Source organism: Ruegeria sp. BJ3, from assembly GCF_056535665.1.
The window spans coordinates 2,371,142-2,426,988 of the sequence record NZ_JBQFIT010000001.1; the positions used below are offsets into that span (position 1 = coordinate 2,371,142).

A 55,847-nucleotide genomic window follows, 5' to 3' on the forward strand; every position below is an offset into this window, starting at 1 on the left:
TAATCAGCCGACGCGGTGATTCGATGTACGACGGTGTCGTTCTGGACCCATGGCGTTATGGAGGGGTCCTGTTTTGGAGTCCATTGCGCGAGGACACACGCTATGACTGGGTCCCGCGCGACATCGTGCTGGAGAAACGGCGGCAAGAGCAGCTTGCGGAAATCAACGCCATTGCGGTGAACTGAGCGGTCAGAGTTTTGATGAGATGATGCCGGTGGCGAACCCGCCCATGCGCAGCTCGCCGAACAGTCGCTGATATTCGATCTTGGGGCAGCGATTCATGACGACATCGACACCGCGCGCCTGCGCCACCGCGGCGGCCTCGGCGTTTTCGACTCCGATCTGCATCCAGATCGTGCGCAGGTCGGGAAATGCAGCCAACGCCTCGTCCACGATCGGAGGAACGGCTTCGGACCTGCGAAAAATATCCACCATGTCAACGGGTTCACTGATTTCGGACAACGAAGCCCGAACGGTTTCACCAAAAAGATCGGCTCCGGCATGGCCGGGATTGACCGGAATCACCCTGTACCCCTTGAGCGACAAGTAGCGCGCAACATAGTAGCTGGGCCGTACTGGGTTCATCGACACGCCAACGACCGCAACCACCTTGGTGCGTTTCAGGACGGATCTGAGGAAGTCATCGGAATAGTCGGTCATGGCTGCAGCCTAGCCGTGACTTGGAAAAGAAAAAAGCGCCCAAGTATACCTTGGGCGCCAGTTGTTGGAACGAGGGACAGTGAAATGACCCGCGGCAGTTCCGTTCCGCGGTCACCGTGACATTTAGGCACGAGTTTCGGAAAAAAAAGAGGCCGCGCGCATTTTTGTGATGACACGAGCGGATAAGCGGGAATTCGCCTGTCAACCGTATAGGATCGCCGGCCAGTTCTTCTCGGCCTTCTGGATAAAGCCGGTCGTGTCCGTCAGCCACATCTTTTCGATCTCGAGGGAATGCGTCAGATACAGCCTGCCGCCCACGATTTTCCACGCCATCGGGTCCGTGCTGGTGAGCTCGCCATAGGCCATGGCATAGGCGCAATAACCGCCGAACCTCGGCGCGTAGGCGCGCGGATTAAGTTCGAACTCCTCTCGGTTCTCCTGCGAGGCAAACCGCCAGGTAGCGCCCTTCCACATCACCGCAATGTCGGGTTGCCCTTGAACCGGGCCACCATCGCGAAAATAGCTGACCGCGTCATAACCGGTAATGGCCGCACCTTTTGCGGAATAGAAGACCGGGGCGGTCTGCGCCCGCAATGTCAGCGGACATGCGATTGAAAAGGTAAGACCGGCAAGTATGGAGCGTCGGGATAGCATCAGATTTCACGGGTTGAGTTTTACAGACGCTATAAGATGCAACTTTTGACGCGCCGCGAAACCCATTTGACGCAGTTGTGAAGGGTCGTGTCGGAAAGGGCTCAGTCGAACACGTCCTCGATCACATCCCAAGCTTCGTCCAGAACGCGCGAGAAAAGGCCTTTTTTCCTTTTCTTGTAGCTCTTCTTTTTGGGCTTTTGCATCGGAATGCTGTGTCGCGGCTGTGGATCTGAAGCCTTTTTGACAGGGATCATCTTCAGGTTATGCAGCGGGGCACCGCAACTGGAACAGCTAAGTTCGTGCCGCTGGCAACCCGTGAGGACCAGCGCCGCGCGGGTGCCGCAGTAGCAGCACGTAGCAATCTTGGACGGGGCGGGAATGGGTCTCTCCTCTCAATGCGGCTGAGAAGCATATAGGGCAATCGCCGCGGCATTTGAGACGTTCAGGGATCCGAAACCGCCCGCTGCGTCAATTTTGACAAGCATATCCACCGTTTCCTTGGTCTTTTGCCGCAATCCCGGCCCCTCGGCGCCCAGAACCAGCGCAACCGGACGATCGCGCTTGCCGTCCAAAGTTGCCTCGATGGTCTGATCGGCCTCACCATCCAGGCCCAGAACGAGGAATCCCATATTCTGCAACTCGACGATCGCGTCAGCCAGGTTTCGCACCCGCAGATAGGGTTGGCGCTCCAACGCACCGCTGGCGGTCTTGGCCAGCGCACCGGTTTCCGGCGCCGAGTGGTGGCGCGTGCCGATGACCGCGCTGGCGCCCAGAACCTCGGCCGAGCGCAGGATCGCGCCCACATTGTGCGGATCGGTCACGCGGTCCAACAGCAGCACCCGAGGGTTTTCGCGCCCGATGCAATTCTCGGCCAGACCGCCCCACTCCAGCGGCTTGACTTCAAGCGCCGCGCCTTGGTGCACCGAGCCCGGGTCGATTGGCGCGTTGAATTTTCGCGGATCGACGAGTTCAGCCTGCATGCCGGATTCCGCGATCGCATCCGCCAGCTTGTCCTGTGCGTTGCGGGTCACGATCAGGCGCAGTTTCTGCCGTTTGGGGTTCATCAACGCATCACGCACGGCGTGCAATCCGAACAACCAGACGGTTTCGGAAGTCGCCGCTTTGCGCGCCTGCTCTTTCTCAATCACCCACTTCGGTTTCTTCATTTTACTGGCCTCCGGGCCGGGAACAATGTTTCCTGCGCCAAAGCGGAATTTTCCTGTTGACGCTCCTTTTGAGCGCTAGTAATCACGCCTCCACGTCAGGTGCAACGCCTGACAGTGGGCGACAGGCCGCAAGGTGTGGCAGGGGACTGTAACTCCCTCGCGGAGACGCACGCCTGGTTCGATTCCAGGGTCGCCCACCATCTTCTTCCGCAAATCAGAACGCAGATAGATGGCGCACACCGGGTTTGTCCGGGTGGTCCCTTGCGCTTGCCCTCGATTCTGCAAGGAAATTCAGGCAAAGGTTGAGTGCCCGGAGATCATGCGATGCCCCGAGCATCAACGGCCGGACATCGGACGGCTTGGGAATGGCGGTTGCGTCCCGACACCCAATGCTCGTATCGAAACGGGATTTTCTGACTCATCCTTTCCAATGAGCAGCTTAGCTGCTTCAAATTCCAAAAATTTACAATTCCATAAATATAAGAGTTCAAGAATTTACAAAATAATATTTCATTTCTAGGGACTTGTTGGGGAATTTTCATTCTGCCCCTCATACTTGCCCTGCGCAGGTTGCGTTTTACCCGACGGAAGAGGAGCCCGAGGGCGTAGCCTGCTAATTGGGAGGAATTCATGTCAAACAAATCTGTCACGCGTCGCGGCGTGCTGAAGTCTGGTGCCGTCACAAGCGCCGGTCTGGCATTGCCGACGATCTTCACGGCCTCGTCGGCCGCGGCCTATACCAACGAACCCACTGGCGGATCAGTCACGCTGGGCTTCAACGTGCCGCAGACCGGTCCCTATGCCGAAGAAGGCAATGACGAACTGCTGGCACAGCAGCTGGCGGTCGAGCATCTGAATGGCGAAGGCGACGGCGGCTGCCTGAACACCTTCACGTCGAAGGCGCTGAAAGGGAACGGCATCCTTGGCAAGAAGGTCGAGTTCGTCACCGGCGACACGCAGACCAAGTCCGACGCTGCCCGTGCATCGGCCAAGTCGATGATCGAAAAAGACGGCGCGATCATGATCAACGGCGGCTCGTCCTCGGGCGTGGCCGTTGCGGTTCAGGGCCTCTGCCAGGAGGCGGGCGTGATCTTCATGGCCGGCCTGACCCACGCCAACGACACCACCGGCAAGGACAAGAAGGCGAACGGCTTCCGTCACTTCTTCAACGCCTACATGTCGGGTGCCGCTCTGGCGCCGGTGCTGGCCAAGGAAATGGGCACCGAACGCCGTGCCTATCACCTGACCGCCGACTACAACTGGGGTTGGACCCAGGAAGAGTCGATCGTGGCTTCGACCGAAGCGATGGGCTGGGAGACGGTCAACACTGTCAAGACCCCGCTGGCCTCGACCGACTTCTCGTCCTACATCGCGCCGGTTCTGAACTCGGGCGCGGACGTGCTGGTTCTGAACCACTACGGCGGCAACATGGTCAACTCGCTGACAAACGCGATCCAGTTCGGCCTGCTGGACAAGGTCGTAAACGGCAAGGACTTCAAGATCGTCGTTCCGCTGTACTCGGAACTGATGGCCGCCGGCGCTGGCGAGAACATCAAAGGCGTTCTGGGTTCGATGAACTGGAACTGGCAGCTGCAGGATGAGGGCACCAAGGCCTTCGTGAAGTCCTTCGGCGAGAAGTACGGCAAGCCGCCGTCGAACTCGGCTCAGACTTGCTATGCCCAGGTACTGCTGTACGCGGATGCCTGCGAGCGCGCAGGCACCTTCAACCCGTGCGGCGTGGTCGAAGCTCTCGAGGACTTCGAGTTTGACGGTCTGGGCAACGGCCCGACCTGGTATCGCGGTGCCGACCACCAGTGCTTCAAGGATGTGCTGGTCGTGCGCGGCAACGAAAACCCGACCAACGCCTATGACACGCTGGAGATCGTCGAGATCACTCCGCGGGCGCAGGTCGAGTACGATCCGGATCACCCGATGTTCGCCGGCGGCGAACTGGGCAAGTGCAACCCGGGCGCGTAACCCCGACACTCGGTTTTTCGCAAGAAAACCCCTGAGTCCTCAAAACGGCTCTCTCCGGTCAGACGACCGGGGAGAGCTGCCGGGACCAGTCAAAGGTAAGGACAATGGACGCAATCCTACTGCAAATTCTGAACGGGCTGGACAAGGGCTCGGCCTATGCGCTGATTGCGCTGGGGCTGACGCTGATCTTCGGCACGCTCGGCGTGGTGAACTTCGCCCACGGGGCCCTGTTCATGATCGGCGCCTTCTGTGCCGTCACGCTTCAGAAGATCTTCAACCTCAGCTACGAGGTGGTCGACGAGACCCAGACCGACTTTCTGGGCAACCCGCTGAAGGTGAAGACCCCCTATGTCGAAAGCTGGTTCGGCCCCGAGCTGGGCGCGACCATCATCGACTGGTCCGTGCCGCTGGCCATCCTGTTCGCCATCCCGATCATGCTTATGGTCGGCTACGTGATGGAACGCGGCCTGATCAAGCATTTCTACAAGCGTCCCCATGCAGATCAGATCCTTGTGACCTTCGGCCTGGCCATCGTTCTGCAAGAGATCATCAAGTATTTCTTCGGCGCCAACCCGATCCAGACCCCGCCGCCTGCGGCACTGAGCGGGTCGGTCGATCTGGGCGTGGCGCTGGGGTTCGATCCCAACGCGATCATCTATCCGATCTGGCGTCTGGTCTATTTCCTGTTCGCGGTCGTGATCATCGGAGGCGTGTTCTCGTTCCTGCAGTTCACCACCTTCGGCATGGTCGTGCGCGCCGGAATGGCCGACCGGGAGACCGTGGGCCTTCTGGGCATCAACATCGACCGACGGTTCACCATCATGTTCGGCATCGCAGCCGCGGTGGCTGGGCTTGCGGGCGTGATGTACGGGCCGCTGAACCCGCCCAACTATCACATGGGCATGGATTTCCTTGTGCTCAGCTTCGTGGTCGTCGTAGTCGGCGGCATGGGCTCGCTGCCCGGCGCGGTTCTGGCCGGGTTCCTTCTGGGCATCCTTGAAAGCTTTGCCTCGACCACCTGGGCGACCACCACGATCCCGGGCATCAACCAGATCATCATCTACCTTGTCGCCATCATCGTTCTTCTGACCCGTCCGCGGGGTCTGATGGGCCGCAAAGGCGTGATGGAGGAATAACCCATGCTGGGACTGAACAAAAAAGACACAAGCCTGCTGATCGTCGTCGCGTTGCTGACGCTGCTGGCCCCCTTCATCCTGAACCCCTTCCCCACTGACAGCGCCATGGCGCAGTTCAACGCGGGCTATCCGGACCTGATGCAGCGGTTCGTGATCTTCGGAATCTTTGCCATCGGGTTCAACATTCTGTTCGGCCTGACCGGATACCTGTCCTTCGGCCACGCGGCCTTTCTGGGGGTGGGGTCCTACTCGGCCGTCTGGATGTTCAAACTGCTCAGCTACAACGTCATCCCCGCCATCGCGCTGAGCGTCGTGGTCGCCGGGCTGTTCTCGGTGCTGATCGGCTATGTCAGCCTGCGCCGGTCGGGGATCTACTTCTCGATCCTGACGCTAGCCTTCGCGCAGATGAGCTTTGCGCTGGCCTATTCGGTGCTGTCGAACCCCAAGTTCAACCTGACCAACGGGGAAACCGGCCTGCAGGTCTATGCCGATGACCCGCAGATCCTGCAGGGGGCCAATGCGCCCGATCTGCCGCATCTGTTCGGCCTGCCGATGCGCGCGACCTATACGATGGATGTGGGAGCGTGGAGCTTTGACTTCAACGCGGGCTACTATCTGTGCGCGGTGATCATGATGGTGGTGTTCTACCTAGCGATCCGCATCTTCCGCTCGCCTTTCGGCATGATGCTGCGGGCGGTGAAGTCGAACCAGCAGCGGATGAACTATACCGGATTGAATTCCAAACCCTACACACTGGCCGCGTTCGTGATCTCGGGCATGTATGCCGGTCTGGCCGGTGGCCTGATGGCCGCAATGGACCCGCTGGCCGGCGCTGAACGGATGCAATGGACCGCCTCGGGCGAGGTCGTGCTGATGACCATCCTGGGCGGCACCGGTACTCTGATCGGGCCGGTTCTGGGCGCGGGCTTCATCAAGTATTTCGAGAACATCTTCTCGAAGATCAACGACAACGTGCTGCACAGCTGGTTCGCCTTCCTGCCTGACGGGCTCGAAGACGCGGTGGTGTTCATCATCCACCCGTTCATCGGCAAGGGCTGGCATCTGACCCTGGGCATCCTGTTCATGCTGGTGGTGATCTACCTGCCTGGCGGGCTGGTCGAGGGCGGTCAGCGGTTGCTGAACTGGATCCGCCGCAAAAGCGTTGGCGGGGATGACACCCGTGAAGGCAAAACCGAGCCGGCAGAATAAGGAAACGCGTCAATGGCAATTCTGAAAGTTAAAGATGTCAGCAAGCGCTTCGGCGGCCTCAAGGCCCTGACGGACGTGAACCTGAGCGTCGAGGAAAACTCGGTGCATGCGATCATCGGCCCCAACGGGGCGGGCAAGTCCACTCTGCTGAACTGCCTGGTGGGCAAACTGATCCCGGATACCGGATCTGTCCTGTTCGACAACCAGTCTGTGCTGGGGCGCGAGCCGTACCAGATCAACCAGATGGGCATCAGCCGGGTGTTCCAGACGCCCGAGATCTTTGGCGAGCTGACCGTAATGGAGAACATGCTGATCCCCATCTTCGCGATGCGCGACGGGGCATTCCGCATGCACGCCTACGAGACCATCGCCAACGAAAAAGAGGTGGTCGAACAGGCCGAAGCCATGCTGGAAGAGATGAACATGGCCGACAAGCGGCACATGCATTCAGCCTCGCTGTCGCGCGGCGACAAGCGGCGGCTCGAGATCGGCATGTGCCTCAGCCAGAAGCCTCGCCTGCTGCTGCTGGACGAGCCCACGGCCGGTATGGCTCGGGCCGACACCAACAACACCATCGACCTGCTGAAACAGATCAAGGATGAGCGCGACATCACCATCGCGATCATCGAACACGACATGCATGTGGTGTTCAGCCTGGCCGAGCGGATCACCGTTCTGGCGCAGGGCACGCCGCTGGTCGAGGACACCCCCGAAAACATCCGCGGAAACCCCAAGGTCCGAGAGGCCTATCTGGGCGAGGCGGCGTGAGGAAAAGCTATGAACGAGAAACCTGACTTTTCGAAAAACGCCAATATGGCCAGCACCGCGCCCGCGTTCCTGTCGGTGTGGGACATGCATTCGTACTATGGCGAAAGCTACATCGTCCAAGGCGTCAGCTTCAACGTCCACGAGGGCGAGATCCTGGCCCTGCTGGGGCGCAACGGGGCCGGCAAGACTTCGACCCTGCGCTCGATCGCGCGCGTGGGCGAGCCCGAGGTGCGCCACGGCGAAATCTGGCTGGACCACAAGCCACTGCACAACATGACCAGCTACGAGGCCGCCGCCGCCGGATTGGGCCTTGTGCCCGAGGATCGGCGGATCATCCCCGGCCTGACGGTCGAGGAGAACCTGCAGCTGGCCCAGATCGCCCCCCCGATCGGCTGGTCGCTGGAACGGATCTACGAGCTGTTCCCGCGTCTGGGCGAACGGCGCAAGCAAGAGGGTGTGACTCTTTCGGGCGGCGAACAGCAGATGCTGTCGATCGCCCGCGCGCTGGCCCGGGACATCAAGGTGCTGCTGCTGGACGAACCCTACGAGGGGCTGGCCCCGGTGATCGTGGACGAGATCGAAAAGACGCTGATCCACATCAAGCAACAGGGCATGACCACCATCATCGTCGAACAGAACGCAGTGCGAGCGCTGCAACTGGCCGACCGGGCAATCATTCTGGACACCGGCTGCATCGTGTTTGACGGCACCGCCGACGAGGTGCTGGAAAACACCCAGCTGCGCGAGGAATATCTGGCGATCTGACCCGTGTCAGTTGGGCAGGCAGGCCCATTCGGCCACGACCTGCCCCTGCCGGAAGGCCAGAACCGTGCCGAACTGGTTCAGAACCGCTTCACTCTGACTGGCGCGCAGCAAGGCGATATCGCCGGGCTGCGCCTTTGTCGTTTTCGGACCCACCCAAACCTCCTGGTTGCTTGAACGCCCGAATACGCCGGAATAGCCGAACCCGTCAGGCCAGACGGGGCTGGCCAAGTAATGCCCACCGGAAATGGCAAGGTTGGTCCGGCGCAGTCCGGGCAGGTCAATCCCCGGCACCGGGTTGCGCGGCATGACCTTGAGGATCGGTGTGGCCAAGAACAGCGCGGGCAAAAACGCCTTGGTCGATGCATGGTCAAAATCCGAAGGTTTCACCAGAACCGACCCAAAGGCAACCTCGGTCGCCGGGGTTCGCGTGGCCGGGTCCTGAAAGGTCAGGCTGCCACCGGTGTTCAGGCACAGCCCCTGCGCCCCCTGCCCTAGCGCAGCGACCGCTTGCCCAAAGGCTTTGGCACTGGCTCGCCGCGCGCGGCGTCGGAGCGGCCCAGGCAGTTTGGCCAGATGCACCTCGTACCCCATCACGCCCGACAGAGCCGCATGGGCATGATCCGCGATCCTTGCCGCGACGCCTGCGACCTGATCGGCGGTCAAGCCGCCGCGGTGCAGGCCCACGTCGATCTCGAGCGACAGGCGCAGGGTTTCGCCCGTGTCAGCGGCCAGCGACAGATACGCGTCCAGCCGTTGTGGCGTGTCGATCAGCCACTGCACCCTCCGGGCGGCGTCGGGATGCGTCTCAAGAATCCGCCGGGCGGCCGTCACCGGCAGCGGTTTGCCCAGCAGGTGATCGGTGTCCGGCTCGGCGGCCAGCAGGGCCGACAGCATCGGTTCGGAAAAGCTCATCAAGCCCGATGTCGGAAGCCGGCTGCGGATATGGTCCAGCAGAGGCAGGCACGGCAGAGACTTGGCCACCAACCGGGCCTGCAGGCCGTAGCCCAACCCTGCGCGGGCGGCGTCGCAATTCGCCGCGACCCGGTCCAGATCGACGACGGCAACCGGCCGGTCGACGCCATGATCGCGCAGCGCTTGGGCGAGTTGTTCACGATACTCTGCAGTCATGGGCGAAACATCCGGGCCAGCGCGGGTGTCAGGAACTTGTCCGTTGGGTCCAGCTTTTCGCGCAATGCGCAGAATGCATCGAAATCGGGATAGAGGCGCGACAGATCGGAATAGGTCAGGCTGTGCAACTTGCCCCAATGGGGCCGGCCGCCGGCCTGCAGGAACAGCGGCTCCATCGCCTCGAAATAGCGCAGATGGCCTTCCTTCGCATCGGTGTGGATGGCAACCGATACCCGTGGGCCACCTTGGAACGGTGATAGGCATGCGTCGTCGCCTGCGGTCTGGCGCACCTCGATGGGGAAATAGATGTCGGCATGGTCACGCTCCAACCGCCGGATCAGATCGGACAGCACGTCCCGGGCGTTTTCCGGCGGCATGTGATATTCCATTTCCTTGAACCGGATATGCCGGTCGCTGCACAGAACGCGCCAGCTTTCGCCGACGTAATCCTCGTCGGACTGGGCCAAGGTCAGCAGACGCAGCAGGGCGCGCCGCAAACCGGGGCTGAGCCGACCCGCATTGCGCGCCAGCTTCAGAACCTTGACGGCGATCATGTCCAGATCGCGCGGCGCGCGAGTCTGGGGCGCGTCGGTTATGTCATGCCGGATTTCTACGGTCTTCCCGGTGAACGGGATGTAGAAGAATTCGAAATTCCGGTTCTCGTCCCAATGCTGGTGCATGCGCTCCAGACTGTCCTGCAGGTCCGACAGACGCACCCGGCGGCGCAGGTTGTATTTCGGCACGACGTTGATCTGTGCCTCGGTTAGGATGCCCAGCAGACCCAGCGAGACCTGCACCATGTTCAGCGGAATGTCGTCGGTGGTCAGGGTCTGCCCATCCGCGCCGATCAGCCGGGCTGCGGTGATTTCGGCGGACAGGCACGGCAGGGTGCGCCCAGTGCCATGGGTCGCCGTGGCCGCCGCGCCGGCCAGAGTCTGCACGTTGATATCACCCAGATTGCGGAAGGCCATGCCATGCTCGGCCAGCGCCGGCGACAGATCGCGCAGCCGGGCATTGGCGTTGATCCAGGCCCGCCCGCCTTCGACCCGCGTCACGGCAGGCAGGTCCAAGGCGGTCAGGTCAATGATGTGTTGCGCCCCCGGAACGAGCGGGGTGAAGGAATGCCCTGCCCCGACTGGACGCAGGGTTTCGGCCGAGGCGATCAGCTGCTGCAGGTCCTCGAACGTTATCGGCCGCTTGGGCCGTATTTGGCTGGTCTGGTTGCCTGCCCAGTTCTGCCACATGGCTGATCCTCCTCCCATCCGGGGCAGAGGATTGCAGCCGGGGCGATAGGGAACAAGCCCAGTTTTCAGGACGTTACGTCGGGAAAGCTGTTATTCGGCCGCAGGCCGCAGGTTGGCAACGCTGTCGAACCAGTCCTCGATGGCGTCCAGACGGGGCTCAAGCGCCTGCGCCGCGCCGGCGGTGAAATCCACGAACTTGTCACGGTTCAGGCCGTTGACCCCGACCAGCACCGGGACATCGAGCGCCAGAGCCTCGGCGATGACGGGGCGGAACCCGCGGCCATCGGCCTCGTGCTTGCCGAACTTGTTGACGATCAGCAATTGCGGACGGTCGGCCAGCGAAGCAGTCACATAGCCCACCGCCTGCTCCAACGCAGCCGGGTCCAGCCGGCACCCGCGCGATTGGCTGCCCAGCGATTGCGAGATGCGGATGGTCTCGCCATCCGGCAGCACGCGCAGGTCCATGTCGCATTTGCTGCTGTCGGCGCATTCTGTGTTGGTCTGAACCACACCGGCCAGACAGGCGCCCTTGGCCAGCAGGCGTTCGGCTACCGCGCTCAGCAGGCGGTCGGTTGCGCCGCGATCGGTGGAGGTGACATAGGCCAGGTGCATCGGCAGACCTTTCGGATTTTCATCTTGTTGTTTCAATTAGCACGCATGGGGCGCCCCTTCCAGCGCCCGCATCACGGCAGCGGAGACATCCCGATCACCGGCGCGTGCAAGTGCAACAGCGCGGCATAGGCCAGCCCCGCCACCAACCAGACCCAGGGCCGCGGCCATGGACGTGGCAGCCGCAGCGACAGGCGTGCGGTGCTGCGCGACAGGCGGGGCCAATCGGACCCCATCTCGCGCGCCTTGCGTCTGTCGATCAGGGCCATGCCAATCCATGCGAAACCCGCGAACAGGCCGAACAGAACCACATGCGCCAGGCTGCCATTGGCCAGCAGATGCGCCAGCGCCCACAGCATCATCGCCAACAGGATCGGGTGCCGGGTGGTCCGCAGGATGCCGGGCTGCTCGGGGTTGAACGGGCGGCGTCCCAGGCCGCCGAAGGAAAACGGGTTGGTCGCCGCCAGCCCGGCCACCGCCAGCCAGCAGACGACGGGCATCACCAGCAGCGGCACCCAGCGCAGGATCGCCAGCGGCGGGATGACCTCGACATAGGGCGCGTTGGCCGCGGCCACGATCAGCCAAGCCAAAACCGCCAGCGACAGCGCCGAATAGACTGCGAAATAAGGCCCGCGCCCCATCAACCCGATCAGCCGGCCACGCACTGCCGGACGCGCCGGAATGGCGTGGCTCAGCAGAAAGATCAGAAGTGCAGCAACAAAAGCGCCCCAACCGGCCATGGTCATCTCCGCCTGTTTTTCGCCCGAGATACCGGGGGAAACGGCCCCGGTCCTTGTCCGAAATCAAGTGTGGTCGGGGGCAGCTGCGCCGCCCCCGATCCAAGGCTACAGGCCCAGCGCCTTGCGGCGTTCCTCGGCAAATCCCTGAACCATGCGGTCGGCGACCAGCGCCAGAATGGCCATCGCCGCCCCGGCCGAAATGCCCAGCCCCACATCTGCCTGCCCCAGCGCCAGATAGATCGACTGGCCCAGACCGGTCGTGCCGATCAGCGCCGCGATCACCAGCATCGCAAAGGCGTAAAGGATCGTCTGGTTCAGCCCCAGCAGGATCGTGGGTGCAGCATAGGGCGCACGCACGTCGCGCATGATCTGCCACTCGGTCGCGCCGCTGGCGATCGCGGCCTCCATCATCTCGTCCGGGGTGTTGACCAGCCCGTGACGGGTGTAGCGGATCATTGGCACGATCGCATAGGCGCAGATCGCCAGAAAGGCCGAAAACTCGCCGATCTGGAACACCATCAGCACCGGGATCAGGAACACGAACAGGGGAATCGTCTGCAGCATGTCGCAGATCGGGCGCACGATCTTCCAGACCGGCGACCAGACCGCGCTGGCGAGGCCGATCAGCCCACCGACAACGGCGCAGAAGAACACCGCCGCACCGCTGAGATAAAGCGACAGCAGCGCCCTCTCCCACAGGCCCGAGATCAGGATCGTGCTCAGCAGCGCCACCGACAGCGCCGCCAGACGCCAACCGCCCGCCACCCAGCCCAGCGCCGCCGCGCCGGTCAGGACGAACGGCCATGGCAGGTTCGCGATGCCGGTTTCGAGCATGCCGATCAGGATCAGCGTGACCAGACCGCCAGTCAGGTGCCCGCGCCACGCCATCAGCAAGGCGATCACCGCACCGGCGGCGAACAGTCCAAAGCTCATGGCCGGGGTCCACTGGAACCCCCAGGTAAAGGGCAGAACCGCCTGATCCAGACCGATCCGCAGCGGCAGCAGGACATAGAACATCGAATTGTTCTTGAGCGAATCCAACCACGGGCCGTTATTCTGGGTAAAGGCTGTCAGGCCGCTGTCCACCGCCTCCGCGACCGGATCCAGCAGCGTCAGTTCGGACGGGTTGGGCAGCCGCGCCCAGAACAGCAGCGTGAACAGGACCGCAACGCCAAGAACCGCCCAGACGACGCGGTTGTCATGGCGATTGCGCTCGGTTGCGAGCGTGCCGCTCATGCGGTCGATCACCACCGCAAAGACAACGATCACCATGCCGGCCAGCAGAGATTCACCGAACTGCGCCTTGCGCATGGTCAGCAGGACCTCCCAGCCGATGTCGTTGAACCCGCCGATGACCGCAGCGATGATCACCATCGACAGGGCCGCCATCAGGCACTGGTTCACACCCACCATGATCTGTGTCGCCGCCGCCGGGATTTCCACCTGGAACAGCTGCTGGAACCGGGTGCCGCCCGACATGATGGCGGCTTCCTTGATCTCGGGCTCTACGCGCTCCAACCCCAGCATCACGTTGCGCGCCATCGGCGGCGCCGCATAGATGGCCGAGGCGATCAGGCCCACCACAGGGCCAAACCCGAACAGCAGCAACAGCGGGGTCAGATAGGCAAAGGTCGGCACCGTCTGCATGATGTCCAATACTGCCTGAACCACCGATTTCACCCGCGGCACTTCGTTGGCCAGAATGCCAATTGCACTGCCGACGATCAGCGCGACCGGGACCGAAACGGCCACCAGCGCCAAGGTGTTCATGCTCTCGGCCCAATAGCCCGAAGCCAGCACGAAGCTGAGGCCTAGAAAGCCCAGCGCCGCCATGGGCAACCCGCCCAGATACCAACCGAGTGCAGTCACCAGCCCGATCAGGATCGGCCAGGGCGTATTTCCCAACACGAAGTTGGCCCAGTTCATCGGATAGGCCATCAAATCGGAAAACAGCCGGGCCGCCGGTTTGATCGCGTTCAGAAACCAGTCGAGGAAGGCGCCAACCCATTGCGTGGCCGGCACCTCCCACGACGCAGGCCATTTGACGAGCCAGGGCGCGTGCGGCTCAAGCGCCAGACACAGCGCGCCCACGATCAGCGTGATCAGGGCCGCCTGCGCTCCGGCTGTCAGGTGAATCCGAGTGGGTTTGGGAACATCGGCGACGACGGTCATGCGTCATCCACCTGCAGGGCTGCGGCCAGATCCGAGGGGTGCACGGTGCCGACGATCGCGCCGGTTTCGTCATGCACCGGCACGGGCTCGTACAATGCCATACAGCGCGCCAGCGCCGCGTCCAATGTCATCTTTGTTGTCAGGCCAGGGTCATCGGGACCGAGCTCGGCCTCGCCCGCTTGCATGACCGAGGCGACTTTGGCGTGCTGGCCCTTGGCCACGTCCTTTGAGAACTCGCGCACATAGTCGTCGACGGGGCGCAGAACGATATCCGTCGGCGTGCCGATCTGCACAATCTTGCCGTCCCGCATGATTGCGATGCGGTCCGCCAGCTTTAGCGCTTCTTGAATATCATGCGTGATGAAGACGATGGATTTCTTCAGCGTCGCCTGAATGCGCAGGAATTCGTCCTGCAGCTGCCGCCGGATCAACGGGTCCAAGGCCGAGAACGGCTCGTCCAAGAACCAGATGTCGGGGTTCACTGCCAAAGACCGGGCGATGCCCACGCGCTGACGCTGACCGCCCGACAGTTGCCGGGGAAAGCTGTCCTCGCGGCCCTCGAGCCCCACCAGCGAAATGACTTCCTGCGCGCGGGCCAGGCGTTCTTTGCGGCCCACACCCTGCACGCGTAGCGGATAGGCGACGTTCTCGGCCACCGTCATGTGCGGGAACAGTCCGAAATGCTGGAACACCATGCCCAGTTTCTTGCGGCGCAGTTCGGTCAGCTGCTTCTTCGGGGCACCCATCACGTTGTCGCCGTCGATGCGGATCTCGCCACCCGTTCCGGGCAACAGCTGCGAGATGCAACGGATCAGGGTCGACTTGCCGGACCCCGACAGACCCATGATGACGAACAATTCACCATCGCGGACTTCGAAATTTGCATCCTGAACAGCCGGGATGAACCCCTGTTCGCGCAAATCGGCGGCGGCCTTGTCGGCGTCGTTCCCTGACCGAGACAACGCGTCGGTCAGGGCCTTTTCTGCGCCTTGGCCAAAAACCTGCCAGAGAGACTGGCAGGCAATGGCTGGCGTATTCGCGTCAGTCACTTAGGTGGCTCACTTCGTTGCCGCGTCCACGACCGGACGCCACTTGTCTTCGTTGTCCGCCATCCAGGCCGCGACAACCTCTTCGACCTTGCCGCCGTCAACGTCGATCGCACCCATCATCGGCTGCTGGTCTTCGACCGCCAGTTGATAGTTGCTCAGGATTTCATACGCGGCAGGCCACTTGTCCGCCAGACCGCTCCACCCGGCTTTGAAGATGCGCGAGGGCGAGAAATCGCAGTCGTTGACGGCATTGGGGTTCGGCCCCCAGGCCGGATCATTGAAGCAGGCGTCTTCGCCCGGCGGCAACTCAACGAATTTCACATCATAGGCCGACATGGCCCAATGCGGCTGCCAGAAGGTGATCAGCAGGGGCGACTTGCGGTCGGTCGAAGCGCGGAGTTCGGCGATCAGCGCGCCCTCGGACCCGGCAGGAATAGCCTTGAACGGCAGTTCAAGCCCCACCATGCGGTCTGCCCCGGGCGTACCCCAGTCAGCCGGATAGTCGACCAGACGTCCCATCGGCAGGGTCTCCGCCGTCGCAAAATTCTGCGCGCAGTCCTTCAGCGCTTCCCACGCGGGCAGACCCGGGCACAGGTCGGCAACATGGGCCGGATATGCGATGCCTTCCTTCGCATCGAGGCCAAGGTCGCCGATTTCGACCACGGTGCCCTCTTCAATTTTCTTGGCGTATTCGTCCGACACGTTCGACGACCAGATCTCGAGCGTGGCGTCGATGTCTCCGTCGGCCAGCGCCTGGAACTGGTTCAACATGCCCGCGGTGACGAATTCGACCTGGTAACCGGCGGCCTTGAGCATCTCTGCAGCGACATGCGTGGTGACGTGTTGGCCCGTCCACTCGTTGATCGCCAGTTTGATCGGCTCGTCCACCGCGCCCATGTCAGCCGCGTGCGCGGCGCCAGCGACCATGATCGCCAGAAGGCTTACATTCAGTTTTTTCATGGATTTTCTCCCTGTTTCTTTGTTTTGCCCACCCCGGCGGAAACATGCCCGCCGGCTGACTTGTCTAACGACAATACCATGTCGCAACATGCACAAATTTGGCCGGAAAAGGAAAGCGAACAGTTCGCGTCATTCCCAATAAACGGCCTCGGTACCGCATTTCATTCCTCTCGCGCCCTCGTGTCATGGGGCGGCTTGCCCGAGGTTTCGCGGATCGGACATTGATTGACGAGTCAATCACAAACCCAATTGGGGTCGTTTGTCGAGTATTTCTTGTAACGATGGGGCAAAATCCTGATTTTCCGACTGTTTTGCCCAAATGGCAGACCGTACTGGGCGGCCGCCCTTGCATTTACCGGAACAAATTGGCAACATTTGGCGCGAAGGGAGCTTTGCGATGCACCATTTCGATGAGATCTATGGGCTGGCGGCCGACCGGCACGGCGGACCGCACGCGCTTGAAGACAAACTGTCCAAGCCCAAATCCGCCAAGGAATTGGGCGCCCTGTCAGAGGATCGGTGGCTTTCGACAATCACCAAATGCATCTTCCAGGCTGGCTTCAATTGGAAGGTCATCGAGGCGAAATGGGACGGTTTCGAGGCGGCCTTTGACGGGTTCGACGTTGGGCGCTGCGCCTTCATGGATGATGAGAAATTCGACGCGCTGTTGCAGGACACGCGCATCGTGCGCAACGGCACCAAGATCGCCACCGTGCGCGACAACGCAGCGTTTCTTATGGAACTCCGCACGGAAGGCGGCGTTGGCAAAGTGTTGGGCGGCTGGCCATCTACCGACTATGTCGGACTTTTGGACATGCTCGCAAAACGTGGTTCTCGGTTGGGCGGGGCTTCAGCCCAGTATGCGATGCGCTTTGCCGGAAGAGACAGCTTTATCCTGTCACGCGACGTAACCGCCCGTTTGATCGCCGAAGGCGTCATCGACAAGCCAGCCACCTCCAAGAAAGCGATGGCTGCGGTACAGGACGCCTTCAACACCTGGATGCGTCAATCCGGCAGGTCGTTGACCGAAATCAGCCGGGTGCTTGCGATGAGCCTCTAGAATCGCTTGCGACCGAACCACAGCGGGCTAGGGTTTGGTCATGGTCCGGTTGATTTCGATCCTGCTCTTTCTTGCTTTGTTGTCCTGCGGTCGCCCTCTGACCGAGAACGAGCGCGCCTTTGCAAGCAAGGTTCAAGGCGAAACGCTGGATCTTGACCGGGTTCGGCTGGTCGAAGGCGCGCCGGTCGCCTCCATCACCTACGAACGAAAAGCCAGACCGAGGCTGGCTTGCCGCGAGCGTATCCTGCCGCCGGTCAAGGACGAGATCGTAACCGGAAAACCGGCGGCGATCGCGCTGTTCAACCGGGTATACTTCACCAAGGACTGGTATCTTGACGACTACATGGCGCGGTACCCCGACCAGATGAACCTTGTGGCCGCCATGATCTTTGCCCATGAACTAACCCATGTCTGGCAATGGCAGAACAGGAAAACCACCGGCTATCACCCGTTGCGGGCGGCTGCCGAACATGGTGGCCGCAAGGATCCTTACCTGTTCGATCTGGATAACTCGGCCGATTTTCTGGACTACGGGTTTGAACAGCAGGGCGCCATCGTCGAGGAATATGTCTGCTGCCGCGCATTGGATCCGGACGCCCCGCGGACCCAGCGTTTGCATGACATGCTGGCCAAGCATTTCGACCCGGAAAAACTGCCGGGTGCCCGGCGAGAAAGCGACGTGGTTATCCCTTGGAGCGGTGCCAAGGTGGAAGGCATCTGCAGATGAGGTTCACTTGCCTTGCAAGGTCTTTAGATACGCGACCAGATCGGCAATCGGCTTGCTTGTCAGGATCGGCTGGCCGGCATCTGTCTTGATGGCGGTGTCCTGCCCTTCGAAATATGGCCCGTAGACCGGCATCGGACTGCCATGGCTGACCAGAGGATCACGGCCGTCTATCCGCTGCACCACACGCGCGGTCGGAAATTTACCGCCCGCGTTCCCAAGCATCTTCAGATTGGTAGGTTGGATCAACAGCACGCCGGCCATTGGCCCATGTCCAGTCGCATCCAGTCCATGACAGGTGGCGCAATGGTGCAGGTAAAGCTGCTCCCCGGCTTCGGCATCCTGGGCTTCAGCACCTGTGGCGGCTATCGTACCCGCCATGGCCAAGGCCGTAAACGTCAACAGTTTCATTGCGTTCCTCCGTTCTAACGCCAAAAGCAGGGTTGCCCGAACCGTAACGACCCGCAATGATCCAGATCAACGAAATCGGCTAAGGGGTCCGGGCCATGACACATTATGCAGCCATCATGCTCGCCGCCGGGATCGGAGTTCCGATTCTCGCCGCGCTGAATGCGGCGCTCGGAAAACTGATCGGCTCGCCCACCACCGCTGCGGTCATCCTGTTTGCAGTGGCGTTTGGGTCTTCGGCGCTGGTGATGCTGCTGTTCCCCGGAACACAAGCTTTGGCAAAGGTTGCGCAGACCCCGAAACATCTGCTGTTGGGTGGGGTTCTGATTGCCTTCTACGTGCTATCCATTACCCACGTCGCACCGCATTTCGGCGTCGGCAACGCGGTGTTCTTCGTGCTGTTGGGGCAGTTGATCAGCACCGCGGCCATTGACCATTTCGGCCTTTTCGGCGCGCAGGTCACACCGCTGACCCTGATGCGCGCCGGCGGGATCGCGGTGATGGCCGTAGGCGTCGCGATCACTCAGCTGGCCTGAGCACACCCCCGTCCAGCCGCAGCATCCGGTCCATCCGCGCCGCCAGGTCAAGGTTGTGCGTGGCAATCAACGCCGACAGGCCGGACTCGCGCACCAGACCCATCAGCGCGGCAAAGACCTGATCCGAGGTACCTGGGTCCAGATTCCCTGTCGGCTCGTCCGCCAGCAGTACACGCGGTTCATTGGCTAGGGCCCGGCAGAAAGCCACCCGCTGCTGCTCGCCCCCCGACAAAGCTGCCGGGCGGTGGTCGGCACGGTCGGCGACGCCGACACGTCCCAGCAGATCCATCGCGCGGGCCTTGGCCGCCCTGTCGGACACCCCGTTGGCCAATTGCGGAAGCACGACATTTTCCAGCGCGGTGAATTCCGGCAGCAGGTGATGAAACTGATAGACAAAACCCACATCCCGCCGACGCATCGCGGTGCGGGTGCGGTCGCCCTTGCCGGTCGCATCCTGCCCGCCGATTTCGACCGTCCCGAAATCAGGCGTATCCAGAAGACCGGCGATATGCAGAAGGGTCGACTTGCCCGCCCCCGAAGGCGCCACAAGCGCCACCGCCTCGCCCGCCCGCAGCTCCAGATCGGCGCCGCGCAGCACCTGCACCTTGGCGGGCGTGCCTTTCAGATAGGTCTTGGTCAGGCCGGTCAGACGCAAGGTGACATCATTCATATCGCAGCGCCTCGACCGGGTTCAGCCGTGCCGCACGGCGGGCCGGGAAATAGGTGACGAAGAAGGACAGACCCAGCGACAGCCCAACCGCCTTGAGCACGTCCGACAGGTGCAGCTCGGCCGGCAAGGCATAAATGCCCCTTATCGTCGGATCCCAGACGCCGCCGCCCATCACGTAGTTCACGAAAGAGAAGATCGGGTCGATATAGAGAGCGAACAGACAGCCCAGGATGACGCCCATCGCGGTGCCGATGATCCCGGTGAAGGCACCACAGATGAAAAACACCCGCAGGATCGACCCCTCGCTCAGCCCGATAGTGCGCAGGATGCCGATGTCGCGCCCCTTGTTCTTGACCAGCATGATCAGGCCCGAGACGATGTTCATAGCGGCGATCAGCACGAGGATCGACAGGATGATGAACATCACGTTGTCCTCGACCTCAAGCGCGCGCAGAAAGCCGCCTGACGCGTCCTGCCATGTCCAGATCTGCGACCGTTCTCCCGCCGCCTCAAGGATGGGGATCAGGATCGGGTTCAGGTCCTCGGGGCGGTCGACCATCACTTCGATCTCGTCGGCGACGCCCTCGCGGTTGAAAAAACTCTGCGCCTCGGAAAACGGCATGTAGACGCGGGTGCGGTCGATGTCATAGCGCCCGGCCGAAAACACGTAGACGACTTCATAGGCATTCACGCGGGGCGAGGTGCCGAAGGCGGTCTTGACCCCGTTGGGCGAGGTCAGCTTGACCCGATCCCCCACCGTTGCACCGATGGCGCGGGCCACGCCCGAGCCGATGGCGATCCCCTCCTCGAACCGGGACAGGTCGCCGTAGGCCTGATCGCTTTCGGCAATACCGGGCAGGCTGTGCAGGTCATCAGGGCGGATACCGAACACCTCGACCCCGCTGCTGCGATCGCGGTTGGTGATCAGAACTTGCCCCTTGACCAGCGGAGCAGCGCGCTGAACACCCGGCACCTGCGCGATACGTTCGGCCATGGCGTCGAATTCAACGATGGTGCGATCAACCTGCCCTTGCGCGTCCAGTTCGCCGGCCGAGTAGACTGTTACATGAGCGTTGGCCCCAAGAATGGTGCCCACGAATTCGGACCGGAACCCAGACCGGACCGCCAGCGTGGCGATCAGCGCAAAAACAGCCAACGTGATTCCGATCAACGAGATCCAGGTCATCACGCTTACACCGCCTTCGGCACGCCGGGCGCGCAGATAGCGCCAGGCGATCTTCCATTCGAATGCGGCAAAGGGAGGGGGTGTTCTGGCCATTCCTGCTCCGGCAAATCTGTGGTGGGGACATTTTCGGGATTTGGCTGGATGGTCAAGCCGCTTCTGGATGTGCGCGCCCGTTCAACCGGCCAGCGACGCAGTTGCATCCAGCACAGACTGGGTCGTCTCACGATCACTGATCCCTCGCCGTGCCAAGGCCTCGAACAAGCGATCTCGGGTTTCAGGCGTCAGCATGGAAACCGCCCGGTTGTGCAGGCCAAGGCTCAACAGTTCCGGGTCGTCGATCCTGGCGATCAGGCCTTCCAGCTTCTGTTGCGAATAGGTCGGCCAAAGCCCCAGCGCGGTGCTGGGTGCGTCCTCGAACCACGGGCGCAAAGTCAGATCCGACCGGAGGCAATACGCATTCAGCAGCATGAACTCCGAGGGTCTCCGGCGCGACCCGAAGAGCGACTGCACCGAACCGTAGCGTTCGTTGATCTCGTCCAACACCTCCAGCACCAACGACCTGCGCACCGGGAACGGCGTCGAAAACGTCGTGGTCTTCAACGCCTCAATGTCCGAGACAGTGACCTGCAATGCGTCCAGGCTCTGCTGCAGCCAGTTGCGGTGAAAGTCGCTGTTGACCGAAATGAACGGAAGCCGGGCGGCTCCGCCATCCGCAAAGAACTCTGCCTCAGTGAAAGACCGCAGAAACAGGTTTTTGGTGTCCAGAATAACTATCTGCTCCGCCTCGGCGATCCGTGCGGCACCCAGCTTGAGCACCTGCTGCGTGCGGTATCCGTTGTTGCCGCGCCAGCCCCCCTTTCGCACGAAAGGGATACGGTGCCGTCCTTCAATCAGAAGCCGGTCGCCCAGTGAACGCCGGGCGCATTGACCTGCCCCAAGCAGAATGTCATCGCCCCCGACGACCCGAACCTTGGATTGCAAAGGACCGTAGGCCGCCAATATGGGCTCGATACGCGCCCGCAATGCGGTTTCGTCGACGTCATTCAGAACCACATGGATGGAGGCAACCTTGGCCGGATCAGCAAATCGCGCAAAGGAACGCGCCTGCAACTCCAGCAGCGGGTAATCCTTGGAATACACTATCGTGGCAAAACTCAGCACGGTCGGGTTGCCTTTCATAATCACTTGGCGCCGCTGTATCAGCTTCTCGACCGGCCGCCAAATCCGCTTTGCCGTGTTGCCGCAGAATCAGCCGTCGGGCGCAAATTCCAGCAGCGGATGAATTTCGGAAGACGATTACACCGCTGGTTGTGAAGCCCATCACAGACAGGCCCTTATTGTTTCAGGTATGAAGTCAATGTGAGGTTCAGACATTAAACTGAACTTGAAATGCAACATTTTCACAGCAACTTTGTTTCGCATTTTGCTTCTTTTGAGAAATTTTGGCACCCTGATTGTGGGGGAATACATTTTAAAGAGCGGGGGTCGCTCATGAATATTGAAAAGGAAATTGAACAGGTTGGTGCGCCAGCCCCGACGATCACATCTCAGGACATGGATTGCGAAACCGCGGCGTTGCTGCGAGCCGTCATCCGACCGCTGTTTGCCGGTGCGGCCAGTTGGGCCAGTCTTGCCGACACGCTGCGCGAAAAAGGCTATCGCCTGGCATTCCAAAGCGGGCGCATGTGCCTGATGGACCGGACGACCGGCAAACGGCTTTGCGGGTTGCGCTTCCTGGACATCGAATTGAAGGATCTGGTCCGACGTATGGGCCGCCCCGTCGTAGTCGCCCGAGGTGACAGGGCGGATGGGGAACTACTTCGCGCGCGTCCGGCGACGGGCGGGTCCTAGTACCGCCGCCAGAACTGGACGGACCGGCGTAGAGACTTGGCAAGGCCGTGCTTGGCGGCCCGCCGGATCGGCAGTGGCGTTTCCGGGCGCCTCAGCACCTCGATGAGCAGGTTTGCCGGCATATGCCCGCGGCGATAGAACTCCGCGAAATCATCCAGATCCAATCCTTGTGCCGCACGATAATCGGCAAAGAACCGTTGCCAGACTCGGGCATAGTCCTGCCCCGTCGCTTGCTGGTCGCTGGTCTCGCCCCGGTCCCAGAACAATGAAATCGGCTCATCCATCCTTTCGCCGCGATAGCCCCCGGCAACCAGCCGCAGCATCAGGTCATAATCTCCAGCAATGCGGAACTGAGTGTCGTGTCCCCCCAATTCCTGAAAAACATCTCGCCGTAGAAAAACAGAGTTATGGCAAAACGGCATCCGCTGAAGGATGGCTTTGACCGACATCCGTTTTTCCATCTTTTCGCCGCCGTCCGCGGACCGGTGTAAGGTGGACCCAAAAAGATAGTCGGGGCGGGTCGCGGTCAATCGCTCGGCCGCCCGGTTCAGAACATCATCCGCGGCCAACGAGTCGTCGGAATTGAGGAACAGCACGTATTCGCCGCGTGCCGCTTCGACGCCGCGGTTCATCGCGTCGTACAGGCCTTGGTCCGGTTCACTGATCAGCCGCGTGCGCGGAGCGTCGGCGATCAAATCCTGAATGAATTCGACCGTCCCGTCCGTCGATGCTCCGTCCTGAATGATGTGCTCGGAACGGTCGCAGTTCTGTCGCGCCATGCATTCGATGACGCGGCGAAATGTGTCCTGACGCCCTTGGGACAGCAGGTTCCAAGTCGCCGTGATCACCGAGATCAGCGGCGCGTCACCGGTTTCAGACGGAGCGCTCATAGATCTCGGCAATGCGGGTTACGGCGGCCTCGGGGCTCAGCTCTTCGCTTTCGCCCGTGCGGCGGCTGGTCAGTTCGACCACCCCGTTCTTCAACCCGCGCGGGCCGACGGTGATACGCCAGGGCAGGCCGATCAGGTCCATCGTGGCAAACTTGCCCCCTGCCCGCTCGTTGCGGTCGTCATAGAGCGGCTCGAGCCCAAGCGTCGTCAGGGCCTTGTAGATCTTGTCACAGGCCGCGTCGGCCTCGTCATCGCCCTGTTTCAGGTTGACGATGCCGCAGTGGAACGGGGTCACGCCCTCGGGCCAGATGATGCCCTTGTCGTCGTGGCTGGCCTCGATGATCGCACCGATCAGTCGGCTGACGCCGATGCCGTGGCTGCCCATGTGCACCGGAACCTGCTTGCCGTCGGGGCCTTGCACCGTGGCGCCCATCGGCTCGGAATACTTGGTGCCGAAATAGAAGATCTGCCCAACCTCGATGCCACGCGCGCTGCGGCGGCGTTCCTCGGGCACCTGCTGGAACAGGGCCTCGTCATGGGTTTCGTCCGTGCGGGCATAGAGCGAGGTGAACTCCTCCATGATCGCCTGGCACTGGGCCTTGTCGTCATAGTCGATGTCGCGCTCGCCCAGACGGATATCAGTAACCGCGCTGTCATAGAACACCTCGGATTCGCCGGTATCGGCCAACACCAGGAATTCATGCGTGTCGTCACCGCCGATCGGGCCGCTGTCCGCGCGCATCGGGATCGCCTGCAGCCCCATGCGTTCATAGGTGCGCAGATAGCTGACCAGGTGGCGGTTGTAGGCGTGCAGCGCGTCTTCTTTCGTCAGGTCGAAATTGTAGCCGTCCTTCATGTAGAACTCGCGGCCGCGCATCACGCCGAAACGGGGGCGGATCTCGTCGCGGAACTTCCACTGGATCTGGTACAGGGTCAGCGGCAGGTCCTTGTAGCTGCTGACGTGACCGCGGAAGATGTCGGTGACCAGTTCCTCGGCGGTGGGGGTATAGAGCATATCGCGGCCGTGGCGGTCCTGCATACGCAGCATTTCCTGACCGTAATCATCATAACGCCCGGATTCCCGCCACAGATCGGCGGATTGCAGGATCGGCATCTGGATCGGAATGTGCCCGGCGCGGATCTGTTCCTCGTGCACAATGTTTTCCAGCTTGCGCAGCACCTTGAAACCCAGCGGCAGCCACGAATAGATCCCGGCGGCAGCCTGCTTGATCATCCCGGCGCGCAGCATCAGCCGGTGGCTGACGATCTGGGCCTCGGACGGGTTTTCCTTGAGTACGGGCAGAAAGTAACGGCTGAGGCGCATGTTTTTACCTTGCAGGTGAGAATTCCACGGCCACGTGATTATGCGAAAGCCCCGCCGGGGGCAATCGGGCAATGGCGGATTTGCGACCTCAGGTCAGTCGGAATTTTGATTGACCCGCCAATCAGGTCTCGAAACAGTGGGAAAACTTCTGAAGACGAGGCCCCGATGCAGACCATCCGCGAACCCGCCCGAGACATCCCCGTGGTGCACAAGACTGACGTATTGGTGGTGGGCTCTGGCCCGGCAGGGCTGGCCGCGGCGCTTGCTGCCGCGCGCGCCGGGGCCGAGGTCGCTCTGCTGGACCGTTTCGGCTGCATGGGCGGCAATATCACCGCTGTCGGGGTCGAGGGCTTTGCCTGGTACCGGCACGACAAGACCATCGAGGCCGGCGGCATCGGATGGGAGTTCGAGCAACGCGCCAAGGAGATGGGCGCGGCGGTCCCGGAAAGCCAATCGCTGAGCTACGAGTTGGACAGCGAGGGTTTCAAGCTGGTGGCCGACCGGTTGGTGGAAGAGGCCGGTGTCCGCCCGATGCTGCATCGCCAGTTCGTGGCCCCGATCATGGACGGCGACCGGATCACTGGTGTGATATCCGAGTCGAAGGCGGGGCGCGAGGCAATCCTTGCCCGCATCGTGATCGACGCCACGGGTGATGCCGACGTGGCCCACCGTGCCGGCGCACCGACCCGCAAGACCGAGCCGGAACAGATGATGGCGGCCTCGGTCATGTTCCACCTGGCCGGAGTTGACAAGCGCGCCTTCATGGAGGGCGTCAAGGCCGACCCGCAGACCTACAAGGACTGGGGCGGCGGCGGTGAATGGAACATCGAGACCAGCGGCAAAGAGGACAACATGTTCTCGCCCTTCGTCTACAAGCCGTTCCAGCAGGCCATCGACCAAGGCCTCATTCCGGCGCATCTGAACACCATCGCCGGCACCTGGGGCGCAATGCATGACACGGGCGAACTGACCTATATGAACCTGATCCACCTGGCCGGGATCGACGGGACGGACCCGGACAGCCTGACCAGGGGCGAGATCGAGGGCCGCCGCCAGACCATGCTGGCGATTGACGCTCTGCGCCGGTTCATGCCCGGATGCGAAAACGCACGGCTGCGCAACTTCGGCATGACCATCGGCATCCGTGACACCCGCAAGATCGACGCGGTCTACAACATGACCGAGGACGATGTGCGCCATCAGGGCCGGTTCGGCGACACGATCGGCATCTACCCCGAGTTCATCGACGGTTACGGCATCCTGATCCTGCCCACCACCGGGCGCTATATGCAGGTGCCCTACCGCTCGATGCTGCCCAAGGGGGTGCGCGGGCTGCTGGTGGCTGGCCGGTCTCACGGGGCCGACCGCATCGCCCACGCAGCGACACGCAACATGGCCTGCTGCGCGGTGATGGGCCAAGGGGCCGGCATCGCGGCCGCCATCGCACTGAAAAGCAATCAGGAGCTGTCCGAATTGAACCTGACCCCGGTTCATTCCGAATTGGACAGACAAGGCGTGAGGATCCACTGATGGAACGCATCCCGACGATCGACATTGCGCCCTTGATGCAGGAGGCCCACCCTGACCACGGGAAAACCGTTCAGCAGGTTATGGACGCGTGCGCCGGGATAGGTTTCCTTTCGATCATCGGCGCCGGCATCCCGCCAGAGCTGGTCGAGCGGGTCCGGGCTTGCGTTCGCGCTGTTTTCGACGTGGACGAAGCCAGCAAATGGCAGCAGACGATCACCCGCGAGAACTATCGCGGATATATCCCGATGGGGTTCTTCACGCCCAATGACGGGTCGGGACATGCGGACAAGTACGAGGGCTACAAGTTGCACCACGAAGTGGCCGGGGATGCGCCCATCCGCCGGGTTTGCGCGCTTTACGGACCCAACCTCTGGCCCGCAGAGGTACCGGATGCGCAGGGCATCATCCTTGAATACTGGGCGCGATTGGATCAGTTGGCCGACAGCTTGCTGGCCGCGTTGGAGTCCGGGTTGGAACTGCCTGCGGGCAGCCTGCGGAATGCGTTCCGCGACCCGTTGACCAACATGACTTTGCTGCACTACCCGCCGCAAGCCCCGGAAGAGGGCGGCTATGGCATCCACCCCCACAAGGACACTGACGCGTTGACCATCATCGCCCCTGACCCGGTGGGTGGACTGGAGGTCCAGACGCGGGGCGGCGGCTGGATCACTCCCGACTGCCCAACTGGTGGGTTTGTCGTCAACATCGGGGACATGCTCGAGCTCTGGTCCGGTGGCCGCCTGAAATCGACCCCGCACCGCGTGGTCAACCGATCCGGAAAGGAGCGCTACTCTTTTCCCTATTTCGCGGTACCACGGCACGACGTGGTGGTTTCTCCGCTGCTGCCGCCGCTGCCGGGATTTGACCGCCCGTCTGTGCATTGCGGTCACTGGTCCGCCGAGATCTGGCGCACCAACTGGTCCGACGAGACCGCCGCTGAAGACACGCCGGAACTGGGCACTCTGCACGACTGAGACACAAAAACACTGATCCATGAACCGCTTGCATCGCGGGCCTTCATCAGCCAAGAACAGGGGCAACGACGCAGTCAGGAGGCCGCGATGGCGTTGCCGGTTCGGGATCAATTCAGATATTGGGGCATCGCCGCTGCGATATTCATATTGCTGTTGTGGCTGCTGGGCGACGTTCTGCTGCCATTCGTGATCGGCGGCGCAGTGGCTTATTTCCTGGATCCCGTAGCCGACAGGCTGGAGAACATGGGGCTTTCTCGCGCGGCTGCGACGGCGATCATTACCGTCTTCAGCATTCTTGCCTTTGCCTTGATGATCCTGATGGTGGTTCCGGCCCTGATCACTCAGCTGATCGATCTGGTGGACGTACTGCCCAGCCTGTTCCAGGAATTGCGAGCCTTCGTCGAGCGGCAATTCCCGTCGCTGCTGGACCGGGAATCGAACACCCACCAGTTCCTTCTTTCAATGGGCGACACGCTGAAGGGCAAAACAGGCGACATCCTCGAAACGGTCATGGCCTCGGTCGGGTCAGCGGTGAACATCGTGGTCCTTTTGGTGATTGTTCCCGTCGTGGCCGTCTACCTTTTGCTGGATTGGGACCGGATGATCGCCCGGATCAACGATTTACTGCCCCGGGACCATGCGCCGACGATCCGCAAACTGGCGGCAGATATTGACGCTGTGCTTGCCTCGTTCGTGCGCGGCATGGGTACGGTTTGCCTTATCCTGGGTACTTACTACGCCGTTGCCTTGATGATCGTCGGCCTTCAATTCGGCCTGGTGGTCGGTTTCATCGCCGGGTTGGTCACCTTCATTCCCTATCTGGGCGCTTTGATCGGCGGTACGCTGGCTATCGGCCTGGCGCTGTTCCAATTCTGGGGTGACTGGGCTTCGATCGGCCTGGTGGCCGGGATATTCGCCATCGGCCAGGTCGTCGAAGGCAATTTCCTGACCCCCAAGCTGGTTGGTGACTCGGTCGGGCTTCACCCGGTCTGGTTGCTTCTGGCCTTGTCCGTCTTTGGCGCGCTGTTCGGGTTTGTCGGCATGCTGATCGCTGTTCCGGTCGCTGCGGCCTTGGGCGTGCTTGCACGTTTCGGAACTTCGCAATATCTGACAAGTCGCCTGTACACGGGGCGTGACGAGCTGGATCCGGAAAGCGAGTGAATGGCCAAACAGCTGAGCTTTGATCTTCCGGCGATGACTGCGCTGGGGCGCGAGGATTTTTTCGTATCCCCAGCGAATGCGCTGGCCGTCGCGATGATTTCGGCCAATTCATGGCCTGGAAACAAGCTGGTTCTGAGCGGCCCGGCCGGATCGGGCAAAACCCATCTTGCGCATGTCTGGGCCGCCGAGACAGGCGGGCGTATCGTGCAGGCCGCTGATCTGAAACACGAAGATGTTCCCGCACTTGCGCAAAGTCCCGTGGCGGTCGAGGACATCCCCATGATCGCCGGGGATATAGACCAGCAGAAAACCCTGTTTCACCTGCACAATCTCGTTCTGGCCGAGGGGCATGCCCTGCTGATGACCGGGCGCCTTGCTCCCAAATATTGGGAACTGCCGCTGGCCGACCTGCAAAGCCGGGTGGAAGGTGCCCATCATGTGGCGCTTGATCCGCCCGATGATGCCTTGCTGTGCGCGGTTCTGGCCAAGCTGTTCGTCGACCGACAGCTGAACCCGGGGCCGGACGTCATCGCCTACCTCGTCAAGCACATGGATCGCCGGTTTGAAACCGCAGCCGACGTGGTGGCCCAACTTGATCAGGTCGCCTTGGCAGAAAAGCGCGAGATCACACGGACCTTGGCCGTGCGCGTTCTGAACAACGAAATCGACACGGCGGTTTCCGGTGATTGACCCGTGGGGTCCGATTTCGCATCCTGCGCGAGGCAACGTTGGGGAGATCATGGAACAGAGCGCTGCAAGGATCCCGGACTGGGGACCATTCGGAAAACCGCTGTTCGACCATCCGGGAATCCGCGATCTCTCGCGCGTTGGCGTGGTCGATGTCGGGTCGAACTCGGTCCGGATGGTTATCTTTGACGGCGCGGCCCGGTCACCCGCATATTTCTACAACGAAAAGGTCATGTGCGAGCTTGGCGCCGGGCTGTCGGAAACCGGCAGGCTGAACCCGCGCGGTCGCGTACGTGCGCTGGCGGCGCTTCGGCGCTTTGAGCACCTGTCCCGCGATCTTGGCCTTCCCGGACTGCACGTTGTGGCCACCGCCGCCGTGCGCGAGGCGGAAGACGGTCCGGAGTTCTGTCAGGAGGTTCTGGCCGAGACAGGGCTGCATATCTCGGTCATCGACGGCGAGGAAGAGGCCCGATTGTCGGCACAGGGTGTCCTGCTGGGCTGGCCCGGCGCCTACGGCCTGATCTGCGACATCGGTGGTTCGTCCATGGAGCTGGCAGAGATCGGCGGCGGATCGGTCGGACGGTGCGTGTCCTCGTCTCTGGGGCCGCTCAAACTCCGGGATATCAAGGGCGGACGCCGCGCCCGCAAGGCCCACATCAAGGAAACACTCGAGGCGCTGCGTGACCAGATGGGGCCGCAGCGCGACCGACTGTTCCTGGTCGGCGGAAGCTGGCGAGCCTTTGCAAGGTTGGACATGCTGCGCCGCGGATATCCGCTGAACGTGCTGCACGAATACCGCATGACCACCAAGCAGGTGCGCGAAACGATCAAGTTCATCGAAAAGAGCGACCACGAACACCTGCGCTCTCAGGCCGGGGTCTCAAGCTCGCGGATGGCCCTGATTCCCTACGCCATGGACGTGCTGTCGCGGCTGATCCGCACCTTCAAACCCAAAGACATCGCAATATCCAGCTATGGTATCCGCGAGGGCCTGCTGTACGAGCAGATGCCCCAGATTCTGCGGGATTGCGACCCTTTGATCGAGGCCTGCCGGTTCTCGGAACAAAAGGACGCTCGCCTGCCCGGTTTCGGGCCGCATCTTTATGATTTCGTGATGCCGCTGTTCCGGTCCGCCCCTCCGGCCCGAGTTCGGCTGATCAAGGCGGCCTGCCTGCTGCACGATGTCAGCTGGCGCGCCCACCCCGATTATCGGGCCGAGGTCTGTTTCGACAATGTGACTCGCGCCAACCTCGGCGGCCTGAAACACTCGGAACGTGTCTTCATCGGACTTGCCCTGCAGCATCGGTATCGGAACAAGCGAGAGGGCAATCGGTTCGCCCCTCTGTACGAACTGCTGGACGAGCGCGACCAGAAGCAGGCCGAGATTCTGGGAAAAGCCATGCGTTTTGGCGCAATGCTCTGGATGCAGAACGACGCGGCCACCGGAAAGTTGCGGTTCTACCCCAAGAAACGCGAACTGGAGTTTTATCTGCCCAAATCGCTCAGCCCCTTGTTCAACGAAGTGGCCGAGGCAAGGTTCGAGTCACTGGCGAACGCGCTGAAATCACGCCCGATCGTCAAAATCTAGGGCTGATCTGGACTATTAGATATCCGTTGCGCCTTCGTCGTCCTCTTTGGGGGCAACCTCGTCGGGCTGGTCGGGAACGTCCGGTTTCCTGCGGATGATAATGTCGCCATTGGGCAGCATCTCGGGCGCCTCATAGGCGCTCCAATCCTTGACCTTGTCGCCGATCTCGGCAAGGGCCGGGCCCATCTCCTCGATAAAGGACTGCATGGCCGGGCCGAATTGCTCGGCAAGCCCCAGAAGGTCCTCAAGGGCGGGCTCCATTTCCTTTCGCAAGCCCTCGAAGAACAGTTCGGCCCCCTGCTCCATCAGGGACTTACCGCCTTCGTCCTGGGCCGCGGCCGGCGCGGCAAAAAGGGCCGTGGCACCTATCAGCATCAATCGTTTCATGACCTGAAATATAAGGGGCGGGATCAGTTGTTGAAAGGGTCAGATGTCGATGTCCAGCGTCACCGGAAAATGATCTGATGCCGTAACCAGGGCATCGCGCAATTCCGGCACCGTCCAGCAGTGCTCGTCCCGGAACGGGTGCCAAATGCGCCAGACCGGATTGCGGACCCTCAGATCCTCGCTGATCATGATGTAGTCCAGCAGCGCCTCAAGATATTGGCCTTCCTTCGGGCGGGCAAAGCGCGCGGTCGATGGGATCCAACCCGGCCGAGGTCGAAGTGCCTGTGCGGGATGCGGATCGTACAGGCCGGTTTCCAGAAGGATTTCCACCGATGACCGCCCGAAAAGATGTTCGAATTCATCCAATCCCGGCCCGTCATTCAAGTCTCCCAGCAAGATAACTGGTTCAGCAGCGGCCACGTGCGCGCGCACACGGCGCGACAGCCAGACGGCCTGAGCCAACTGCTTGCGTCGGTTCGCGATAGAGATGCGCAAGGCTTCGTCGCGTGATTGGGCTCCGTGCGGCGCCTTGGACTTCAGATGTGCACCGATCAACCGGAACTCGAACCCGGCCCGGGTGCGGACCGCCAGTTCCATGGGGGGTTTTGAAAACCGCACCAGATCCTCGGTCGCGTCAATGTCCAGGTCGATCCGAAACTCGCGGTCAAAGCGTGGAAGATCGTCGGGGTCGTGGCCGCCATCTTGCACTCCTTTTGGGTCGTGCCGGGCGGTCAAGGCATCGGGATCATACAAGAGTGCCAGTTCCTGATGCGTATCGTTGGCGAAACCCATGATCGCATTGGATGTACGCAGATCGAACGTCTCGGCGAAATGCTGCAAGGCGCGCACCGTGTTTTGCGATTTGCCCGTATTCGGCGCCTCGACGATCAGCATGGCGTCGGCGTCGACGGCCGTCAGCACCGTCGCAATGGCCTCGATCTGCTGAGCCTTGGTGACATTGTGCCGCCCCGACCAGCTGTCATCGACAACCAGTTCATCATTGCGGTCGAACAAATTGGCGAACCATTCGATATTGTAGGTCGCCAGACGCATCGCCTCAGACCCGCGCGCCGTTGATTTCATCCCAGGCGCGGTTGATGTCGATCATCTTTTTCTCGGCAAGGCGAATTGCTTCTTCGGGAACACCCCGGGCCATCATCGCATCGGGATGTGTATCACGTACAAGCCTGCGCCAGATTTTTCGGATCTCGGGTAGCGGAGTGTCAGGGGTCACGCCCAGAACGGTGTAAGGATCCTTGGGCGCATCTGGAACGAAGCGCGCACGCAGGGCTTTGAACTGTGCATCAGTCTGGCCGAAAATCCGCGCCACATCCTCCAGAAACTCGTTTTCGTTGGGATGATAGAACCCGTCCGCCATGGCGATGTGAAACAGCCCCTCCATGAGGTCGCACAGAGTGGTGCTGTCTTCGGCGAACATGCGCGCGATCTTGCGTGCGTATTCCCGATACCCGGCCACATCCGTCCGGGCCATGTTGAACACGCGCGCCGCGCCGGCCTCTTCCGCCGGCGGAATGCGAAACACCTCGCGAAACGCGGTCACCTCGTCGCGGGTCACCTGCCCGTCCGCCTTGGCCATCTTTGCGCCCAAAGCGATGACAGCAATCGCGAAGGCCACCGAGCGTTCGGGCGGCGTGCGCAGCTTCTCAAAAACGGCCGTCAGGCTTTCACCTTTGGCAAGCGCACTCAGCGCTTCGGATATGCGGGACCAGATCGACATGGGCGCACACTAGCGCGCCGAGTACGGACTGTCAGGTGCGACCATTCATTCCGGAGCCAGAATTTTCTGCATCAGCACAAGATCCAGCCAACGCCCCCATTTATGACCAACTTCCGGCATTCGGCCGACCGCCTCAAAACCGACCGCCGCATGAAAGGAAATCGCGCCCGGGTTCTCGGCCGAGATTCCAGCGACCAGAACATGCACGCCTTGCGATCGCGCCACCTCCTCCAAGGTTCGGATCAGCGCGCGACCCGCGCCCCGCCCCCGGCCTTCAGAAGCCAGCAGGATGGTGTGTTCCCGGCTGTGCGCATATCCGGGACCCGAGCGAAAACCGCCGTAAGTCGCATATCCCACGACACGGCCGTCAAGCTCGGCAACTTGGAACGCCAGCCCTCGCTCGTCGATATCCCGCGCGATTTCTTCGGGGCTTCGCTCGGTCGTGGTAAACGTGATCAGCGTCTCGCGGATGATCGAATTGGTGATCTCCGCAATTTCAGCCGCATCCCGGGGCAGAGCCGGGCGAATGATCATTCCAGTACCCGCGGTCCGTGCGGCGTTTCAAATTCAGCCCGCAGAGCCGCAGGCCCGGAATCAAAAACTACCCTGTCGAGCGGGCCGAGCAATTGCGCCAAATCCAGCGCGTCCGGGTGAAAGACCACCAGCCGCCGCAGGTGGCAGCCACTGGCCCGCAGCATGCCAGCCGGATGCAAGTCACCTTGCCATTGAATTAAGGCGGGAAACAGGTTGTCGAACGGCAAACGCCCCGATCCCGGCACCGCCATCCTCCACCGCAAGGCACCACGATCAAGTTCATGGATATCGCCTATGTCGATTGAGAATCCATCGACATAGGCCTGCAGATCCGAAACCTGGCAGACCCAGTTGCTGAGCCTCGGCGGCCCCGAGAAACGATCAAGATCAAACCAACGTGGCCGCCCAGGATCGGCGGCGTCCGGGTCAATTGCGATCGCTTCAAGATACAGGCCCTCGTCTAGGCCCAGAAGCTTGTTGTAGGTGCCGAATTTTCCATGTTTGCCACCGGGCACCATCGGAATACCCAAGGCCTGCTCTACATGCGCGACCGCCTCGTCCAAAGTCGACGCGGCCACCGCCAGATGATCAAGCTCCATATTTGTGCCTCCAGCGTCCAAAACCGACCTCATGCCGTCGGATACCATGAAAAGCCTGACTTGGGCACTTCATCTGACACCAAACATCCCCGCGAGCGATGCCCGAGGCTGCAGGCATCGCGCACAAGGGGACAGAAAGCCCCCCAAAGTCACAGTTCAGGCGCGCGCCTCGCGGATCAGGCGCAGAATGTCCTGCGCCGCCTCGGGGATGTTGGTCCCCGGCCCGAAGATGGCCTTGACCCCGTGATCGTACAGGAACTGATAATCCTGCTGGGGGATGACGCCACCACAGATCACGATGATATCCTCGGCGCCAGCCTTCTTCAGTTCTTCCACCAATTGCGGTGCCAGCGTCTTGTGGCCCGCCGCCTGGCTGGAAATGCCAACCACATGCACGTCATTGTCGATCGCGTCCTGCGCGGCCTCGGCCGGGGTCTGGAACAGCGGGCCGACGTCCACGTCGAAACCGATGTCGGCGAAGGCGGTGGCGATCACCTTGGCCCCGCGGTCGTGGCCGTCCTGACCCATCTTCACCACCAGAAGACGCGGGCGGCGGCCCTCTTCCTCGGCAAATTCCTCGATCGATTTCTGGATGGCGGCAAAGCCCTCGTCACCTTCGTAAGCTGCGCCATAGACACCAGCCAGCGTTTTCACTTCGGCCCGATGACGGCCGAATTCCTTTTCCATTGCCATGCTGATCTCTCCTACGGTTGCGCGGGCACGCGCGGCCTCGACGGCGGCTTCCAGCAGGTTGCCCCCCTCTTTCGCGCGCCGGGTCAGTTGGTCCAGCGCAGCCTGACAGGATGCCTCGTCCCGGGTCGCGCGGATACGCTCCAGCCGGGCGATCTGCGCCTCGCGGACAGCCTGGTTGTCGACCTCGAGGATTTCGATCGGGTCTTCCTTTTCCTTGCGGTACTTGTTGACCCCGACGATCACCTCTTCGCCGCGGTCGATCATGGCCTGACGGCGCGCGGCGCTTTCCTCGATCCGTAGCTTGGGCATGCCGCTGGCCACGGCCTTGGTCATGCCGCCCATCTCCTCGACCTCTTCCATCAGGGCCCAGGCTTTTTCGACCAGTTCATTGGTCAGGCTTTCCACATAGTAGGAGCCAGCCAACGGATCGACCACATCGGTAACGCCGGTTTCTTCCTGCAATACCAACTGTGTATTCCGGGCAATGCGGGCCGAGAAATCGGTGGGCAGAGCAATCGCCTCGTCCAGCGCGTTGGTATGCAGCGACTGTGTACCGCCCAGCACCGCGCTCATTGCCTCATATGCCGTGCGGATCACGTTGTTGTAGGGGTCCTGTTCCTGCAACGACACGCCCGAAGTCTGGCAGTGGGTGCGCAGCATCTTCGAGCGGTCCGACTTGGCCCCGAATTCGGTCATCACCCGGTGCCACAGCGTACGCGCGGCGCGCAGCTTGGCGATCTCCATGAAAAAGTTCATGCCGATGGCAAAGAAGAACGACAGACGGCCAGCGAACTTGTCCACGTCCATTCCCGCGTCGATGGCTGCGCGCACATATTCGCGCCCGTCGGCCAGAGTATAGGCCAGTTCCTGCACCAGGTTCGCCCCGGCCTCTTGCATGTGGTAGCCCGAGATCGAGATCGAGTTGAACTTGGGCATCTCGTTCGAGGTATATTCGATGATGTCCGAGATGATCCGCATGGAAGGCTCAGGCGGGTAGATATAGGTGTTGCGGACCATGAATTCCTTCAGAATGTCGTTCTGAATGGTACCCGCAAGAACCGATTTGTCGTGGCCCTGCTCTTCGCCGGTGACGATGAAATTGGCCAGGATCGGAATCACCGCGCCGTTCATCGTCATCGAGACCGAGACCTGATCCAGCGGAATGCCGTCGAACAGGATCTTCATGTCCTCGACGCTGTCGATGGCCACCCCGGCCTTGCCCACATCGCCCACCACGCGCGGGTGGTCGCTGTCATAGCCGCGGTGCGTGGCCAGATCGAAAGCCACCGAAACGCCCTGCTGACCGGCCGCAAGGTTGCGGCGGTAGAAGGCATTCGATTCTTCGGCAGTGGAAAAACCTGCATATTGGCGGATGGTCCACGGACGCCCTGCATACATCGTGGCCTTCACACCGCGTGTGAAAGGCCCGAAGCCGGGCAACGACCCGATATGCGGCAGGTTCTCGATGTCGTCCTGCGTGTACAGCGGCTTGACCTCGATCCCCTCCAGCGTCGTCTTGGAGAGGTCTTCGACAGAGCGCCCACGCAGCTCCTTTTCGGCCAGGGCGCGCCAATCCTTCGTGTTGGTCATAGCGTAATCCTCTTGTCTGTTCCCGTCGCGGGCCCGCATGGCACGCCGAGGGGCTGGGTATGTGTATGAAGGGGCCGACCAGACGCACGGCAGATCCGATCATTCATTTTTTTGATAGTCGCACGCATTTCGCCGGTCGCATTCGCGGCAACTGGGTCTATATTCAAAGGAACAGGAGACCACATGACCCGCACGCTTGCCCTTGTTTTGTCAGCTTTTTTGCCTGTGGCCGCCGTCGCCGCCGACGGTGCGGCCTCGGATGAAACCGCGTATATCCGGCCAGCCGGAGACAGCGATCTGAACGAGTTTCTGTGGACACACCGCCCCATAGTGGTGTTCGCCGATACGCCAGCCGACCCCAGATTCCAGCAGCAGATCGACATGTTGCTGGAGGGCGAAGACATGATGCGTGACCGGGACGTCATCGTTCTGACCGACACCGACCCTTCGGCGCGCTCCCCGATCCGGACGCAACTGCGCCCGCGCGGGTTCGCGATGGTCTTCGTCGACAAGGACGGGGTGGTGAAACTGCGCAAACCCACGCCGTGGAGCGTGCGCGAGATCAGCCGCTCCATCGACAAGACCCCCCTGCGCGAGCGCGAAGTCCGCGAGCGGCGCTGACGACCGCAATCCGCCCGGCGGAGGGGGTCTGCCACGCCCGCCTCATCCGCACCGAAGGTGCAGATGGCGGCCGAACGGGCAAAACCCACATTTTCCGGGCAGGCACACATGGGCGTTATTCGAACTCCATGATCACGTCATCGACGGCCAGGCTGTCGCCCGGACCGGCGTTGATCTTGGAGACAACGCCTCGGCGCTCGGCGCGCAGGATGTTCTCCATCTTCATCGCCTCGACCGTGCACAGCGCCTGACCTTCCTGCACCTCTTGGCCGACCTCGACATCGATCTTCACGATCAGGCCCGGCATCGGGCACAGCAGCATCTTCGAGGTGTCTGGCGGCAGTTTCTCGGGCATCAGCTTGGCCAGTTCGGCAGCGCGCGGCCGGCGCACATGCACCTTCAGGTCCGCCCCCCGGTTACGGATGCGGAACCCGCCCGAGATCTTGCCGACCTTCAGCACAAGCGGGCTGCCGTCCACGTCCAGAACCGCCAACTGGTCACCTGGCGTCCAGTCCGAGCTGACGCGCAGGGCGGCGCCGTCCTCGAACTTGACCGTGGCACCGTCGCGGTCTGCATTCACCTGCACCGTATATTCCTGCCCCTGCAGCGTGACCACCCAACGCTTGCCGACTTTTCGCTCGTGATTGTCCATCCGGCCCGACACACGGGTGCGGCGGATCTCGGCCACCCTGTGCATCGCCGCACACGAGGCCGCGATGCGGCGCAGGTCGCCTTCGGGCAGTTCGACACCGTTGAACCCATCGGGATATTCCTCGGCGATGAAGGCGGTGGTCATATCACCACTGACGAATTTCGGATGATCCATCACCGCCGACAGGAACGGCAGGTTGTGGCCGATGCCTTCGACCTCGAAACTGTCCAGCGCCACGCGCATCGCTTCGATCGCCTGTTCGCGGGTCGGCGCCCAGGTGCACAGCTTGGCGATCATCGGGTCGTAGTACATGCTGATCTCGCCGCCTTCATAGACGCCGGTATCGTTGCGCACGGCTGTCTCGCCACTAGGCGCATCGCCCTGCCATTTGCCGTTTTCCAGCAGCGGCCCCGCGGCCACCTCCTGCGGCGGACGATAGCGGGTCAGCCGCCCGATTGAGGGCAGGAAGTTGCGATAAGGATCCTCGGCATACAGCCGGTTCTCGATCGCCCAGCCGGTCAGCTTTACGTCGTCCTGGGTGATCGACAGCGGCTCGCCTGCGGCGACGCGGATCATCTGTTCGACCAGATCGACACCGGTGATCAGCTCGGTCACCGGGTGTTCCACCTGGAGGCGGGTGTTCATTTCCAGGAAGTAGAAATTCTTGTCGCCATCCACGATGAATTCCACCGTGCCCGCGCTGGCATAGCCCACGGCCTTGGCCAGCGCCACGGCCTGTTCGCCCATCGCGCGGCGGGTCGCCTCGTCGAGGAAGGGCGACGGGGCCTCTTCCACCACTTTCTGGTTGCGGCGCTGGATCGAGCATTCCCGCTCGCCCAGGTAGATGCCGTTGCCATGCGTGTCGCACAGAACCTGAATCTCGATGTGGCGCGGTTGCGTCACGAATTTCTCGATGAAGATCCGGTCATCCCCGAACGAATTCGCTGCCTCGTTCTTCGAGCTTTGAAAACCCTCGCGCGCCTCCTCGTCGTTCCAGGCGATGCGCATGCCTTTGCCGCCCCCGCCGGCGCTGGCCTTGATCATCACCGGATAGCCGATCTGCTGGCTGATCTTCACCGCCTCGTCCGCATCCTCGATCAGGCCCATGTATCCGGGAACGGTGCTGACATCGGCCTCCTGCGCGATCTTCTTCGAGGTGATCTTGTCACCCATGGCTTCGATCGCCCCTTTCGGGGGGCCCACGAACACGACGCCTTCGGCCTCAAGCGCTTCGGCGAATTTCGCGTTTTCGGACAGGAAGCCATAGCCCGGATGCACCGCCTGCGCGCCCGTCTGGCGGATGGCGTCCATCACCTTGTCGATCACGATGTAGGACTGGTTCGCCGGCGGGGGGCCGATGTGAACCGCCTCGTCGGCCATTTCCACATGCAACGCGTGCTTGTCGGCATCCGAGTAGATGGCGACAGTGCCGATTCCCATTTTCCGAGCGGTCTTAATGACCCGACAGGCAATCTCGCCTCGGTTGGCGATCAGGATCTTGTTGAACATGGAACGTCCTCTGTCTTTGTGTTCTGGACAAACGAAAACGCCGCTGCCGGGCTGATGCCCCGCAACGGCGTTCCGTCAAATGATGGCCGGGACGGCGCGCGCCCCGGAAAACCGGTATCAGTTACAGTTGTTTTGCGTCTTGCAATACAGCACGTTGCCGGCCGCACCGACCGCAGCCCCAAGGATCGGGTCCGCGCTGAGAACCGCAGCCCCGACAGCCCCGACACCGCCGCCGAGCAGCGCCTGTTCCCCGGTTGAATCACCGCAGGCTGCCAACCCGCCGCAGGTTGCGAGCGCAAGGAAAACTCGTGAGATTCGCATGTATACTGCCCCTTTTGGTTTCTTGTCGAATTGAACAGCAAATGCCTGAATCGGGCTTTGTTATTCAATATCAAACGGGGTGAAACAGGGCTTTGCGCAGGTTTTTGCCGCCCTGGCTCCGCAGTTCGGGCAAAGAAAAGCGCGGGCAGGTCTGTGTTGGAAACACGGTCCTGCCCGCGGAAGGAAGGGGTACGGAATAGTAGGTGCATGTGCGGCGCAGGCAAAGTCGAGCCGCACGGCCCGTTCACCTTGCACAGCAAAAATGCGGCCGCCAACGGATCAATTGCAACGCCGGAAATTCCGGCTGGAAATTGCCCATTCCCAGAAACGGCGCGCAGGTTCGTGCCGAAAGAGCCCGGTTTGCAACGGGTTCCGGCACAGACTTCAGCCATCACTGGGCGCCGACTGGACCGCATATCCGGTCGCCGCCGGATCGCGCTCCAAGCAGATGAACCCATGATATTTGGCTGAAGGCTCATGCCGAACTATGCCTCCCCACCGAAGATATCGGGGAAGGATTGCCGCGCGGTCTCAAAGTCGATCTTCAGCAACGCATCATAGCTGGCCGGATCGAACGGATCCTCGGCAGGCACGACCTCGCGCCCAAACAGCCAGCTGAGGCGGCCAGCGTCCAGATTTCCGCGTTCAAACGGCTGATCACCGAAATGCTCCCACAGAGCTTCGAGGAATGCCGTATCGGCACGCTTGTCAGCGGCTTTTCGGTCCCGAAAGCGTTCACGGCGGGTCAATGGCGTCACGCCCTTGGGGTTTGCCCGGCGGATCGTGAACTGGAAATCGGTTCCCGGCAGCCGTCCGGGGAAGCCACGGTGCTTCAACATGCCGGCACCTCGTTCAAAAAACCGGTCCGCGACGGGCACCCGCGCAGGGATGAATGTGTCATGCGTATCTCCAAAGCCGCATCAGTTTCTCGGAATGCTCCGACGACATGAGATCGGGAAATCATGTTCAGAGTCCCTCCCAGATACATGCGGATTGCTCCAACCGGTAGGCTTCAAAATACTGCGTCGCATCCGGAGACGAGTTGCCGAATTCCACCGGGCGGTCGGACAGCGAGATCACGACCCGCGCCGGGCTGAGTTGATGGTGCGCGACATAAGGAATGGCCAGTGTCTGACACAGATGCTCCATGTCGGTCGCGGCCACGTCATAGCCGATACCGCCCACCTCATCGCCAATCTTGGGCGCGACAAATCGAAACCGCAGCCAGAGTTCGCCCGGGTTGGTATCGACCAGAACGTCCTCAAGTGTCACCGGCTGGCCGGATGGAACCGGCAACAGGTTCCCGTCCTGCGCGACACCGGGCGATCCAAAACACATGAAAGCCAGAACAAGATCGCGACCCCGGACCCGCCACGGGCAGGCTCCTCCTTCCGGGGTCGCAGGCGCCAGGATCATCTCCTGCGCTGTTCCGTATCTGGTGGCTGGGATCATGAAACGGTTTTGTGTCAGCGGTCAATCAGGAACATTCGTGGATCGAACCGGGGCAAAGCGCCCCGGCGGATTACAGCGGAATGTTGTCGTGTTTCTTCCAAGGGTTCTTCAGCTGCTTGTTGCGCAGGCTGGCAAAGGCCCGCGACACACGGCGGCGCGTCGAGTGCGGCATGATCACCTCGTCGATGAAGCCGCGTTCGGCCGCGACAAACGGGTTGGCGAACCGATCCTCATAGTCCTGAGTGTGCTTCGCGATCTTATCCGGGTCTCCCAGATCGGCGCGGTGGATGATTTCGGTTGCACCCTTCGCGCCCATCACCGCGATTTCGGCGGTTGGCCAGGCATAGTTGAAATCACCGCGCAGGTGCTTTGACGCCATGACGTCATAGGCGCCGCCGTAAGCCTTGCGAGTGATCACGGTCACCTTGGGCACAGTTGCTTCGCCATAGGCAAACAACAGTTTGGCGCCATGTTTGATGACACCGCCATATTCCTGGCTGGTGCCGGGCAAAAAGCCGGGAACGTCCACCAGGGTCAGGATCGGAATCTCAAAACAGTCGCAGAACCGTACAAACCGTGCGGCCTTGCGGCTGCTGTCAATGTCCAGACACCCCGCCAGAACCATCGGCTGGTTGGCCACCACGCCGACGGTCTGCCCCTCAAGCCGGATGAAGCCGGTGATGATGTTTTTCGCGAAATCCTCCTGGATTTCATAGAAATCACCCTCATCGGCTACCTTGGTGATCAGTTCCTTCATGTCGTAGGGGGTGTTGGGGTTTTCCGGGACCAGCGTGTCCAGAGAAGTCTCGATCCGCCCCGGCTCGTCAAAGAACGGGCGCACGGGCGGCTTTTCCCGGTTGTTGAGCGGCAGGAAGTCGACCAGCCGCCGCACCTCGGCCAGCGCCTCGACATCGTTTTCGAATGCGCCATCAGCCACACTGGACTTCTTGGTATGGGTCGACGCACCGCCCAGTTCCTCGGCGGTGACGACCTCGTTGGTGACCGTCTTCACCACGTCGGGGCCGGTCACGAACATGTACGACGTGTCCTTGACCATGAAGATGAAGTCGGTCATCGCCGGGCTGTAGACCGCGCCACCGGCACAGGGGCCCATGATCACCGAGATCTGCGGCACCACGCCCGAGGCCATGATGTTGCGCTGGAACACCTCAGCATAGCCCGCCAGCGAGGCGACACCTTCTTGGATTCGCGCCCCGCCCGAGTCGTTGATGCCGATCACCGGCGCGCCGTTTTGCATGGCCATATCCATGATCTTGCAGATCTTCTGCGCATGCGTTTCCGACAGAGATCCGCCAAACACGGTAAAGTCCTGGCTGAACACATAGACCATGCGGCCGTTGATCGTGCCCCATCCGGTCACGACACCGTCGCCCGCAGGTTTCTGTTTTTCCATGCCGAAATCGGTGCAGCGATGGGTCACGAACATGTCGAACTCTTCAAAGCTGCCCTCATCGACCAGAAGCTCGATCCGCTCGCGCGCCGTCAGCTTGCCCCGCGCATGTTGCGCATCGATCCGTTTTTGCCCGCCACCCAGGCGCGCGTCCTCACGGCGGTTCTCAAGCTCGGCAAGGATGTCCTTCATCACGATTTTCCCCTGTCAAATTTGTCGCGACAATATAGATTGCTCCGCATCACCCAAAGGCCTTTTCGGCAAATTTGCAAATTTTTGGCAATTACATTTCTGAGAATTGCAAATCAGTTAATGTTTGTGCATCGGCATGGCCTTTCCCGAATACCGGAATTATGAGTGAACCATGCAGTTCAGTTCCACGTCTACGCACCGCTCTCCACCCAAGCTGCTAACGCTTGTCCTGCTGTCGGGACTATCGGCGCTCAGCATGAACCTGTTCCTTCCCAGCCTGCCTTTCATGGCAGCCTATTTTGAGGCCGACTACAAGGTCATGCAGCTGTCGATTGCGTTGTATCTGCTGATCAACGCCGTTCTGCAGATCCTGATCGGTCCGATCGCCGACAAGGCCGGGCGGCGGCCGGTGCTGCTGTGGGGGCTGGTGCTGTTTCTGCTGGCAACGCTGGGGTGCATCTACGCCCCAAACGTCGAGACATTTCTTGCCTTTCGCATGGGGCAGGCCGTTATCGTCGTGGGGATCGTCCTCAGCCGCGCAGCGGTGCGCGACATGTATGACCAGGATCAGGCCGCATCCATGATCGGTTATGTCACCATGGGCATGGCCGTCGTGCCGATGATCGGACCGGCCATCGGGGGTATTCTGGAGGAAAGCTTTGGCTGGAAGGCCAATTTCTGGCTGCCTTTCGGACTGGCCGCCTTCGCGCTGGCGCTGACCTATCATGACTTCGGAGAAACCTCGGCCAAGAGCGGCAAAACCCTGATCCAACAGTTTCGGGAGTATCCCGAACTGCTGACCTCTCCGCGATTCTGGGGGTATTCGCTGTCATCCGCGTTGTCGTCTGGCGCGTTCTTCGCCTATCTGGGTGGCGCGCCTTTCATCGGCACCGAGATCTTTGGCCTAACCGCCGCCGAAGTCGGAATCTATTTCGGCGCCCCTGCCGTCGGTTACTTCTTCGGAAACTTCATCAGCGGCCGGTACTCGGTGCGTTATGGCGTCAACCGGATGGTGCGCTGGGGCTGCTGGCTGAACGCAATCGGCGTCGCGTTGTCCGCGGTTCTGTTTCTGGCGGGTTGGGGCTCGGCGCTCAGCTTTTTCGGGTTCATGACATTCGTCGGCTTGGGCAACGGCATGTCGATCCCGAATGCAACCGCCGGATCGCTGTCCGTGCGACCACATCTGGCTGCGACCGCATCCGGGCTAAGCGGCGCGATCATGCTGGGCGGCGGCGCAGCTCTCAGCGCCCTAGCCGGTGCAATGCTGACCAATGAAACCGGCGCCATGCCGCTGTTGTGGTTGATGTTGGCCACATCGGTCCTGGCCATAGTCGCGATCAGCAGCGTGATCTGGCGGGAACGTCAACTCGGCATCTAGCCACCTTGCACCCGGGACTTTGCAAAGTTAGCCTGCGCAGGCGGAATAACTGCAAAGAAAACCCGATGGCCACTCAGAAACTCTACGCCGGTGCAAAGCTGCGCGAAATGCGGACGCGTCTGACGCTGACGCAAAAGGAATTTGCCGCCAAGCTGGGTGTTTCCCTGCCCTATCTGAACCAGATGGAGAACAACAACCGGCCGATCTCGACCACGGTTGTTCTGGCGCTGGCGCAGGAATTCGGCATGGATGTAACCGAGCTGAGCACCGGCGATAGCGAGCGTCTGGTCTCGGACATGCGCGAGGCGTTGGCCGATCCTGTCTTCGCGGATGCCATCCCCCCTCTGGCGGACCTGCGGCTAACGGCGTCCAATGCCCCCGCATTGGCGCGGTCCTTCATCGAGCTGCACAAAGCCTACCGCCAGACCCATGAGAGGCTCGCCTCGCTGGACGAGGCCCTCGGACGCGAGGATGCCCGCATCCAGGCCAGCCCGTGGGAAGAGGTTCGCGATTTCTTTCACTATTGCGACAACTACATTGACGCGGTCGATCGAGCCGCTGAACGGTTCGCCGCCCGCGCCGAAGGACCGGGAGGCATCCGACAGGCAGCACTGGACAGCCTGAAGGAACGCGGGGTTCAGGTGATGTTCGAAGACATTCCGGCCCTGCGCAGCTATGACAACGCTACAAAAACATTGCGCCTGTCTTCGCGCGCAGCGCCGCAGACCCAAGTGTTTCAACTGCTGCTGCAGGTCGCGCTGATCAGCCAGGACAAACTGCTCGAGGCCACGCTGGACTTTGCCAAGTTTCAAAGCGACGAAGCCCGCTCGATCGCCAAGATCGGCCTCGCAAACTACTTCGCTGGCGCGTCACTGATGCCCTACACCGCCTTTCTGTCAGCAGCGCAGGAAGACCGGCACGATCTTGAATTGCTGAGCAACCGGTTCGGCGCTTCGATCGAACAAGTCGCCCACCGGTTGTCCACGCTGCAGCGACCGGGCGCCAAGGGCATCCCGTTCTTCTTTGTGCGGGTCGATCAGGCGGGCACGATCACCAAACGCCATTCGGCCACACGGCTGCAATTTGCGCGGTTCGGCGGGGCCTGCCCGCTTTGGAACGTGCACCGGGCCTTTGAAACGCCTGGTCATTTCCTGCTGCAATTGGCAGAAACACCCGACGGGGTTCGTTATATCTCAATCGCGCGCGACGTTTCAAAGTCTGGCGGGTCCTTCGGTGCGCCAGTGCGCCGCTATGCCATCGCCCTCGGGTGCGAGGTCCGGCACGCCGAAGCACTGGTCTATGCCGACAATTTGGACATCAACAACACCAGCGCCTACGAACCGATCGGGATTTCCTGCCGCATCTGCGAACGCCAGACCTGCCACCAACGGTCCGTGCCACCGCTGGAGCGCCGACTGAAGATCGACGCCCATACGCGCGGCACGCTGCCCTACGAAGTCACCTGAGCTGAAAAACGGAAAAGGGCAGGATCAGTTCCCGCCCTTTTTTGGTTCACGCTTTGCTCAGGATCGACCAGATCTGATCCTTGAGCGCGGCCCGCTTTTTGCGCAGTTCGCCCTCGGCCAGGTCTTCCATCGGCTCAACATTGGTTTCCGCCCGATGCACCATACGGTTGAGTTCGTGATATTCGTCCGCAAGCCGGGCGAAATGGGCATCGGTCTGCTTGAGCTGGCTCATCAGTTCAACCTTGTCCGGGAATTCCTCGGCCAGTTCATGCGGGGTATGGGACATTCCTGCTCGCTCCTTCAGTTTGGTTTCGCACTACAGCTAGACCCTAATACCAAAGCTGACTTTGACTCGGATCAATTGAAAGGGGAATGTTATCTTCGCGGTCGCGTTCCCCTCCCCGGCAATGCCTTCAACGCTGTGCCTCAGCCCATTTGGGGTGAATCCATGGCCGGCCATTGGCCCGGGGCAGCGGGTCTTTGCCCAGCAAATGATCCGACATCTTTTCGCCCACCATGATCGACGGCGCGTTCAGGTTGCCGTTGGTGATCTGCGGAAACACCGAGCTGTCCGCCACGCGCAGCCCATCCACCCCGATGACTCGGCCCTGCGGGTCGACGACCGCGTTCGGATCGTCCGCCCGCCCCATCCGGCAGGTGCCGCAGGGATGGTAGGCGCTCTCGGCATGTTCGGCGATGAACGCGTTCAGTTCTTCGTCGGTCTGCACGTCCGCTCCGGGCTGGATCTCCTTGCCAGCATAGGGCTTGAACGCGTCCTGGCCGAAAATCTCGCGGGTCAGGCGGATGCAGGTGCGGAAATCCTCCCAGTCCTGCTCGGTGCTCATGTAGTTGAAGCGGATCACCGGCGCGTCCTCGGGCTTGGCAGAGCGCAGCGTCACAGCCCCGCGCGAGGGGGAGCGCATCGGCCCCACATGCGCCTGGAAGCCGTGCCCCTCGGCTGCGGCCTTGCCGTCATAGCGCACAGCGATGGGCAGGAAGTGGTACTGGATATCCGGGTACTCGACCCCCGGCTTCGACCGGATGAACGCCGCGCTTTCAAACTGGTTCGACGCGCCAAGGCCGGTCTTGGTGAACAGCCACTGCGCCCCGATCAGGCCCTTGCCGAACAGGTTCCAGTATTTGTACAGCGTGATCGGCTGCAGCGAGGCCTGCTGGATATACAGTTCCAGGTGATCCTGCAGGTTCGCGCCCACGCCGGGCCGGTCGGCGACCACGTCGATGCCGTGCTCGGCCAGATGCGCGGCGGGTCCGATCCCCGACAACATCAGAAGCTTGGGCGAGTTGATCGACGAGGCCGCCAGCACCACCTCGCGCCGGGCGCGCACGATCTGCGTTCGGCCACCACGGATCAGTTCGACCCCGGTTGCGCGGCCCTCCTCGATCACCACGCGCGTGGCAAGGCCCCGTACGATATCGCAGTTCGGGCGTTTCAGCGCGGGCTTCAGATAGGCATTGGCCGCCGACCAGCGCCGCCCTTTCCAGACGGTCTGCTCCATCGGGCCGAAGCCTTCCTGTTTCTCGCCGTTGTAGTCATCGGTCAGCTCGTAGCCGGCCTGCCGCCCGGCCTCGACGAAGGCCTTGAACAGAGGGTTCTTGCGCGGCCCCCGCGACACATGCAGCGGGCCGTTGGTACCGCGCCATTTGGGGTCACCACCATGGCCGCCGTCGTGCCAGCTTTCCATCCGTTTGAAATAGGGCAGAACATCCGCAAAGGACCAGCCATCCGCGCCCATATCGGCCCAGGTGTCAAAGTCGCGCGCATGGCCGCGCACATAGACCATCCCATTGATCGAGGACGACCCTCCGATCACCTTTCCGCGCGGGCAGGCCAGCCGCCGGTTGTTCAGGTGGGGTTCGGGCTCGGACTGATAGCCCCAGTCATAGATCGGCATGTTCATCGGATAACTCAGCGCCGCCGGCATCTGGATGAACGGCCCTGCATCGGTGCCGCCATGCTCGATCACCAAAACCGAGGCCCCCGCTTCGCTCAGACGATAGGCCATCGCACATCCGGCGGATCCGGCGCCGACGATGACGAAATCTGCTTCCATGGTCGTGTCTCCATTGGCCCCGACCGGTGGCGCGGGATGTCCCGTGCGTTGCCACCGGTGGGCGTATCTTCAAAATGTGAAAGAGGTCATTCGCCGCGCGGGAAGCGCTGGTTTTCCTCGAGGTTGTCCAGATTCATGTGGTTGCGCATGTAGCGCTCAGACGCTTGCTGCAGCGGCTGATAATCCCACGGGTAATAGCCGCCCTGCCGCAGCGCCTCGTACACGACCCAGCGCCGCGCCTGGCTGGCGCGCACCTCGGCGTCGAACCGGTCCAGATCCCAGCGCGCCTCGGACTTGGCGCGCAGGGTTTGCAGCGTGCCGGCGTGCTCGGGCTTGTCGGCCAGGTTCTCCAACTCGTGCGGGTCGGCCTCGAGGTCGAACAGCTGATCGGGGTCCAGCGCGCAGCGGTTGTATTTCCACTTGCCATAGCGCATCGACACCAAGGGCGCATAAGACGCCTCGGCCGCGTATTCCATCAGAACCGGCGCGGTGCGCTCGGTGCCGTTGGCCAGCGGCACAAGGTCCTGCCCGTCCGTCCATGGGGCAATCTCCGACATGTCGATACCCGCCAGCGCGCCCAGCGTCGGGGTCACGTCTATGGTCGAAACCGGGGTGTCGATGCGGCCCGTCGGCAGGTCCGGCGCCGAGATCATAAGCGGCACTCGGGCCGAGCCTTCGTAGAAGTTCATCTTGAACCAAAGACCCCGCTCGCCCAGCATGTCTCCGTGGTCGGAAACGAAGAGGATGATCGCCTCTTGCCGGGTGGTTTCCAGCACGTCGAGGATCTCACCGATCTTGTCGTCAAGGTACGAGATATTCGCGAAATAGGCCCGGCGCGAGCGACGGATGTCTTCTTCGGTGATGTCAAAACTGCGCCAGTCATTGGCGTCGAAGATGCGCTGGGAATGTGGATCCTGATTGTCGTACCCCAGATCCGTGACCTGCGGCAGCAGGTGCTCGCATTCCTCGTACAGGTCCCAGTATCTGCGCCGCGCCACATAGGGGTCATGCGGGTGGGTGAAGCTGACGGTCACGCACCACGGGCGGTCATCCTTGCCGCGGGCCAGATCATAGAGCTTGGCCTTGGCGTGATAGGCGACCTCGTCGTCATACTCCATCTGGTTGGTGATCTCGGCCACGCCGGCCCCGGTGACCGAACCCATGTTATGATACCACCAGTCGATGCGCTCGCCCGGTTTGCGGTAATCCGGGGTCCAGCCGAAATCGGCCGGATAGATGTCGGTGGTCAGGCGGTCCTCGAACCCGTGCAGCTGGTCGGGGCCGACGAAATGCATCTTGCCCGACAGGCAGGTGTAATAGCCCGCGCGGCGCAGGTGATGGGCATAGGTGGGGATGTCGCTGCGGAACTCGGCCGCGTTGTCATAGACCCCCGTGCGCGAAGGCAACTGGCCCGACATGAAGCTGGCCCGCCCAGGCGCACACAGCGGCGAGGCCGTATAGGCATTGGCAAACCGCGTTGACCGCGCCGCCAGTTTCTTGAGGTTGGGCGCGTGCAGCCACTCGGCGGGACCGTCGGGAAAGAGGGTACCGTTGAGCTGATCCACCATCAGGATCAGAATGTTGGGTCGTGTCATTTTTCGGCCTCGAGCAAGGTCGTCAGGACGCGCATGGCGTGGGAAACCGCCAGTTGCGGTTCCTCGGGCGCGGACAAAGCGGCGCGGATGTACAGACCGTCGATCAGAGCGATCATGTTCTCGGCCGCTTCGACCGGGTCCTTCATCAGCGGGCGCAAGGAGTGGATCAGGTTGGACCGAATCCGCGCCTGATAGATCTGCCACAGGCGCAGCGCGTCATCGTTGGTCTGGGCCAGAACGTAAAAGGTCATCCACGCGGCGATCACGTCGGGTGTAAAGCAGGACGGCGCGAAACAGGCGCGGATGATGGCCTGGGCGCGCTGGTCCGGCGCCGCGGCTTTCAACTCAGCCCGGGCTTCGGCGCCGAAATCGCCAAGGATGCGCCGCATCGCCGCCAGAAAGATCTGGTCTTTCCCCCCGAAGTAATGGTGCGCGAGGGCGCTGGACATGCCGGCGCGCTTGGCGATCTGACTAACGGTTACATCCAGAGACTTCTTGGACCCCAACTCGGCAATCGTCGCCCTGACGATCGCATCGCGCCGGATCGGCTCCATTCCGAGTTTTGGCATAACCGCCCCCAAACCTAGTCTCAACAGAACAAACGCTAAGGGCTTTTTATTGACTCGTCAATCAATAACGTTGCCCTTGTAGGCTCCGGGGCTTTTACAGCTTGGGGGCAAGGCTTGGAGGGGTCAAGCCACTGCGGTTCAGAACGGCCTCGCGCCAGGTTATGAAACTGACCGCTGCGAGGATCAGCGCCCCCCCGGCCACGACCCAGATATCGATGCCCTCTTGAAACACAAGCGCACCCAGAAGCGTGGCCCAGATCAGCTGCAGGAAGGTGACCGGCTGGGTCACCGCGACAGGTGCAGCCTGCAAAGCCAAGGTCATGAAGTAGTGCCCCGCCGTTGCAAAACTGGCGATCATGAACAGCACGCCGATGTCGCGCAGGCTGGGCGGAGTCCAGACGGCGATTGCAAAAGGGATAAGAAACAACGTCGTCCAGATCGACAGATGCGCCACAACGACCGAAGGCCGCACGTCCTGCACCATCGCTTTGGCCAGCAGGTACGACCCCCCCAACATCAGCGAGGTGCCCAGCATCGCCAGGTGCCCGGCCGAAATCTCGCGGAACCCGGGCCGCAGAATGATCACAGCGCCCACGATGGCGACAAGCACGGCCGCGATACGGCGAAAGGCCATCGTCTCGCCCAGAAAAAGCGCGGCGCCCAATGTCACATAGACCGGCGTCAGATAGTTCATCGCAGTCACTTCCGCCAGCGGGATACGGGTCATCGCAAAGAACCACAACATGACCCCGACGGCGTGTATGGCCCCACGCAGTCCAAACAAGGCGATATGCCGGCGGGTCAAATGCGTGGTCAGGATCGCTCGCATGGCTGGCAGCAGAAAGACCAGCCCCAAAGCATACCGCAGGAACGCAGCCTCAATCGGATCCATCGAGGTACCCAGAGATTTGACCAAGGCTGTCATCGCCACAAAGGACAACCCAGCGCTGAACATCCAGAACATTCCGGCAAGCGGGCGGGATTGGGTGGCGATCGTTGTCATGGGTTCGGTTGAACACCGAAACCCGGCGACGAACAAGCCTCTACATTGCGACCAGCTTCCAGGCGATCGCCAACATGACGATACCAATCAGCACATCCAGCACTTGCCATGCCCTGGGTCGGGCGAAAATAGGAGACAGCACCCTGGACCCATATCCCAGAGAGAAGAAGAAAACGAAACTGGCGGACATGGCACCGATGGCGAAACCCATCCGGTCTTCATACTGCGCCGAAATCGAGCCAATCAGCACCACCGTGTCCAGATAGACATGCGGATTGAGCCAGGTGAAGGCCAGAACGGTCAACAAGGCCGCGCGCAGACTTGTACGCTTCGCCTCTCCGACCTCAAGCGCTGCGCCGCCGCGCCAGGCTGACGCCAGACTGCGCAGTCCGTACCACGTCAAGAACAGCGCGCCGCCGTATCGCATCATCGGCTCGAACCACGGCGCCGCAGTTGCCAGGCTGCCGAAGCCCGCGACACCTGCGGCAATCAGAATGGCGTCTGACACGGCGCATGTCAGGCACAACACAAAAACATGCTCGCGCCTGAGCCCTTGCCTGAGGACAAACGCGTTCTGAGCACCGATTGCCAGGATCAAACTGAAGCCAAGCGCAAAGCCGGCGATGACGGATGTAGACATGGACCCTCCTGTTCAGGTCCGTTGACTACGCGACCGATACGCATGTATCAAATTAAAGACAATGAGCCATAATTAGATTCTCTAATGCACTTGGACCCACATCACTTGGCCGCGTTGGCCGCTATTCTGCGGCATGGCAGCTTTGACGCCGCCGCCGCGGAACTGGCGGTAACGCCATCTGCGATTTCGCAACGGATCAAAGCGCTGGAGGATCGGGTCGGCGTATCGTTGATTCACCGCGGCACGCCCTGCACCGGAACCCCGGCTGGCTTGCGGCTTGCCCGCCATGCCGAAGACATCGGCCTGCTTGAGGCGCAACTCAATCGCGAGCTTTCGCTGGAACAGGGCACAGGCCCCACCCGGGTCAGGATCGCGGTTCCGGCGGATGTTCTGTCCACCTGGTTCATAGACGCGATGGCAGCCGTTGATGATATGCTGTTTGACCTTGTGATCGACGATCAGGATCACTCGGCTGAATGGCTGCGGCGCGGGGATGTCAGCGCCGCCATCTCGGTGGGCGGGCAAACCGTCCCGGGATGCGATTCCATTGCCCTCGGCACGCTCAGATACCTGCCGACGGCAAGCCCCGAGTTCATGGCTCGTTGGTTCCCTGGCGGAGTGAATGCTCAGAGCCTGTCGCAGGCACCCTGCCTGACCTTCAACAGGAAGGATGCCCTGCAAAAGGCCTGGATCCATGCGCAAACGGGTAGCCGGCTGTCGCCGCCGACCCACTTCCTACCCTCGTCTCACGGGTTCGTAGCCGCTGCTGCCGCAGGTTTGGGTTGGGGGATGAACCCCGCGCATCTGGTCCAAAGCGCGATCGCGGATGGCCGTCTGCGCGAGCTTGTGCCCGACACCCCGCTGGATGTGCCTCTGACCTGGCAGGTCGGGCGTATCCTTGCACCGGCGCTTTCACCGTTGACGCGAGCGGTCCGGAAAGTTGCGACGCAAGTGCTGGCAAACCCGTAACACCACGCTGTGATCGATGGCTCAGGTGGCGCGTTCCGCATCCTTCCGCTGCGGCGTGACCAGACGATAGCATGCGATTGCCGACCAGAAGCTGCACAGGGTGAGGAAAGCGACCGCCAGTGCGACCTCGTTCATATGCGCAACCGCCGCCAACCCGGCCGACCCGACAATCGCCACGAGCCTGCAAATGCTCTTGATCGCGGCTGACGCCTTGACCCGCTGTTCCTTGGGCGCGGTGTCGATGAAATACAGCTTGCGCGCACTGCCGATGCCGGTTGTCGCGACGGTCGCCACGAACAGGGCGATCGCATGCAGGTGAACGTCGTGGTCAAGATGCAAATAGTGAACCGCAACCAGAACGACGCCTGTCACCCCCACCATCAACGACCCGGCCACCATGACCGCCCGGTGTGATTTCATGTTCACGAGCTGCCACAGGGGCGCGGCGACCAGATAGCCGGTCGCCGACGAAATGATCAACGCCGTCAGCCCCTTGGCCGATCCATGATGCGCCTCGGCTGCGATCAATGCAAAGAACGGCACCGACAGAGAAACCCCGACCAGCGGCAGCCGCATGGTCAGATACCGCCGGAACCAGGCGAATTCGAACATGGCCCGAGCGTCCGACAGGAACTGCCCCGCCGCTCGGCGACCGGTTTGCGCCTGGGGTTGCGACCGCGACAGTTCGGCCAGGGCAAGAATGGACAATCCGGACAGCACAAAGAACCCGGCAGACACCGCGATCACGGTCGAGTGACGCGAGAATGGCGGGTTGTCCGAAGTCAGATGATGCAGCGTCAGTGTCAGCCCGATGGCCCCAAGCCCCCCTGCCCCCAGTTGAAGATAGCTCATCCAGATCCGGGATTTCGAGCGCAGGTGATCCCCCCAAAGGTCAGTGAACATCAGCGCCTGGACCTCTTCGATCATGCCGATTGCAAAGAAGGCTAGGACGAAAGCCGCAGCCACCATGGGCGAGCCCCCGATCGCCGCAACCACGATGGCTGCCAGAAGGCACGCACCAATCGCGACCTCGGTCAGGGCAATGGAACGTTTCTTCTGCTGCTTCGCGGACACAGGGACCGCAAAGAACATGTCCGAAATCATGTTGCCTGCCTGACGCACGGAAACCAGCGCCCCGGCAAGAAACATGGGCATCTCCAATGAGACCGCCAGAAACGGCAAGACGATCGAAGGGCTGCCCATCGTCCACGCGACCTGGGACAGCACGCTTTGGCTTGCCAGAACCGGCACATTTCGCCGCTCCAATTCCGTGGATTTGCCTGTCATGTCCTGTCGTGCCGGCCCCGACCTGTCTGTCGCAAGGTCTCTGCCAGCTCCTTTGTGCGCGGTTCAACCCTAAGGGTATGCGCAGGACCCATATGCGCCAAGGACCAACTGCGACGCAGGCAAAAAAAGAAACCCGGCCGTGTTCGGCCGGGCTCCAAAAACAACCGAGTGCGACGCTTAGAGTTGCGCCATCACCTCGTCGGTGGCCTCGAAATTGGTGGTCACGCGCTGAACGTCGTCATCGTCTTCTAGCGCCTCGACCAGCTTCATCAGGCGCTGCATGTCCTCAAGGCCCAGTTCGGTGGTGGTCGTGGGTTTCCACACCAGCTTGGTGGATTCAGATTCACCCAGAGCCGCCTCGAGCGCACTGGACACTTCGTTCAGGTCGGTATCTGCACACCAGATGATATGACCGTCTTCCGAGCTTTCCACATCCTCGGCCCCAGCCTCGATGGCCGCCTCGAAGATCGTGTCGGCATCGCCCGCCGATGCGGGATAAATCACTTCGCCCTTCCGGTCGAACATGAACCCGACCGAGCCGGTTTCGCCCAGGTTTCCGCCATTCTTGGAAAAGGTCGAACGCACGTTCGACGCAGTGCGGTTGCGGTTGTCGGTCATCGCCTCGACGATCACGGCCACACCGTTGGGACCGTAGCCTTCGTACCGGATTTCTTCGTAATCCTCACCGTCGCCCGCCTGGGATTTCTTGATCGCGCGTTCGATCACGTCCTTCGGCACCGAGTTCGACTTGGCCTCTTTGACCGCCAGACGCAAGCGCGGGTTCTTGTCGGGATCGGGGTCGCCCATCTTGGCGGCCACGGTGATCTCTTTCGACAGCTTGGAAAACAGCTTGGACCGCGCGGCGTCCTGGCGCCCCTTGCGGTGCTGGATGTTGGCCCATTTTGAGTGGCCTGCCATGTTGCGTCCTCGTAATCGTGATTGCGTATTCGGCGCACATATAGACGTTTGCGGGGCAAAGGATCAAGACACCCGCTTGCTCGTGCAGTCAGCGCGTTTATGGTGGCCCAATGACGACAGATCAGATCATTCTCTTTGCACTCTTTATTACCGTATTCGGTCTGCTGCTGTGGGGTCGGTTCCGCTATGACCTTGTGGCGTTTGCCGCCTTGATGGTCGGCGTGATACTGGGTGTTGTGCCGGTTGACAAAGCCTTTGCCGGGTTCGGCCATCCGGCCACGATCATCGTGGCGCTGGTGCTTGTGGTCTCGGCCGGGCTGGTGCGGTCGGGGGCGGTGTTCCTGATCACCCGCACGCTGGTCGATGCCTCGCGGAGCCTGGGTGCGCATATCGCTCTGATGGGCGGGATCGGAGCCGTTCTGTCCGCCTTCATGAACAACGTGGCGGCGCTTGCGCTGTTGATGCCTGTCGATATTCAGACCGCGCGCAAGGCCGGGCGCCCCGTTGGTCTGTCGCTGATGCCGCTGAGCTTTGCCACCATTCTGGGCGGCATGGCCACATTGATCGGCACACCGCCCAACATCATCATCGCGTCAATCCGGCAGGAGACCCTTGGCGAGCCGTTCCAGATGTTTGATTTCGCCCCAGTTGGCGGGCTGGCGGCCATCGCAGGTCTGGCCTTCGTCGCCCTGATCGGCTGGCGGCTGATCCCAAACCGCGGCGAACAGACCGAGAGTTCGGAGACGCTGGCGGAGTACATCGCTGAACTGACGGTCCCGGCCGGGTCGCCTCATATCGGCAAGCGCGTCGCCGAGTTGGACGAGATGGCCGAGAAATCCGACGTCGCCATCATCGGCCTGATCCGGGACGGCAAACGCCGCTATGGCCGCGCGGCAAACGCGATCCTTCAGGAAGGCGACGCGCTGGTGCTGGAAGCCAGCCCCGAGGCGCTGGATGAATTCCGCGCCGCGCTGAACCTGGATTTCTCGGATGCCCGCCGGCAAGAGCTGCTAACGGCTGCCGGCGACGGGTTGGAAGTTATCGAAGTCGTCGTACCCGAAAGCGCCCGCATCGCGGGTCGTACCGCACAGGGGTTGGGGCTGGCCTGGCGGCAGAACACGATCCTGATGGGCATTTCCCGCCAAGGTCGGCGCATCACCGAACAGGTCCGCAAGACCGAGGTGCAGCCGGGCGACATTCTGCTTCTGCTGTGCCCGCGCGACCGAGGCGCGGACGTGACCGAGTGGCTGGGCTGCCTGCCTCTGGCCCAACGCGGCCTGAACGTGACCGCCAATGACAAGGCATGGCTGGCCATCGGCTTGTTCGCCGCTGCCGTTCTGGCCGCCAGCATCGGGCTGATCTACCTGCCCATCGCGCTGGGGCTTGTGGTTATCGCCTATGTGCTGACCAAGATCATCCCGATCT

Annotated in this window: 55 protein-coding genes and 1 tRNA gene (2 of these 56 running past the window's edge); 21 read left to right on the plus strand and 35 right to left on the minus strand. The window is 61.7% G+C overall.

The genetic code is table 11. From position 1 onward, the window contains the following. A protein-coding gene (locus ACR3EL_RS11865; RefSeq protein WP_254436584.1) for a hypothetical protein crosses the window boundary here: on the plus strand, positions 1 to 185 show its 3' end. 391 nt of this gene lie to the left of the window's left edge; the window shows 185 of its 576 coding nt (coding positions 392-576); its start codon lies beyond the left edge, outside the window; it ends in the stop codon at positions 183 to 185. A 4-nt stretch (positions 186 to 189) separates the two neighbouring features. On the opposite strand, the gene ACR3EL_RS11870 is transcribed toward ACR3EL_RS11865, so the two are convergent. The 3 genes from ACR3EL_RS11870 to rlmB form a co-directional block, all read right to left on the minus strand. After that, positions 190 to 660: a CoA-binding protein gene (locus tag ACR3EL_RS11870; RefSeq protein ID WP_093964819.1), complete on the minus strand. Its 471-nt coding sequence runs from the start codon at positions 658 to 660 to the stop codon at positions 190 to 192. Between the two features lie 201 nt (positions 661 to 861). Continuing rightward, positions 862 to 1,314: a YHS domain-containing (seleno)protein gene (locus ACR3EL_RS11875; protein WP_170340255.1), complete on the minus strand. Its 453-nt coding sequence runs from the start codon at positions 1,312 to 1,314 to the stop codon at positions 862 to 864. A gap of 392 nt (positions 1,315 to 1,706) precedes the next feature. Then, on the minus strand, positions 1,707 to 2,480 hold the full coding sequence (gene rlmB / locus ACR3EL_RS11880) for a 23S rRNA (guanosine(2251)-2'-O)-methyltransferase RlmB (RefSeq protein ID WP_170340253.1): 774 nt from the start codon (positions 2,478 to 2,480) through the stop codon (positions 1,707 to 1,709). Between the two features lie 116 nt (positions 2,481 to 2,596). Between rlmB and ACR3EL_RS11885 the strand changes: the two genes are divergently transcribed. The 6 genes from ACR3EL_RS11885 (at position 2,597) to ACR3EL_RS11910 (ending at position 8,335) form a co-directional block, all read left to right on the plus strand. After that, positions 2,597 to 2,680: transfer RNA gene (locus ACR3EL_RS11885), tRNA-Tyr, on the plus strand. A gap of 430 nt (positions 2,681 to 3,110) precedes the next feature. Then, complete coding sequence (locus ACR3EL_RS11890) at positions 3,111 to 4,457, plus strand: substrate-binding protein (protein ID WP_093964815.1); 1,347 nt, start codon at positions 3,111 to 3,113, stop codon at positions 4,455 to 4,457. Positions 4,458 to 4,561: 104 nt separating this feature from the next. Beyond that, the gene (locus ACR3EL_RS11895; protein ID WP_170340251.1) at positions 4,562 to 5,593 is read left to right on the plus strand and encodes a branched-chain amino acid ABC transporter permease; all 1,032 of its coding nucleotides are present in this window, start codon (positions 4,562 to 4,564) and stop codon (positions 5,591 to 5,593) included. 3 nt (positions 5,594 to 5,596) lie between these two features. Beyond that, positions 5,597 to 6,802 carry a branched-chain amino acid ABC transporter permease gene (locus ACR3EL_RS11900; RefSeq protein ID WP_170340250.1) on the plus strand — a complete coding sequence of 402 codons (1,206 nt, stop codon included), beginning with the start codon at positions 5,597 to 5,599 and terminating at the stop codon, positions 6,800 to 6,802. A 12-nt stretch (positions 6,803 to 6,814) separates the two neighbouring features. Further along, positions 6,815 to 7,570, plus strand: a complete 756-nt coding sequence (locus ACR3EL_RS11905; RefSeq protein WP_093964812.1) for an ABC transporter ATP-binding protein — start codon at positions 6,815 to 6,817, stop codon at positions 7,568 to 7,570. 9 nt (positions 7,571 to 7,579) lie between these two features. Then, complete coding sequence (locus ACR3EL_RS11910) at positions 7,580 to 8,335, plus strand: ABC transporter ATP-binding protein (RefSeq protein WP_093964811.1); 756 nt, start codon at positions 7,580 to 7,582, stop codon at positions 8,333 to 8,335. A 6-nt stretch (positions 8,336 to 8,341) separates the two neighbouring features. On the opposite strand, the gene ACR3EL_RS11915 is transcribed toward ACR3EL_RS11910, so the two are convergent. From ACR3EL_RS11915 to ACR3EL_RS11945, 7 genes are all read right to left on the minus strand, one after another. Beyond that, the gene (locus ACR3EL_RS11915) at positions 8,342 to 9,463 is read right to left on the minus strand and encodes an alanine racemase (RefSeq protein ID WP_170340248.1); all 1,122 of its coding nucleotides are present in this window, start codon (positions 9,461 to 9,463) and stop codon (positions 8,342 to 8,344) included. After that, positions 9,460 to 10,707: a D-arabinono-1,4-lactone oxidase gene (locus ACR3EL_RS11920; RefSeq protein WP_170368125.1), complete on the minus strand. Its 1,248-nt coding sequence runs from the start codon at positions 10,705 to 10,707 to the stop codon at positions 9,460 to 9,462. The genes ACR3EL_RS11915 and ACR3EL_RS11920 overlap by 4 nt, the downstream gene beginning before the upstream one ends. A 90-nt stretch (positions 10,708 to 10,797) precedes the next feature. Next, positions 10,798 to 11,319 (minus strand): DUF2478 domain-containing protein, encoded by a 522-nt coding sequence (locus ACR3EL_RS11925; RefSeq protein ID WP_170340538.1) that lies wholly within the window; start codon positions 11,317 to 11,319, stop codon positions 10,798 to 10,800. Positions 11,320 to 11,390: 71 nt separating this feature from the next. Then, a complete protein-coding gene (locus ACR3EL_RS11930) occupies positions 11,391 to 12,056 on the minus strand; it encodes an NnrU family protein (RefSeq protein WP_170340244.1) in 666 nt (221 codons plus the stop codon). 105 nt (positions 12,057 to 12,161) lie between these two features. Further along, a complete protein-coding gene (locus ACR3EL_RS11935) occupies positions 12,162 to 14,228 on the minus strand; it encodes an ABC transporter permease (RefSeq protein WP_170450772.1) in 2,067 nt (688 codons plus the stop codon). Beyond that, entirely contained in the window at positions 14,225 to 15,277 is a 1,053-nt protein-coding gene (locus tag ACR3EL_RS11940) for a betaine/proline/choline family ABC transporter ATP-binding protein (RefSeq protein ID WP_170365694.1), read from the minus strand. The genes ACR3EL_RS11935 and ACR3EL_RS11940 overlap by 4 nt, the downstream gene beginning before the upstream one ends. A gap of 9 nt (positions 15,278 to 15,286) precedes the next feature. After that, positions 15,287 to 16,237, minus strand: a complete 951-nt coding sequence (locus ACR3EL_RS11945; protein WP_093964805.1) for an ABC transporter substrate-binding protein — start codon at positions 16,235 to 16,237, stop codon at positions 15,287 to 15,289. Positions 16,238 to 16,634: 397 nt separating this feature from the next. On the opposite strand from ACR3EL_RS11945, the gene ACR3EL_RS11950 reads away from it, so the two are divergent. Both ACR3EL_RS11950 and ACR3EL_RS11955 read left to right on the plus strand, forming a co-directional pair. After that, positions 16,635 to 17,297 carry a DNA-3-methyladenine glycosylase I gene (locus ACR3EL_RS11950; RefSeq protein WP_170365692.1) on the plus strand — a complete coding sequence of 221 codons (663 nt, stop codon included), beginning with the start codon at positions 16,635 to 16,637 and terminating at the stop codon, positions 17,295 to 17,297. 40 nt (positions 17,298 to 17,337) lie between these two features. Further along, positions 17,338 to 18,024: a hypothetical protein gene (locus tag ACR3EL_RS11955; protein ID WP_170340237.1), complete on the plus strand. Its 687-nt coding sequence runs from the start codon at positions 17,338 to 17,340 to the stop codon at positions 18,022 to 18,024. Positions 18,025 to 18,027: 3 nt separating this feature from the next. On the opposite strand, the gene ACR3EL_RS11960 is transcribed toward ACR3EL_RS11955, so the two are convergent. Then, positions 18,028 to 18,432 (minus strand): c-type cytochrome, encoded by a 405-nt coding sequence (locus ACR3EL_RS11960; protein ID WP_480721684.1) that lies wholly within the window; start codon positions 18,430 to 18,432, stop codon positions 18,028 to 18,030. Between the two features lie 95 nt (positions 18,433 to 18,527). Between ACR3EL_RS11960 and ACR3EL_RS11965 the strand changes: the two genes are divergently transcribed. Beyond that, complete coding sequence (locus ACR3EL_RS11965) at positions 18,528 to 18,965, plus strand: DMT family transporter (RefSeq protein WP_170340233.1); 438 nt, start codon at positions 18,528 to 18,530, stop codon at positions 18,963 to 18,965. Here the strand turns inward: ACR3EL_RS11965 and ACR3EL_RS11970 are convergent. The 3 genes from ACR3EL_RS11970 to ACR3EL_RS11980 form a co-directional block, all read right to left on the minus strand. Continuing rightward, on the minus strand, positions 18,949 to 19,635 hold the full coding sequence (locus ACR3EL_RS11970; protein ID WP_480721686.1) for an ABC transporter ATP-binding protein: 687 nt from the start codon (positions 19,633 to 19,635) through the stop codon (positions 18,949 to 18,951). The genes ACR3EL_RS11965 and ACR3EL_RS11970 overlap by 17 nt on opposite strands. Continuing rightward, on the minus strand, positions 19,628 to 20,914 hold the full coding sequence (locus ACR3EL_RS11975; protein WP_480721688.1) for a lipoprotein-releasing ABC transporter permease subunit: 1,287 nt from the start codon (positions 20,912 to 20,914) through the stop codon (positions 19,628 to 19,630). The genes ACR3EL_RS11970 and ACR3EL_RS11975 overlap by 8 nt, the downstream gene beginning before the upstream one ends. An 81-nt stretch (positions 20,915 to 20,995) precedes the next feature. Further along, a complete protein-coding gene (locus tag ACR3EL_RS11980; RefSeq protein ID WP_480721690.1) occupies positions 20,996 to 22,000 on the minus strand; it encodes a DUF6492 family protein in 1,005 nt (334 codons plus the stop codon). Between the two features lie 312 nt (positions 22,001 to 22,312). Between ACR3EL_RS11980 and ACR3EL_RS11985 the strand changes: the two genes are divergently transcribed. Beyond that, entirely contained in the window at positions 22,313 to 22,672 is a 360-nt protein-coding gene (locus tag ACR3EL_RS11985) for a hypothetical protein (protein ID WP_480721693.1), read from the plus strand. On the opposite strand, the gene ACR3EL_RS11990 is transcribed toward ACR3EL_RS11985, so the two are convergent. Together ACR3EL_RS11990 and proS are read right to left on the minus strand one after the other, a co-directional pair. Continuing rightward, entirely contained in the window at positions 22,669 to 23,562 is an 894-nt protein-coding gene (locus ACR3EL_RS11990; protein WP_480721696.1) for a glycosyltransferase family 2 protein, read from the minus strand. The two genes, ACR3EL_RS11985 and ACR3EL_RS11990, sit on opposite strands and share 4 nt — an antisense overlap. Then, positions 23,546 to 24,886, minus strand: a complete 1,341-nt coding sequence (gene proS, locus ACR3EL_RS11995; RefSeq protein ID WP_480721699.1) for a proline--tRNA ligase — start codon at positions 24,884 to 24,886, stop codon at positions 23,546 to 23,548. Before proS ends, ACR3EL_RS11990 begins: the two co-directional genes overlap by 17 nt. 165 nt (positions 24,887 to 25,051) lie before the next feature. Between proS and ACR3EL_RS12000 the strand changes: the two genes are divergently transcribed. The 5 genes from ACR3EL_RS12000 (at position 25,052) to ACR3EL_RS12020 (ending at position 30,826) form a co-directional block, all read left to right on the plus strand. Beyond that, a complete protein-coding gene (locus ACR3EL_RS12000; RefSeq protein ID WP_480721701.1) occupies positions 25,052 to 26,416 on the plus strand; it encodes an FAD-dependent oxidoreductase in 1,365 nt (454 codons plus the stop codon). Continuing rightward, complete coding sequence (locus ACR3EL_RS12005) at positions 26,416 to 27,390, plus strand: isopenicillin N synthase family dioxygenase (RefSeq protein ID WP_480721703.1); 975 nt, start codon at positions 26,416 to 26,418, stop codon at positions 27,388 to 27,390. The genes ACR3EL_RS12000 and ACR3EL_RS12005 overlap by 1 nt, the downstream gene beginning before the upstream one ends. A gap of 87 nt (positions 27,391 to 27,477) precedes the next feature. Continuing rightward, positions 27,478 to 28,551, plus strand: a complete 1,074-nt coding sequence (locus ACR3EL_RS12010) for an AI-2E family transporter (RefSeq protein ID WP_170340814.1) — start codon at positions 27,478 to 27,480, stop codon at positions 28,549 to 28,551. Then, the gene (locus ACR3EL_RS12015) at positions 28,552 to 29,241 is read left to right on the plus strand and encodes an HdaA/DnaA family protein (protein WP_170364620.1); all 690 of its coding nucleotides are present in this window, start codon (positions 28,552 to 28,554) and stop codon (positions 29,239 to 29,241) included. 49 nt (positions 29,242 to 29,290) lie between these two features. Further along, entirely contained in the window at positions 29,291 to 30,826 is a 1,536-nt protein-coding gene (locus ACR3EL_RS12020; protein WP_093964790.1) for a Ppx/GppA family phosphatase, read from the plus strand. 15 nt (positions 30,827 to 30,841) lie between these two features. On the opposite strand, the gene ACR3EL_RS12025 is transcribed toward ACR3EL_RS12020, so the two are convergent. The 6 genes from ACR3EL_RS12025 to scpA all read right to left on the minus strand — a co-directional run bounded on the left by ACR3EL_RS12025 (position 30,842) and on the right by scpA (position 36,406). Then, on the minus strand, positions 30,842 to 31,201 hold the full coding sequence (locus ACR3EL_RS12025; protein WP_480721707.1) for a hypothetical protein: 360 nt from the start codon (positions 31,199 to 31,201) through the stop codon (positions 30,842 to 30,844). Between the two features lie 51 nt (positions 31,202 to 31,252). Continuing rightward, positions 31,253 to 32,266: an endonuclease/exonuclease/phosphatase family protein gene (locus tag ACR3EL_RS12030; protein WP_480722461.1), complete on the minus strand. Its 1,014-nt coding sequence runs from the start codon at positions 32,264 to 32,266 to the stop codon at positions 31,253 to 31,255. Between the two features lie 4 nt (positions 32,267 to 32,270). Continuing rightward, positions 32,271 to 32,951, minus strand: coding sequence for a TerB family tellurite resistance protein (locus ACR3EL_RS12035; protein ID WP_480721709.1), 681 nt, complete (start codon positions 32,949 to 32,951; stop codon positions 32,271 to 32,273). Between the two features lie 45 nt (positions 32,952 to 32,996). Next, the gene (locus ACR3EL_RS12040) at positions 32,997 to 33,485 is read right to left on the minus strand and encodes a GNAT family N-acetyltransferase (RefSeq protein ID WP_170340207.1); all 489 of its coding nucleotides are present in this window, start codon (positions 33,483 to 33,485) and stop codon (positions 32,997 to 32,999) included. Then, positions 33,482 to 34,084 (minus strand): VOC family protein, encoded by a 603-nt coding sequence (locus ACR3EL_RS12045; protein WP_170340205.1) that lies wholly within the window; start codon positions 34,082 to 34,084, stop codon positions 33,482 to 33,484. The genes ACR3EL_RS12040 and ACR3EL_RS12045 overlap by 4 nt, the downstream gene beginning before the upstream one ends. A 156-nt stretch (positions 34,085 to 34,240) precedes the next feature. Continuing rightward, positions 34,241 to 36,406, minus strand: a complete 2,166-nt coding sequence (gene scpA / locus ACR3EL_RS12050) for a methylmalonyl-CoA mutase (RefSeq protein ID WP_170340204.1) — start codon at positions 36,404 to 36,406, stop codon at positions 34,241 to 34,243. A 144-nt stretch (positions 36,407 to 36,550) separates the two neighbouring features. Here scpA and ACR3EL_RS12055 point away from each other — a divergent pair, with 144 nt between their 5' ends. Continuing rightward, positions 36,551 to 36,988, plus strand: coding sequence for a DUF4174 domain-containing protein (locus ACR3EL_RS12055; RefSeq protein WP_170340202.1), 438 nt, complete (start codon positions 36,551 to 36,553; stop codon positions 36,986 to 36,988). A 115-nt stretch (positions 36,989 to 37,103) separates the two neighbouring features. On the opposite strand, the gene ACR3EL_RS12060 is transcribed toward ACR3EL_RS12055, so the two are convergent. The 5 genes from ACR3EL_RS12060 to ACR3EL_RS12080 form a co-directional block, all read right to left on the minus strand. Further along, positions 37,104 to 39,149 carry an acetyl-CoA carboxylase biotin carboxylase subunit gene (locus ACR3EL_RS12060; RefSeq protein WP_170340200.1) on the minus strand — a complete coding sequence of 682 codons (2,046 nt, stop codon included), beginning with the start codon at positions 39,147 to 39,149 and terminating at the stop codon, positions 37,104 to 37,106. A gap of 117 nt (positions 39,150 to 39,266) precedes the next feature. Beyond that, positions 39,267 to 39,470, minus strand: a complete 204-nt coding sequence (locus tag ACR3EL_RS12065) for a hypothetical protein (RefSeq protein ID WP_093964781.1) — start codon at positions 39,468 to 39,470, stop codon at positions 39,267 to 39,269. A gap of 485 nt (positions 39,471 to 39,955) precedes the next feature. Then, entirely contained in the window at positions 39,956 to 40,309 is a 354-nt protein-coding gene (locus ACR3EL_RS12070) for a hypothetical protein (protein WP_170340198.1), read from the minus strand. Positions 40,310 to 40,436: 127 nt separating this feature from the next. Next, entirely contained in the window at positions 40,437 to 40,922 is a 486-nt protein-coding gene (locus tag ACR3EL_RS12075; protein ID WP_170340196.1) for a DUF6497 family protein, read from the minus strand. 70 nt (positions 40,923 to 40,992) lie between these two features. Then, on the minus strand, positions 40,993 to 42,525 hold the full coding sequence (locus tag ACR3EL_RS12080; RefSeq protein WP_170340194.1) for an acyl-CoA carboxylase subunit beta: 1,533 nt from the start codon (positions 42,523 to 42,525) through the stop codon (positions 40,993 to 40,995). Between the two features lie 172 nt (positions 42,526 to 42,697). Here ACR3EL_RS12080 and ACR3EL_RS12085 point away from each other — a divergent pair, with 172 nt between their 5' ends. Together ACR3EL_RS12085 and ACR3EL_RS12090 are read left to right on the plus strand one after the other, a co-directional pair. Further along, complete coding sequence (locus ACR3EL_RS12085; protein ID WP_170340193.1) at positions 42,698 to 43,903, plus strand: multidrug effflux MFS transporter; 1,206 nt, start codon at positions 42,698 to 42,700, stop codon at positions 43,901 to 43,903. A 65-nt stretch (positions 43,904 to 43,968) separates the two neighbouring features. After that, a complete protein-coding gene (locus ACR3EL_RS12090) occupies positions 43,969 to 45,369 on the plus strand; it encodes a helix-turn-helix domain-containing protein (RefSeq protein WP_093964777.1) in 1,401 nt (466 codons plus the stop codon). 46 nt (positions 45,370 to 45,415) lie between these two features. Here ACR3EL_RS12090 and ACR3EL_RS12095 read toward each other — a convergent pair whose 3' ends face one another. The 6 genes from ACR3EL_RS12095 to ACR3EL_RS12120 form a co-directional block, all read right to left on the minus strand. Beyond that, positions 45,416 to 45,655: an HP1242/YdcH family protein gene (locus ACR3EL_RS12095; protein ID WP_093964776.1), complete on the minus strand. Its 240-nt coding sequence runs from the start codon at positions 45,653 to 45,655 to the stop codon at positions 45,416 to 45,418. 127 nt (positions 45,656 to 45,782) lie between these two features. Beyond that, positions 45,783 to 47,441, minus strand: a complete 1,659-nt coding sequence (gene betA / locus ACR3EL_RS12100) for a choline dehydrogenase (protein WP_170340191.1) — start codon at positions 47,439 to 47,441, stop codon at positions 45,783 to 45,785. A gap of 86 nt (positions 47,442 to 47,527) precedes the next feature. After that, positions 47,528 to 49,036, minus strand: a complete 1,509-nt coding sequence (betC, locus tag ACR3EL_RS12105; RefSeq protein ID WP_170460475.1) for a choline-sulfatase — start codon at positions 49,034 to 49,036, stop codon at positions 47,528 to 47,530. Continuing rightward, positions 49,033 to 49,605 (minus strand): choline-binding transcriptional repressor BetI, encoded by a 573-nt coding sequence (betI, locus tag ACR3EL_RS12110; protein ID WP_170340187.1) that lies wholly within the window; start codon positions 49,603 to 49,605, stop codon positions 49,033 to 49,035. The genes betC and betI overlap by 4 nt, the downstream gene beginning before the upstream one ends. A gap of 94 nt (positions 49,606 to 49,699) precedes the next feature. Then, a complete protein-coding gene (locus ACR3EL_RS12115) occupies positions 49,700 to 50,608 on the minus strand; it encodes a DMT family transporter (protein WP_170340185.1) in 909 nt (302 codons plus the stop codon). 40 nt (positions 50,609 to 50,648) lie between these two features. Beyond that, positions 50,649 to 51,248, minus strand: a complete 600-nt coding sequence (locus ACR3EL_RS12120; protein ID WP_093964771.1) for a LysE/ArgO family amino acid transporter — start codon at positions 51,246 to 51,248, stop codon at positions 50,649 to 50,651. A gap of 84 nt (positions 51,249 to 51,332) precedes the next feature. On the opposite strand from ACR3EL_RS12120, the gene ACR3EL_RS12125 reads away from it, so the two are divergent. Next, positions 51,333 to 52,217 carry a LysR family transcriptional regulator ArgP gene (locus ACR3EL_RS12125; protein WP_480721719.1) on the plus strand — a complete coding sequence of 295 codons (885 nt, stop codon included), beginning with the start codon at positions 51,333 to 51,335 and terminating at the stop codon, positions 52,215 to 52,217. A gap of 21 nt (positions 52,218 to 52,238) precedes the next feature. Here the strand turns inward: ACR3EL_RS12125 and ACR3EL_RS12130 are convergent, their stop codons facing one another. Next, positions 52,239 to 53,504 (minus strand): permease, encoded by a 1,266-nt coding sequence (locus ACR3EL_RS12130; RefSeq protein WP_170340182.1) that lies wholly within the window; start codon positions 53,502 to 53,504, stop codon positions 52,239 to 52,241. Positions 53,505 to 53,681: 177 nt separating this feature from the next. Beyond that, positions 53,682 to 54,422, minus strand: coding sequence for a YebC/PmpR family DNA-binding transcriptional regulator (locus ACR3EL_RS12135; protein WP_170340180.1), 741 nt, complete (start codon positions 54,420 to 54,422; stop codon positions 53,682 to 53,684). Positions 54,423 to 54,532: 110 nt separating this feature from the next. Here ACR3EL_RS12135 and ACR3EL_RS12140 point away from each other — a divergent pair, with 110 nt between their 5' ends. After that, positions 54,533 to 55,847, plus strand: the 5' portion of a protein-coding gene (locus tag ACR3EL_RS12140; RefSeq protein WP_170368089.1) for an SLC13 family permease. 458 nt of this gene lie beyond the right edge of the window; only the first 1,315 of its 1,773 coding nucleotides appear in the window; its start codon is at positions 54,533 to 54,535; its stop codon lies beyond the right edge, outside the window.

Bases quoted from the DNA above. Each gene is read 5' to 3' on its own strand.
- ACR3EL_RS11870 (WP_093964819.1), bottom strand. From the start codon at position 660: ATGACCGACTATTCCGATGACTTCCTCAGATCCGTCCTGAAACGCACC.
- ACR3EL_RS11875 (WP_170340255.1), bottom strand. From the start codon at position 1,314: ATGCTATCCCGACGCTCCATACTTGCCGGTCTTACCTTTTCAATCGCA.
- rlmB (WP_170340253.1), bottom strand. From the start codon at position 2,480: ATGAAGAAACCGAAGTGGGTGATTGAGAAAGAGCAGGCGCGCAAAGCG.
- ACR3EL_RS11890 (WP_093964815.1), top strand. From the start codon at position 3,111: ATGTCAAACAAATCTGTCACGCGTCGCGGCGTGCTGAAGTCTGGTGCC.
- ACR3EL_RS11895 (WP_170340251.1), top strand. From the start codon at position 4,562: ATGGACGCAATCCTACTGCAAATTCTGAACGGGCTGGACAAGGGCTCG.
- ACR3EL_RS11900 (WP_170340250.1), top strand. From the start codon at position 5,597: ATGCTGGGACTGAACAAAAAAGACACAAGCCTGCTGATCGTCGTCGCG.
- ACR3EL_RS11905 (WP_093964812.1), top strand. From the start codon at position 6,815: ATGGCAATTCTGAAAGTTAAAGATGTCAGCAAGCGCTTCGGCGGCCTC.
- ACR3EL_RS11910 (WP_093964811.1), top strand. From the start codon at position 7,580: ATGAACGAGAAACCTGACTTTTCGAAAAACGCCAATATGGCCAGCACC.
- ACR3EL_RS11915 (WP_170340248.1), bottom strand. From the start codon at position 9,463: ATGACTGCAGAGTATCGTGAACAACTCGCCCAAGCGCTGCGCGATCAT.
- ACR3EL_RS11920 (WP_170368125.1), bottom strand. From the start codon at position 10,707: ATGTGGCAGAACTGGGCAGGCAACCAGACCAGCCAAATACGGCCCAAG.
- ACR3EL_RS11925 (WP_170340538.1), bottom strand. From the start codon at position 11,319: ATGCACCTGGCCTATGTCACCTCCACCGATCGCGGCGCAACCGACCGC.
- ACR3EL_RS11930 (WP_170340244.1), bottom strand. From the start codon at position 12,056: ATGGCCGGTTGGGGCGCTTTTGTTGCTGCACTTCTGATCTTTCTGCTG.
- ACR3EL_RS11935 (WP_170450772.1), bottom strand. From the start codon at position 14,228: ATGACCGTCGTCGCCGATGTTCCCAAACCCACTCGGATTCACCTGACA.
- ACR3EL_RS11945 (WP_093964805.1), bottom strand. From the start codon at position 16,237: ATGAAAAAACTGAATGTAAGCCTTCTGGCGATCATGGTCGCTGGCGCC.
- ACR3EL_RS11950 (WP_170365692.1), top strand. From the start codon at position 16,635: ATGCACCATTTCGATGAGATCTATGGGCTGGCGGCCGACCGGCACGGC.
- ACR3EL_RS11955 (WP_170340237.1), top strand. From the start codon at position 17,338: ATGGTCCGGTTGATTTCGATCCTGCTCTTTCTTGCTTTGTTGTCCTGC.
- ACR3EL_RS11960 (WP_480721684.1), bottom strand. From the start codon at position 18,432: ATGAAACTGTTGACGTTTACGGCCTTGGCCATGGCGGGTACGATAGCC.
- ACR3EL_RS11965 (WP_170340233.1), top strand. From the start codon at position 18,528: ATGACACATTATGCAGCCATCATGCTCGCCGCCGGGATCGGAGTTCCG.
- ACR3EL_RS11970 (WP_480721686.1), bottom strand. From the start codon at position 19,635: ATGAATGATGTCACCTTGCGTCTGACCGGCCTGACCAAGACCTATCTG.
- ACR3EL_RS11975 (WP_480721688.1), bottom strand. From the start codon at position 20,914: ATGGCCAGAACACCCCCTCCCTTTGCCGCATTCGAATGGAAGATCGCC.
- ACR3EL_RS11980 (WP_480721690.1), bottom strand. From the start codon at position 22,000: ATGAAAGGCAACCCGACCGTGCTGAGTTTTGCCACGATAGTGTATTCC.
- ACR3EL_RS11985 (WP_480721693.1), top strand. From the start codon at position 22,313: ATGAATATTGAAAAGGAAATTGAACAGGTTGGTGCGCCAGCCCCGACG.
- ACR3EL_RS11990 (WP_480721696.1), bottom strand. From the start codon at position 23,562: ATGAGCGCTCCGTCTGAAACCGGTGACGCGCCGCTGATCTCGGTGATC.
- proS (WP_480721699.1), bottom strand. From the start codon at position 24,886: ATGCGCCTCAGCCGTTACTTTCTGCCCGTACTCAAGGAAAACCCGTCC.
- ACR3EL_RS12000 (WP_480721701.1), top strand. From the start codon at position 25,052: ATGCAGACCATCCGCGAACCCGCCCGAGACATCCCCGTGGTGCACAAG.
- ACR3EL_RS12005 (WP_480721703.1), top strand. From the start codon at position 26,416: ATGGAACGCATCCCGACGATCGACATTGCGCCCTTGATGCAGGAGGCC.
- ACR3EL_RS12010 (WP_170340814.1), top strand. From the start codon at position 27,478: ATGGCGTTGCCGGTTCGGGATCAATTCAGATATTGGGGCATCGCCGCT.
- ACR3EL_RS12015 (WP_170364620.1), top strand. From the start codon at position 28,552: ATGGCCAAACAGCTGAGCTTTGATCTTCCGGCGATGACTGCGCTGGGG.
- ACR3EL_RS12020 (WP_093964790.1), top strand. From the start codon at position 29,291: ATGGAACAGAGCGCTGCAAGGATCCCGGACTGGGGACCATTCGGAAAA.
- ACR3EL_RS12025 (WP_480721707.1), bottom strand. From the start codon at position 31,201: ATGCTGATAGGTGCCACGGCCCTTTTTGCCGCGCCGGCCGCGGCCCAG.
- ACR3EL_RS12030 (WP_480722461.1), bottom strand. From the start codon at position 32,266: ATGCGTCTGGCGACCTACAATATCGAATGGTTCGCCAATTTGTTCGAC.
- ACR3EL_RS12035 (WP_480721709.1), bottom strand. From the start codon at position 32,951: ATGTCGATCTGGTCCCGCATATCCGAAGCGCTGAGTGCGCTTGCCAAA.
- ACR3EL_RS12040 (WP_170340207.1), bottom strand. From the start codon at position 33,485: ATGATCATTCGCCCGGCTCTGCCCCGGGATGCGGCTGAAATTGCGGAG.
- ACR3EL_RS12045 (WP_170340205.1), bottom strand. From the start codon at position 34,084: ATGGAGCTTGATCATCTGGCGGTGGCCGCGTCGACTTTGGACGAGGCG.
- scpA (WP_170340204.1), bottom strand. From the start codon at position 36,406: ATGCGGGCCCGCGACGGGAACAGACAAGAGGATTACGCTATGACCAAC.
- ACR3EL_RS12055 (WP_170340202.1), top strand. From the start codon at position 36,551: ATGACCCGCACGCTTGCCCTTGTTTTGTCAGCTTTTTTGCCTGTGGCC.
- ACR3EL_RS12060 (WP_170340200.1), bottom strand. From the start codon at position 39,149: ATGTTCAACAAGATCCTGATCGCCAACCGAGGCGAGATTGCCTGTCGG.
- ACR3EL_RS12065 (WP_093964781.1), bottom strand. From the start codon at position 39,470: ATGCGAATCTCACGAGTTTTCCTTGCGCTCGCAACCTGCGGCGGGTTG.
- ACR3EL_RS12070 (WP_170340198.1), bottom strand. From the start codon at position 40,309: ATGTTGAAGCACCGTGGCTTCCCCGGACGGCTGCCGGGAACCGATTTC.
- ACR3EL_RS12075 (WP_170340196.1), bottom strand. From the start codon at position 40,922: ATGATCCCAGCCACCAGATACGGAACAGCGCAGGAGATGATCCTGGCG.
- ACR3EL_RS12080 (WP_170340194.1), bottom strand. From the start codon at position 42,525: ATGAAGGACATCCTTGCCGAGCTTGAGAACCGCCGTGAGGACGCGCGC.
- ACR3EL_RS12085 (WP_170340193.1), top strand. From the start codon at position 42,698: ATGCAGTTCAGTTCCACGTCTACGCACCGCTCTCCACCCAAGCTGCTA.
- ACR3EL_RS12090 (WP_093964777.1), top strand. From the start codon at position 43,969: ATGGCCACTCAGAAACTCTACGCCGGTGCAAAGCTGCGCGAAATGCGG.
- ACR3EL_RS12095 (WP_093964776.1), bottom strand. From the start codon at position 45,655: ATGTCCCATACCCCGCATGAACTGGCCGAGGAATTCCCGGACAAGGTT.
- betA (WP_170340191.1), bottom strand. From the start codon at position 47,441: ATGGAAGCAGATTTCGTCATCGTCGGCGCCGGATCCGCCGGATGTGCG.
- betC (WP_170460475.1), bottom strand. From the start codon at position 49,036: ATGACACGACCCAACATTCTGATCCTGATGGTGGATCAGCTCAACGGT.
- betI (WP_170340187.1), bottom strand. From the start codon at position 49,605: ATGCCAAAACTCGGAATGGAGCCGATCCGGCGCGATGCGATCGTCAGG.
- ACR3EL_RS12115 (WP_170340185.1), bottom strand. From the start codon at position 50,608: ATGACAACGATCGCCACCCAATCCCGCCCGCTTGCCGGAATGTTCTGG.
- ACR3EL_RS12120 (WP_093964771.1), bottom strand. From the start codon at position 51,248: ATGTCTACATCCGTCATCGCCGGCTTTGCGCTTGGCTTCAGTTTGATC.
- ACR3EL_RS12125 (WP_480721719.1), top strand. From the start codon at position 51,333: ATGCACTTGGACCCACATCACTTGGCCGCGTTGGCCGCTATTCTGCGG.
- ACR3EL_RS12130 (WP_170340182.1), bottom strand. From the start codon at position 53,504: ATGACAGGCAAATCCACGGAATTGGAGCGGCGAAATGTGCCGGTTCTG.
- ACR3EL_RS12135 (WP_170340180.1), bottom strand. From the start codon at position 54,422: ATGGCAGGCCACTCAAAATGGGCCAACATCCAGCACCGCAAGGGGCGC.